Annotated in this window: 55 protein-coding genes, 1 pseudogene and 1 riboswitch (2 of these 57 cut by a window edge); of the genes and pseudogenes, 19 read left to right on the forward strand and 37 right to left on the reverse strand. The window is 72.0% G+C overall.

Annotation, left to right across the window (positions count from 1 at the left end):
• From FK530_RS07320 to FK530_RS07345, 6 genes are all read left to right on the forward strand, one after another.
• Positions 1-533: the 3' portion of a DUF4352 domain-containing protein gene (locus FK530_RS07320; protein WP_146486382.1), read on the forward strand. The gene continues 136 nt to the left of window position 1, outside the view; the window shows 533 of its 669 coding nt (coding positions 137-669); the start codon falls outside the window, past its left edge; the stop codon is at positions 531-533.
• A gap of 172 nt (positions 534-705) precedes the next feature.
• Positions 706-1,710: a hypothetical protein gene (locus FK530_RS07325; RefSeq protein ID WP_146486383.1), complete on the forward strand. Its 1,005-nt coding sequence runs from the start codon at positions 706-708 to the stop codon at positions 1,708-1,710.
• Positions 1,711-1,735: 25 nt separating this feature from the next.
• Positions 1,736-2,746, forward strand: a complete 1,011-nt coding sequence (locus FK530_RS07330) for an ankyrin repeat domain-containing protein (protein ID WP_146486384.1) — start codon at positions 1,736-1,738, stop codon at positions 2,744-2,746.
• Between the two features lie 40 nt (positions 2,747-2,786).
• Positions 2,787-4,241 carry a peptide MFS transporter gene (locus FK530_RS07335; RefSeq protein WP_146486385.1) on the forward strand — a complete coding sequence of 485 codons (1,455 nt, stop codon included), beginning with the start codon at positions 2,787-2,789 and terminating at the stop codon, positions 4,239-4,241.
• A gap of 111 nt (positions 4,242-4,352) precedes the next feature.
• A complete protein-coding gene (locus FK530_RS07340) occupies positions 4,353-5,933 on the forward strand; it encodes a GMC family oxidoreductase (protein ID WP_146486386.1) in 1,581 nt (526 codons plus the stop codon).
• Entirely contained in the window at positions 5,930-7,417 is a 1,488-nt protein-coding gene (locus FK530_RS07345; protein ID WP_146486387.1) for an aldehyde dehydrogenase family protein, read from the forward strand. Before FK530_RS07340 ends, FK530_RS07345 begins: the two co-directional genes overlap by 4 nt.
• 4 nt (positions 7,418-7,421) lie before the next feature.
• On the opposite strand, the gene FK530_RS07350 is transcribed toward FK530_RS07345, so the two are convergent.
• The 7 genes from FK530_RS07350 to rpe form a co-directional block, all read right to left on the reverse strand.
• Positions 7,422-7,874: a PH domain-containing protein gene (locus tag FK530_RS07350; RefSeq protein ID WP_146486673.1), complete on the reverse strand. Its 453-nt coding sequence runs from the start codon at positions 7,872-7,874 to the stop codon at positions 7,422-7,424.
• Between the two features lie 53 nt (positions 7,875-7,927).
• Complete coding sequence (locus FK530_RS07355) at positions 7,928-8,374, reverse strand: 6,7-dimethyl-8-ribityllumazine synthase (RefSeq protein ID WP_146486388.1); 447 nt, start codon at positions 8,372-8,374, stop codon at positions 7,928-7,930.
• Complete coding sequence (gene ribH / locus FK530_RS07360; RefSeq protein ID WP_146486389.1) at positions 8,371-8,850, reverse strand: 6,7-dimethyl-8-ribityllumazine synthase; 480 nt, start codon at positions 8,848-8,850, stop codon at positions 8,371-8,373. Before ribH ends, FK530_RS07355 begins: the two co-directional genes overlap by 4 nt.
• A complete protein-coding gene (locus FK530_RS07365; protein ID WP_146486390.1) occupies positions 8,847-10,094 on the reverse strand; it encodes a bifunctional 3,4-dihydroxy-2-butanone-4-phosphate synthase/GTP cyclohydrolase II in 1,248 nt (415 codons plus the stop codon). Before FK530_RS07365 ends, ribH begins: the two co-directional genes overlap by 4 nt.
• A gap of 2 nt (positions 10,095-10,096) precedes the next feature.
• Positions 10,097-10,729 carry a riboflavin synthase gene (locus FK530_RS07370; RefSeq protein WP_114515028.1) on the reverse strand — a complete coding sequence of 211 codons (633 nt, stop codon included), beginning with the start codon at positions 10,727-10,729 and terminating at the stop codon, positions 10,097-10,099.
• Between the two features lie 55 nt (positions 10,730-10,784).
• Positions 10,785-10,943: riboswitch (FMN riboswitch) on the reverse strand.
• Positions 10,944-11,018: 75 nt separating this feature from the next.
• A complete protein-coding gene (gene ribD / locus FK530_RS07375; protein WP_146486391.1) occupies positions 11,019-12,005 on the reverse strand; it encodes a bifunctional diaminohydroxyphosphoribosylaminopyrimidine deaminase/5-amino-6-(5-phosphoribosylamino)uracil reductase RibD in 987 nt (328 codons plus the stop codon).
• A gap of 2 nt (positions 12,006-12,007) precedes the next feature.
• Positions 12,008-12,685: a ribulose-phosphate 3-epimerase gene (rpe, locus tag FK530_RS07380; protein WP_146486392.1), complete on the reverse strand. Its 678-nt coding sequence runs from the start codon at positions 12,683-12,685 to the stop codon at positions 12,008-12,010.
• Positions 12,686-12,842: 157 nt separating this feature from the next.
• On the opposite strand from rpe, the gene FK530_RS07385 reads away from it, so the two are divergent.
• A complete protein-coding gene (locus tag FK530_RS07385) occupies positions 12,843-13,781 on the forward strand; it encodes an LGFP repeat-containing protein (RefSeq protein WP_146486393.1) in 939 nt (312 codons plus the stop codon).
• A 64-nt stretch (positions 13,782-13,845) separates the two neighbouring features.
• Here FK530_RS07385 and FK530_RS07390 read toward each other — a convergent pair whose 3' ends face one another.
• Genes FK530_RS07390 through def form a run of 3 tightly spaced genes read right to left on the reverse strand, consistent with a single transcriptional unit; the run spans position 13,846 to position 16,771 of the window.
• Positions 13,846-15,300 carry an RsmB/NOP family class I SAM-dependent RNA methyltransferase gene (locus FK530_RS07390; protein ID WP_146486394.1) on the reverse strand — a complete coding sequence of 485 codons (1,455 nt, stop codon included), beginning with the start codon at positions 15,298-15,300 and terminating at the stop codon, positions 13,846-13,848.
• The gene (locus FK530_RS07395) at positions 15,297-16,232 is read right to left on the reverse strand and encodes a methionyl-tRNA formyltransferase (RefSeq protein WP_146486395.1); all 936 of its coding nucleotides are present in this window, start codon (positions 16,230-16,232) and stop codon (positions 15,297-15,299) included. Before FK530_RS07395 ends, FK530_RS07390 begins: the two co-directional genes overlap by 4 nt.
• Positions 16,232-16,771: a peptide deformylase gene (gene def, locus FK530_RS07400; protein ID WP_146486396.1), complete on the reverse strand. Its 540-nt coding sequence runs from the start codon at positions 16,769-16,771 to the stop codon at positions 16,232-16,234. The genes FK530_RS07395 and def overlap by 1 nt, the downstream gene beginning before the upstream one ends.
• A 145-nt stretch (positions 16,772-16,916) precedes the next feature.
• On the opposite strand from def, the gene FK530_RS07405 reads away from it, so the two are divergent.
• Entirely contained in the window at positions 16,917-17,969 is a 1,053-nt protein-coding gene (locus tag FK530_RS07405) for an alpha/beta hydrolase family protein (RefSeq protein WP_158645045.1), read from the forward strand.
• Positions 17,970-18,074: 105 nt separating this feature from the next.
• Positions 18,075-19,418, forward strand: a complete 1,344-nt coding sequence (gene gdhA, locus FK530_RS07410; RefSeq protein ID WP_146486398.1) for an NADP-specific glutamate dehydrogenase — start codon at positions 18,075-18,077, stop codon at positions 19,416-19,418.
• A gap of 58 nt (positions 19,419-19,476) precedes the next feature.
• Here gdhA and FK530_RS07415 read toward each other — a convergent pair whose 3' ends face one another.
• Entirely contained in the window at positions 19,477-19,989 is a 513-nt protein-coding gene (locus FK530_RS07415) for an Lrp/AsnC family transcriptional regulator (protein ID WP_146486399.1), read from the reverse strand.
• A 139-nt stretch (positions 19,990-20,128) separates the two neighbouring features.
• Between FK530_RS07415 and pdhA the strand changes: the two are divergent.
• The 3 genes and pseudogenes from pdhA to FK530_RS07430 all read left to right on the forward strand — a co-directional run.
• Positions 20,129-21,247, forward strand: a pseudogene (gene pdhA / locus FK530_RS07420) (pyruvate dehydrogenase (acetyl-transferring) E1 component subunit alpha); the annotation flags it as partial.
• Between the two features lie 26 nt (positions 21,248-21,273).
• Positions 21,274-22,278, forward strand: coding sequence for an alpha-ketoacid dehydrogenase subunit beta (locus tag FK530_RS07425; protein ID WP_146486400.1), 1,005 nt, complete (start codon positions 21,274-21,276; stop codon positions 22,276-22,278).
• Positions 22,275-23,570, forward strand: a complete 1,296-nt coding sequence (locus FK530_RS07430; RefSeq protein ID WP_146486401.1) for a dihydrolipoamide acetyltransferase family protein — start codon at positions 22,275-22,277, stop codon at positions 23,568-23,570. The genes FK530_RS07425 and FK530_RS07430 overlap by 4 nt, the downstream gene beginning before the upstream one ends.
• Here the strand turns inward: FK530_RS07430 and FK530_RS07435 are convergent.
• Positions 23,531-25,405 (reverse strand): neutral/alkaline non-lysosomal ceramidase N-terminal domain-containing protein, encoded by a 1,875-nt coding sequence (locus FK530_RS07435; protein WP_146486402.1) that lies wholly within the window; start codon positions 25,403-25,405, stop codon positions 23,531-23,533. The two genes, FK530_RS07430 and FK530_RS07435, sit on opposite strands and share 40 nt — an antisense overlap.
• A gap of 107 nt (positions 25,406-25,512) precedes the next feature.
• On the opposite strand from FK530_RS07435, the gene FK530_RS07440 reads away from it, so the two are divergent.
• Positions 25,513-25,818, forward strand: coding sequence for a hypothetical protein (locus tag FK530_RS07440; protein ID WP_146486403.1), 306 nt, complete (start codon positions 25,513-25,515; stop codon positions 25,816-25,818).
• Between the two features lie 12 nt (positions 25,819-25,830).
• On the opposite strand, the gene FK530_RS07445 is transcribed toward FK530_RS07440, so the two are convergent.
• A complete protein-coding gene (locus FK530_RS07445; protein WP_146486404.1) occupies positions 25,831-26,403 on the reverse strand; it encodes an ester cyclase in 573 nt (190 codons plus the stop codon).
• Positions 26,404-26,465: 62 nt separating this feature from the next.
• On the opposite strand from FK530_RS07445, the gene FK530_RS07450 reads away from it, so the two are divergent.
• Complete coding sequence (locus FK530_RS07450; RefSeq protein ID WP_231706534.1) at positions 26,466-27,140, forward strand: TetR/AcrR family transcriptional regulator; 675 nt, start codon at positions 26,466-26,468, stop codon at positions 27,138-27,140.
• 9 nt (positions 27,141-27,149) lie between these two features.
• Here the strand turns inward: FK530_RS07450 and FK530_RS07455 are convergent, their stop codons facing one another.
• The 15 genes from FK530_RS07455 to pyrR form a co-directional block, all read right to left on the reverse strand.
• The gene (locus tag FK530_RS07455) at positions 27,150-29,141 is read right to left on the reverse strand and encodes a primosomal protein N' (RefSeq protein WP_146486406.1); all 1,992 of its coding nucleotides are present in this window, start codon (positions 29,139-29,141) and stop codon (positions 27,150-27,152) included.
• Between the two features lie 17 nt (positions 29,142-29,158).
• Positions 29,159-30,382, reverse strand: coding sequence for a methionine adenosyltransferase (gene metK, locus FK530_RS07460; RefSeq protein WP_146486407.1), 1,224 nt, complete (start codon positions 30,380-30,382; stop codon positions 29,159-29,161).
• Positions 30,383-30,420: 38 nt separating this feature from the next.
• Entirely contained in the window at positions 30,421-31,659 is a 1,239-nt protein-coding gene (gene coaBC, locus FK530_RS07465) for a bifunctional phosphopantothenoylcysteine decarboxylase/phosphopantothenate--cysteine ligase CoaBC (protein WP_146486408.1), read from the reverse strand.
• Positions 31,660-31,670: 11 nt separating this feature from the next.
• Positions 31,671-31,943 carry a DNA-directed RNA polymerase subunit omega gene (gene rpoZ, locus FK530_RS07470; protein ID WP_068520856.1) on the reverse strand — a complete coding sequence of 91 codons (273 nt, stop codon included), beginning with the start codon at positions 31,941-31,943 and terminating at the stop codon, positions 31,671-31,673.
• A 93-nt stretch (positions 31,944-32,036) separates the two neighbouring features.
• The gene (gmk, locus tag FK530_RS07475; RefSeq protein ID WP_146486409.1) at positions 32,037-32,645 is read right to left on the reverse strand and encodes a guanylate kinase; all 609 of its coding nucleotides are present in this window, start codon (positions 32,643-32,645) and stop codon (positions 32,037-32,039) included.
• On the reverse strand, positions 32,642-32,956 hold the full coding sequence (gene mihF, locus FK530_RS07480; RefSeq protein ID WP_068520860.1) for an integration host factor, actinobacterial type: 315 nt from the start codon (positions 32,954-32,956) through the stop codon (positions 32,642-32,644). The genes gmk and mihF overlap by 4 nt, the downstream gene beginning before the upstream one ends.
• A gap of 343 nt (positions 32,957-33,299) precedes the next feature.
• Positions 33,300-34,511 carry a cation:proton antiporter gene (locus FK530_RS07485; RefSeq protein WP_146486410.1) on the reverse strand — a complete coding sequence of 404 codons (1,212 nt, stop codon included), beginning with the start codon at positions 34,509-34,511 and terminating at the stop codon, positions 33,300-33,302.
• Positions 34,508-34,990, reverse strand: a complete 483-nt coding sequence (locus FK530_RS07490; RefSeq protein WP_146486411.1) for a cation:proton antiporter regulatory subunit — start codon at positions 34,988-34,990, stop codon at positions 34,508-34,510. Before FK530_RS07490 ends, FK530_RS07485 begins: the two co-directional genes overlap by 4 nt.
• 41 nt (positions 34,991-35,031) lie before the next feature.
• Positions 35,032-35,826 carry an orotidine-5'-phosphate decarboxylase gene (gene pyrF / locus FK530_RS07495; RefSeq protein ID WP_146486412.1) on the reverse strand — a complete coding sequence of 265 codons (795 nt, stop codon included), beginning with the start codon at positions 35,824-35,826 and terminating at the stop codon, positions 35,032-35,034.
• Positions 35,823-39,152, reverse strand: a complete 3,330-nt coding sequence (gene carB / locus FK530_RS07500; RefSeq protein WP_146486413.1) for a carbamoyl-phosphate synthase large subunit — start codon at positions 39,150-39,152, stop codon at positions 35,823-35,825. Before carB ends, pyrF begins: the two co-directional genes overlap by 4 nt.
• On the reverse strand, positions 39,152-40,276 hold the full coding sequence (gene carA / locus FK530_RS07505; RefSeq protein WP_146486414.1) for a glutamine-hydrolyzing carbamoyl-phosphate synthase small subunit: 1,125 nt from the start codon (positions 40,274-40,276) through the stop codon (positions 39,152-39,154). The genes carB and carA overlap by 1 nt, the downstream gene beginning before the upstream one ends.
• Positions 40,277-40,768: a PH-like domain-containing protein gene (locus tag FK530_RS07510; RefSeq protein ID WP_146486415.1), complete on the reverse strand. Its 492-nt coding sequence runs from the start codon at positions 40,766-40,768 to the stop codon at positions 40,277-40,279.
• Positions 40,765-42,078: a dihydroorotase gene (locus FK530_RS07515; protein ID WP_146486416.1), complete on the reverse strand. Its 1,314-nt coding sequence runs from the start codon at positions 42,076-42,078 to the stop codon at positions 40,765-40,767. Before FK530_RS07515 ends, FK530_RS07510 begins: the two co-directional genes overlap by 4 nt.
• Positions 42,079-42,130: 52 nt before the next feature.
• Positions 42,131-43,087, reverse strand: coding sequence for an aspartate carbamoyltransferase catalytic subunit (locus tag FK530_RS07520; RefSeq protein WP_146486417.1), 957 nt, complete (start codon positions 43,085-43,087; stop codon positions 42,131-42,133).
• Positions 43,084-43,671 carry a bifunctional pyr operon transcriptional regulator/uracil phosphoribosyltransferase PyrR gene (pyrR, locus tag FK530_RS07525; RefSeq protein ID WP_146486418.1) on the reverse strand — a complete coding sequence of 196 codons (588 nt, stop codon included), beginning with the start codon at positions 43,669-43,671 and terminating at the stop codon, positions 43,084-43,086. Before pyrR ends, FK530_RS07520 begins: the two co-directional genes overlap by 4 nt.
• 69 nt (positions 43,672-43,740) lie before the next feature.
• Between pyrR and FK530_RS07530 the strand changes: the two genes are divergently transcribed.
• Complete coding sequence (locus FK530_RS07530; RefSeq protein WP_158645046.1) at positions 43,741-45,738, forward strand: FAD-dependent oxidoreductase; 1,998 nt, start codon at positions 43,741-43,743, stop codon at positions 45,736-45,738.
• Positions 45,739-45,741: 3 nt separating this feature from the next.
• Here FK530_RS07530 and nusB read toward each other — a convergent pair whose 3' ends face one another.
• From nusB to FK530_RS07555, 5 genes are read right to left on the reverse strand one after another with little or no spacing between them, the layout of a single operon-like run.
• On the reverse strand, positions 45,742-46,239 hold the full coding sequence (nusB, locus tag FK530_RS07535) for a transcription antitermination factor NusB (protein WP_146486420.1): 498 nt from the start codon (positions 46,237-46,239) through the stop codon (positions 45,742-45,744).
• On the reverse strand, positions 46,240-46,803 hold the full coding sequence (gene efp, locus FK530_RS07540; protein WP_126197266.1) for an elongation factor P: 564 nt from the start codon (positions 46,801-46,803) through the stop codon (positions 46,240-46,242).
• A 15-nt stretch (positions 46,804-46,818) separates the two neighbouring features.
• Positions 46,819-47,907, reverse strand: a complete 1,089-nt coding sequence (locus FK530_RS07545; RefSeq protein WP_146486421.1) for a M24 family metallopeptidase — start codon at positions 47,905-47,907, stop codon at positions 46,819-46,821.
• 31 nt (positions 47,908-47,938) lie between these two features.
• Positions 47,939-48,475: a YceI family protein gene (locus FK530_RS07550; RefSeq protein WP_231706535.1), complete on the reverse strand. Its 537-nt coding sequence runs from the start codon at positions 48,473-48,475 to the stop codon at positions 47,939-47,941.
• A 53-nt stretch (positions 48,476-48,528) separates the two neighbouring features.
• The gene (locus FK530_RS07555) at positions 48,529-48,984 is read right to left on the reverse strand and encodes a nitroreductase (protein ID WP_146486422.1); all 456 of its coding nucleotides are present in this window, start codon (positions 48,982-48,984) and stop codon (positions 48,529-48,531) included.
• A 109-nt stretch (positions 48,985-49,093) separates the two neighbouring features.
• On the opposite strand from FK530_RS07555, the gene FK530_RS07560 reads away from it, so the two are divergent.
• Positions 49,094-49,768 carry a TetR/AcrR family transcriptional regulator gene (locus tag FK530_RS07560; protein WP_146486423.1) on the forward strand — a complete coding sequence of 225 codons (675 nt, stop codon included), beginning with the start codon at positions 49,094-49,096 and terminating at the stop codon, positions 49,766-49,768.
• Here the strand turns inward: FK530_RS07560 and aroB are convergent.
• The 3 genes from aroB to aroC are packed head-to-tail and all read right to left on the reverse strand — an operon-like array spanning position 49,765 to position 52,694.
• The gene (gene aroB / locus FK530_RS07565) at positions 49,765-50,877 is read right to left on the reverse strand and encodes a 3-dehydroquinate synthase (RefSeq protein WP_146486424.1); all 1,113 of its coding nucleotides are present in this window, start codon (positions 50,875-50,877) and stop codon (positions 49,765-49,767) included. The two genes, FK530_RS07560 and aroB, sit on opposite strands and share 4 nt — an antisense overlap.
• A 3-nt stretch (positions 50,878-50,880) precedes the next feature.
• Complete coding sequence (locus tag FK530_RS07570) at positions 50,881-51,489, reverse strand: shikimate kinase (RefSeq protein WP_146486425.1); 609 nt, start codon at positions 51,487-51,489, stop codon at positions 50,881-50,883.
• Positions 51,489-52,694 (reverse strand): chorismate synthase, encoded by a 1,206-nt coding sequence (gene aroC / locus FK530_RS07575; protein WP_146486426.1) that lies wholly within the window; start codon positions 52,692-52,694, stop codon positions 51,489-51,491. The genes FK530_RS07570 and aroC overlap by 1 nt, the downstream gene beginning before the upstream one ends.
• Positions 52,695-52,774: 80 nt before the next feature.
• Here aroC and FK530_RS07580 point away from each other — a divergent pair, with 80 nt between their 5' ends.
• The 3 genes from FK530_RS07580 to FK530_RS07590 all read left to right on the forward strand — a co-directional run bounded on the left by FK530_RS07580 (position 52,775) and on the right by FK530_RS07590 (position 56,184).
• On the forward strand, positions 52,775-53,026 hold the full coding sequence (locus tag FK530_RS07580; protein WP_146486427.1) for a hypothetical protein: 252 nt from the start codon (positions 52,775-52,777) through the stop codon (positions 53,024-53,026).
• Positions 53,027-53,191: 165 nt separating this feature from the next.
• Positions 53,192-54,706, forward strand: a complete 1,515-nt coding sequence (locus FK530_RS07585; RefSeq protein WP_146486428.1) for a MutS-related protein — start codon at positions 53,192-53,194, stop codon at positions 54,704-54,706.
• Positions 54,703-56,184, forward strand: a complete 1,482-nt coding sequence (locus tag FK530_RS07590; RefSeq protein ID WP_146486429.1) for a MutS-related protein — start codon at positions 54,703-54,705, stop codon at positions 56,182-56,184. Before FK530_RS07585 ends, FK530_RS07590 begins: the two co-directional genes overlap by 4 nt.
• 5 nt (positions 56,185-56,189) lie before the next feature.
• Here the strand turns inward: FK530_RS07590 and dnaE are convergent, their stop codons facing one another.
• Positions 56,190-56,966: the 3' portion of a DNA polymerase III subunit alpha gene (gene dnaE / locus FK530_RS07595; RefSeq protein ID WP_146486430.1), read on the reverse strand. The gene runs 2,778 nt beyond the window's last position; the window shows 777 of its 3,555 coding nt (coding positions 2,779-3,555); the start codon falls outside the window, past its right edge — the gene reads right to left on this strand; it ends in the stop codon at positions 56,190-56,192.

The raw sequence follows: 56,966 nt of genomic DNA on the forward strand, positions 1-56,966 counted from the left end.
GGCCGTGGATCGTGCTCGCGGTGATCGCCTTCCTGGTGGTCGTCTCCGTCGCGACCGGCGGCGGCGACAAGGACGAGGCGACCGCCGCCGGCAACACCACCGCCGCCGCCACCTCGAAGTCGGATCCGAAGGCCGCCGGCCTGAACACCCCCGTCCGCGACGGCAAGTTCGAGTTCGTCGTCACGGGCGTCCAGACCGGGCTCGCCGAGGTGGGCGACAACCCGTACCTGGCGAAGAAGGCGCAGGGCCAGTTCGTGATCGTCGCGATGACCGTGAAGAACATCGGCACCAAGCCGCAGGACTTCAGCCCGTCGTCGCAGAAGGTGAAGGACGCGCAGGGTCGCTCGTTCGAGTCGGACTCCATGGCGCAGATCGCGCTCGGCGACTCCGACGTGCCGGTGTGGGACAACATCAACCCGGGCAACACGGTGCAGATCAAGGTCGTCTTCGACATGCCCAAGGACGCCGCACCCGCCACCGTCGAGCTGCACGATTCGATGTTCTCCGGTGGCGCGACCGTCGCCCTGAAGTAGCGGACACGTCCCGGTCGCCGCACCGCGGCGGCCGGGGCGGTCGTCACTGCAGCGTCAGTCTCCGGTGCCCACCATGGCTCCGGCGGAAATCACACGGCTCTGTCACGGTCGCCGCGGCGCTCATCCTTGGATTCTCGGTACATTCGAGGTAGGGCTCTGGAGGAGGTTCGAGATGGCGGAGACGGTGCCCCAGGAGATCGCCCAACGGGTGACCACGGCGGCGGACGCGGTCCCGGTCGGGCGGGAGCAGGCGCAGGCCGCGGCGCACGACGCCGCCCACTACCTGCAGAACCTGCGCGCGACTGCGATCGACGACGCCTACCGGCGGTATACCGCGAGCAACACCCCCGGCTACCTCGCGCACCTGCAGTACGGGCCGCCGCCCCAGATCAAGAAGGGCGCCGCCATCGTCGTCGTGATCGGCGCGCTCGTGGTCAGCAGCGTGGTCGCGACGGCCGGGATCCCCGCGATCGTGGTCTTCCTCCTCGCGGCAGTCGGCGTCGCCGGGTTCCACTTCTGGCGGCTGGCGCAGTACCGGAGCCGGATCGCCGAGCGGGAGCAGGCGCGTCTCGACGCGAACCCGTGGCCGTTCCGGGCCGAGCGCACGCCCGCCTACAACCCCGACGCCGAACCGGGCCAGACCCGCGTGGAGACCCGGCTCCTCGGCGTCGCGGTCCTGCTCACCGAGGAGATCCGCCGCTCCCCCGCGTGGAACAACCCGATCCTCGACCAGCACCGCGTCCGCATCAACCTGGACGCCACGCTGCAGGACATCAGCCACCGCGCCCACCGGGTGTGGCGCATGCGCACCGACACCCCGCGGCCGTCGGGCGAATCTCCCGTCACGCAGGCCCTCGCGGACCACGTCGACGAGTACACGCACGCCGCACGCATGGCCGAGAACGCGCTGCGCGACCACGTCGCCGCACTCGCCGAGTACCTGGGCGAGCTGCGCCCCGTCGAGCGGCTCCTCGGCGACCTGCAGATCCTCGACCGCACGAACAGCAGCGCGCACCGCGAACTGCTGGATCAGCTGTACCGCGACGCCGTCGGGAACGAGGCCGACGCGCTGCGCTTCCAGCACCACGCCGACGAGCTGCGCGACCTCCAGGCGAGCCTGGACACCCAGTTCCACTTCCTGCGCGAGCAGGTCGCCAGGACCAACCTGCTGCGCTGAGCGATCGACGAGGGGCGGAGGCATCATGGCGGACCGGGCACGCAGCGGCTCCCCCGGCGCGTCGAACACGGAACTGACCGTGGACCCGTGCGCGGTCGACGAGTCCGCGCTCGCCCCGGAGGACCTGTTCTGCTCGCTGGCCAGTCTGCGCTACGGCCCGTCGGACGAGCCGCCCCGCTGGCGCGAGGCCGCCGACCTGCTCGCGCGCGACCCCGGCATCGTCGACCGCAGCATCTGGGCGGCGGCCACCGCGGGCGACTCGGATGCGCTCACCGCGCACCTGCACGACGATCCGTCGCTCGCCGCCTCCGCCGGCGGCCCGTTCGGCTGGCATCCGCTCACCTATCTCTGTTACTCACGGCTCCCGCTCCCCGGCGCACAGGACAACGCCCTGGAGGCCGCGGCCCTGCTCCTCGACGCGGGCGCCGACCCGAACACCGGCTTCCTGCACTCCGGCCTGCCCACCCCGTTCACCGCGCTGACCGGGGTCTTCGGCGAGGGCGAGCAGGGCGCGGGCCGGGAGCCCCGGCACACCCGCTGCGACGAGCTGGCGACCCTGCTGCTGAACCGCGGCGCGCACCCCGTCGACCAGCAGACGCTGTACAACAGGATGTTCCGTCCCGACGACGCGCACCTGGAACTGCTCTTCGCGCACGGGCTCGCCGACGCCGGGCCCGGCCCGTGGGACACACGGGAGGGCGCCGAGACCGAGGACCGCGAGCAAGTGTGGCGGCGTCAGGTCGAGTGGGCCGCGCAGCACGGCTTCACCGAGCGCTTGCACCTCCTCGCCGAGCACGGCATCGACGTCTCGGGCGTGACGGTCACCGTCCCGACCCTCCCCGACGATCCGAACGCGCGGGACGAGGCGGGCGCGACGCCGCTGCATCACGCCGCCTGGGCGGGCGACCTCGACCTGATCCGCACGCTGCTCGACGCCGGGGCCGACCGCACCGTCGTCGACGGGAGGCACGGCACCACCCCGCGGGAGTGGGCCGCACACGCCTACCAGCCGGACGCCGAGCGACTCCTGCGCTGAGCTGCCACGCCCGGCGGCCCGCGCATGGTTACATCAACGAATGACCACCACCCCCGGTTACAAACCCGACACCCGCTTCTTCGGACATCCCTGGCCGCTGGTGAACCTGTTCGGCGTCGAGATGTGGGAGCGCTTCTCCTTCTACGGGATGCAGGCGATCCTCGCGTACTACCTGTACTACTCGGCATCCGAGGGCGGCCTCGGGTTCGACAAGACCACCTCGCTCGGCATCGTCGGCGCCTACGGCGGCTTCGTCTACCTCTCGACGATCGCCGGCGCCTGGGTGTCGGACCGCCTCCTCGGCGCGGAACGCACCCTCTTCTACTCCGCCTGCCTGGTGATGGCCGGCCACATCGCACTCGCGCTCATCCCCGGCGCGGCGGGCGTCGCGATCGGCCTCGTGCTCGTGGCGGTCGGTTCCGGCGGTGTGAAGGGCAACGCCACCAAGGTCGTGGGCGACCTCTACCCCGACGGCGACACCCGCCGCGACGCCGGCTTCTCACTCTTCTACATGGGCGTGAACCTGGGCGCCTTCATCGGCCCGCTGCTGACCGGTTACCTGCAGGACAACGTCGGCTTCCACTGGGGTTTCGGCCTCGCGGCGGTCGGCATGGCGCTGGGCCTCCTGCAATACGCGCTCACCCGCAAGATGCTGCCCCGGATCAGCCAGGAGGTACCGAACCCGGCCTCCCGCAGCGACATCCAGCGGGTGGGCGCCGCTGCCGCGGTCGCGATCGCGATCTTCGTCTCACTGATCCTGTTCGGCGTGATCACCGCGAAGAACCTGGTCGACGCCGTCATCATCACGGTCGCCGTCATCTCCGTGGCCTACTTCGTCTTCCTCCTCGGCAGCAACCGGGTCGACGCCGCCGAGCGCAACGGCGTCAAGGCCTTCATCCCGCTGTTCCTGTCCCAGGTCGCGTTCTGGGCGTTGTTCCAGCAGATGTTCACCTTCGTCGCCGTCTACGCCGACGAGCGCCTCGACCGCAGCCTCGGCGGCTGGGAGTTCCCCGCCTCCTGGATCCAGTCCGTGGACCCCGTGTACATCCTGCTCTTCGCGCCCGTCTTCGCCGCGCTGTGGACGAAGCTCGGCACGCGCCAGCCCAGCACGCCGATCAAGTTCGCCATCGGCACCATGGGCATCGGCGTCGCCTTCCTCGCCTTCCTGCTCATGCCCGCGGGCGTGAACACCGCACCGCTGATCGGCCTCCTCGGGATCATGCTCATCTTCGCGCTCGCGGAGCTGTGCATCTCGCCCGTCGGCCTCAGCGTCTCGACGAAGCTGGCCCCGCGCGCCTTCGCCACACAGATGGTGGCCCTGAACTTCCTGTCGATCAGCCTGGGCACCGCCCTGGCCGGCCGCCTGGCGACGTTCTACGACCAGAACGACGAGGCGCCGTACTTCCTGGTGCTGGGCGGCACCGCCATCGGCATCGGCCTGGTCGTGGTGGCGCTGACGCCGATGATCAAGCGCCTCGCACCCGCGGTCGCCTGACGGCGGCGGACGGACCCCGATCGGCCCCGTCGAACCTGCCGATTCCGTTCACGATCGCGAGACTTCCGAGTAACTTCGTGGGCAAGCACTGGAACGACGCGAGGAGCGGGTTTGCCGGCGGACGAGTACGACTACATCGTGGTAGGGGCCGGCAGCGCGGGCGCCGTCATGGCGGCGCGACTGTCGGAGGATCCGGGCGTCACCGTCCTGCTCCTCGAGGCCGGCGGCGAGGCGGATGCGGACGAGGTCCACATCCCGCTCGCCTTCTCCGCGCTGTTCAAGACCAAGTGGGACTGGAACTACACCACCACCCCGCAGAAGCACCTGGACGACCGTCCCACGTACTGGCCGAGGATGAAGGCGCTCGGCGGCTGCTCGTCGATGAACGCGATGATCTACATCCGCGGCAACCGCGCGGATTTCGACGCCTGGGAGTCGGAGTACGGCGCGCAGGGCTGGTCCTACGACGACGTGCTGCCGTACTTCATCAAGGCCGAGAACAACACCGCCCGGCGCGATGACTTCCACGGCACGCGGGGCCCGCTCAACGTCGAGGACCGGGTCTACACCCACCCCCTGGTCAGCGCGTGGGTCGAGAGCGCCGTCAGTTCCGGGCTCAAGCCCAACGACGATTTCAACGGCGCCACCCAGGACGGCGCCGGCCTGTACCAGGTCACCTGCAAGGGCGGCCGGCGCTGGTCGACCGACAAGGCCTACATCGAACCGGCGCGGTCGCGGCCGAACCTCACGGTCGCGCTGGGCGCCACCGCCCGGCGGATCGAGTTCGACGGTGACCGCGCCTCGGGGGTGACCTTCAAGCAGCAGGCCGCGGAGCACACCGTGAGCGCCCGCCGGGAGGTGATCCTGTCCGGGGGCGCGATCAACTCGCCGCAGCTGCTGATGCTCTCGGGCATCGGCCCGGCCGAGCACCTGGCCGAGTTCGGTATCGACACCCGGGTGGCCCTCGCCGGCGTGGGGGCCAACCTGCACGATCACCCGATCGTGCCGATCATCTTCGACACCCACGGCGTCAGCGACCTCATGGAGGCGCAGAACCTGCAGAACCTCCTCCGCTGGAAGATCTTCGGCAACGGCCCGCTCGCCTCGAACGGCGGCGAGGCGGGCGGCTTCTACCGCTCCCGCGACGATCTCGAGCACCCGGACCTGCAGTACCACGTGATGGGCTCGGGCTTCTACGACAACATGCTTCACGAGCCGACCAAGCGCGGCTTCATCTGCGGCCCCACCCTGGTCAACGTCGCCAGTCGCGGCCAGGTGCGGCTGCGCTCGGCGAACCCCGACTGGCACCCGTCGCTGGAACCGAACTACTTCGACCAGTCGGCGGATCTCGACGCCCTCCTCGCCGGCACCCGGGCCGGCTTCGAGCTGTGCCGGCAGGGTCCGCTCGCGCGCAACCTGGGCAAGCCCTGGCACGTGCCCGAGGATCCGTCCGACGACGACTTCCTCGCCTTGATCCGCACATACGGCCAGACGCTCTTCCACCCCGTGGGTACCTGCGCCATGGGGTCCGGCGAGGACGCCGTGGTCGACCCGCAGCTGCGCGTCCGCGGCACCGAGGGACTGCGCGTCGTGGACGCCTCGGTCATGCCGATGATCACCCGCGGTAACACGAACGCCCCCACCATCATGATCGCCGAGAAGGCGGCCGACGAGATCAGGAAGTCAGCATGACTGCAGCGAACACGACGACCTTCGACTCCCTCAACCCCCGCACGGGTGACGTGGTCGAGACCTATCCCATCCACTCGGCCGACCACGTGCACGCCGTCGTCGCGCGGGCCCGCGAGCAGGCCGACTGGTGGCAGGAGATCGGCTTCGACGGGCGCAAGCAGGCGCTCAACACCTGGAAGGGCGTGATCACCAGGCGGATCAACCAGCTGGCGCAGATCGTCCACGACGAGACGGGCAAGCCGCACGGCGACGCGCTGCTCGAGGCCGCGCTCGGCATCGATCATCTCTCGTACGCCGCCTCGCACGCGAAGAAGGTCCTCGGGCCGCGGCGCGTCGGCTCCGGCCTGGTCATGGCGAACCAGTCGGCGACGGTGCGCTACCACCCGCTCGGAGTGGTCGGCGTGATCGGCCCGTGGAACTACCCCGTCTTCACCCCGATGGGCTCGATCGCCTACGCCCTCGCCGCCGGCAACGCCGTGGTCTTCAAGCCCTCGGAGTACACCCCCGGCGTCGGGGTCTGGCTGGCCCGCACCTTCGAGGAGGCCGTGGGCCGCCCCGTGCTGCAGACGGTCACCGGCCTCGGCGAGACCGGCAACGCGCTCTGCACCTCCGGCGTGAACAAGGTCGCGTTCACCGGCTCCACCAACACGGGCAAGAAGGTCATGGCGGCCTGCGCCGAGACCCTGACGCCCGTGGTGATCGAGGCCGGCGGCAAGGACGCCTTCCTGGTGGACCGCGACGCCGACCTCGACGCCGCCGCGGACGCCGCGGCGTGGGGCGCGTTCGCCAACGCCGGCCAGACGTGCGTCGGCGTGGAGCGCGTCTACGTGCACAAGGACGTCTACGACCCGTTCCTGGAGAAGCTGGTCGCGAAGGCCCGCGAGGTCACCGCGAACGACTCGGACGACTCGAAGATCGGTCCGATCACGATGCCGAGCCAGCTGCCGATCATCAAGTCGCACATCGAGGACGCGCTCGCCCGCGGCGGCCGTGCCCTCGTCGGCGGGATCGACGCGGTCGGCGAGCGCTTCGTCCAGCCGACGGTGCTCGTCGACGTCCCGGAGGACTCGATCGCCGTGACGCAGGAGACCTTCGGCCCGACGGTGACCGTCGCCAAGGTGGAGACGATGGACGAGGCCGTCGAGCTCGCCAACGCCACCAAGTACGGCCTCGCGGCGACGGTCTTCTCCAAGGCCCGCGGCATGGAGCTGGCGGACCGGATCCGCTCCGGCATGGCCGCGGTGAACGGCATCATCACCTTCGCGGGCGTGCCGAACCTGCCCTTCGGCGGTGTCGGCGAGTCGGGCTTCGGCCGCATCCACGGCCCCGACGGCCTGCGCGAGTTCACCTACGCCAAGGGCATCGCCCGCAAGCGCTTCACTCCGCTGCTCAACCTGACGAGCTTCGCGCGCACGGCGGCGCAGGAGGGTCAGCTCACGCAGCTGATGACCCTGCTCCACGGCCGCGGCGGCACGATCAAGTAGCGCCTCAGCGCTGGTAGACGGCGGCGATCTCGCGGGCGCGGTCCAGCGACTGCACCGCGAGTTCGCCGTCCCGCGCCTGGATGGCCCAGATCGCGACGAACTCGTCGCGCGGGAGTTCGAGGTGCGCGAACTGCGCGCCCTCGGGGAACGAGAAGCCCTCGACGATGTCCCACGGGTAGGTGTTCTCATTCAGAAGGTTGCGCACCGACACCCCGTCGGGACCGAGGCGCAGCCGCGGGCGGGCGAACAGGAGCGAACCGCCCGCCAGGATCAGGCCGATCACGACCATGCCGATCTGGTCGGACAGCCGGAAGGTGAGCCCCGAGTCGCCACCGGCCTTGAGCAGCCAGGCGACGAAGGCGTGGCCCAGGACCAGCACCACGGCGAAGGACCAGGCGTAGATCTTGATCTTGCGCGGGGTCACGTCGAGCACGGGCTGCGTGGTGGCGTCGGTCATCACGCGGCCATTCTACGTAAACCGGACCGTGGGTCGCCGCGCACGTGTGTCGGCTAGGCGGTCGGGAGCGCGGCGTGCACCGCGAGCGTGGCGTCGACGGCGCGCGCGGCCTCGGCGCCCTTCTGCACGAAGTGCCGCTCGAAGTAGGTGACGTGCTCGCCGTGCTCGTGGAAGTGGTGCGGGGTGAGCACCACCGAGAAGACGGGGACGTCGGTGTCGAGCTGCACCCGCATGAGGCCGTCGATGACCGCGGTCGCGACGAACTCGTGGCGGTAGATGCCGCCGTCGACGACCAGCCCGGCGGCGACGATCGCGGCGTACCGCCCGGTCGACGCCAGCCGCTTCGCGGTCAACGGGATCTCGTAGGCGCCGGGCACCTCGAAGAGGTCGACCTCGGCACCGTCGTGGCCCAGGTTCCGCCACTCCTCGACGAAGCCGTCGCGGGCGCGGTCGACGATGTTCCGGTGCCACGTGGCCTGTACGAGGGCGATGCGGCTCATCGGGCCGCCCGGAGCTTGCGCAGCGTGAGCGCGGTGTCGAGCGCCGCGGACGCGGCCTGCTCGCCCTTGTCCTCGGCCGAACCGGGCAGGCCCGCACGGTCGAGGGCCTCCGCCTCGGTGTTCGTGGTGAGCACGCCGTTGCCGACGGGCACGCCGGCGTCGAGCGAGACGCGCAGCAGGCCCGCGGTGAGCGCGTCGCAGACGTACTCGAAGTGGGGGGTGCCGCCGCGGATCACGACGCCGAGCGCCACGACGGCGTCGTGGTTCGTGGTGAGCTGCTGCGCCACGACCGGCAGTTCGACCGCGCCGGCCACCCGCTCGATCGTCACGTGCGTGACGCCCGCCGCCTCGGCGGTGCGGACGGCCCCGGCGAGGAGCGCCTCGCAGACGGTGTCGTGCCAGCGCGATGCGACGATCGCGAGCCGCAGGTCGGCGGCCCCGTCGAGGGTGATGTCGGGGATTCCAGCGCCGCTCACGCGGTACCTCCCTGGTCGAAGTGGTCGAGGTCGCGCAGGTCGTGACCCATACGGTCGCGCTTGGTGCGCAGGTAGTGGATGTTCTCGGCGTTCGCGCGCAGCGGCATGGGCACCCGCTCGGTGATCTGCAGGCCGTAGCCGTCGAGGCCGACGCGCTTGGCCGGGTTGTTGGTGAGCAAGCGCATCGAGGTGATGCCGAGATCGACGAGGATCTGCGCCCCGAGGCCGTAGTCGCGGGCGTCGGCGGGCAGGCCGAGCTGGAGGTTCGCGTCGACGGTGTCGGCTCCCCCGTCCTGCAGCTGGTAGGCCTGCAGCTTGTGCATGAGCCCGATGCCGCGGCCCTCGTGGCCGCGCATGTAGAGGACGACGCCGCGTCCCTCCTGCGCCACCATCTCCATCGCGGCGTCGAGCTGGGGGCCGCAGTCGCAGCGCAGCGAGCCGAAGACGTCGCCGGTGAGGCACTCGCTGTGCACGCGGACCAGGACGTCGGCGCCGCCGTCGGCGGTGACGTCGCCCTTGACCAGCGCGACGTGCTCGACGTCGTCGTGGACCGACGTGTAGCCGACGGCCTGGAAGTCGCCGTAGCGGGTGGGGATGCGCGCGGAGGCGACCTGCACGACGTGCTTCTCGTGCTTGCGGCGCCAGGCGATCATGTCGGCGATGGAGATCATCGCGAGTCCGTGATCGTCGGCGAAGACCCGCAGCTCGTCGGACTTCGCCATGCCGCCCGGGTCCTTCTCGGAGACGATCTCGCAGATCACGCCGGCGGGGGCGAGCCCGGCCAGGGTGGCGAGGTCGACGGCGGCTTCGGTGTGGCCGGGCCGGCGCAGCACGCCGCCGTCCTTCGCGCGCAGCGGCACGACGTGGCCGGGGCGGGTGAAGTCGTCGACGGTCGAGCTCGGGTCGGCCAGCTTGAGCATCGTGGTGGCACGGTCGGCCGCGGAGATGCCGGTGCCCACGCCCGCCTTGGCGTCGACGGTGACGGTGTAGGCGGTGCCGTGCTTGTCCTGGTTCGTCGAGTACATCGGCGGGAGGCCGAGCTTGTCGCAGGTGGCGCCGTCGAGCGGCACACACAGGTAGCCCGAGGTGTAGCGGACCATGAAGGCCACCAGCTCGGGGGTCGCCTTCTCGGCGGCGAAGATGAGGTCGCCCTCGTTCTCCCGGTCCTCGTCGTCGACCACCACGACGGCCTTACCGGCCGCGATGTCCTCGATGGCGCGCTCGATGGAATCGAACCTGGTCATGGCTACTTCTCCTCCTCGCGCCCGGCGAAACCGGTCAGGCGCTCGACGTACTTGGCGACGATGTCGACTTCGAGGTTGACGACGGTGCCGGGCTCGGCCCCACCGAGGTTGGTCAGCTCGAGGGTGGTGGGGATGAGCGAGACCTCGAACCAGTGCTGCGCGTCGTCGCCGGTCACCCCCTGCCCCAGTGCGGAGACGGTGAGCGAGACGCCGTCGATGGTGATGGAGCCCTTCTCCACGACGTAGCGGGCCAGCTGCTCCGGCAGGGCGAGGCGCACGACCGTCCAGTGCTCGGACGGGCTCAGGCTCAGGACGTGGCCGGTGCCGTCGACGTGGCCCTGGACGATGTGGCCGCCGAGACGGGAGTTCACGGCGGCGGCGCGCTCGAGGTTGACGCGGTCGCCGGGGCCGAGTTTGCTCAGCGAGCTGCGACGGAGCGATTCCTCCATGACATCGGCGGTGAACGCACCGCCCTCGACCGTGACGACCGTGAGGCAGACACCGTTGACCGCGATCGAATCGCCGTGTTTCGCATCGGAGGTGACGAGATCGCCCTGGACCGTGAATCGGGCCGCATCCGGGAGATCCTCGCGGGCGGTGATCACGCCCAGCTCTTCGACGATGCCGGTGAACATCCGCCGCTCCTGCCACTTCGGCCTCAGGGCGGCACGACGACGCGGGAACGACCCGCGTAGTTCTCTTTCATCCGGACTATGACCGTCGGCTCCGGGATCGCACCGGAATCTGCTGACCCCCACCTCGCGGTGGGGCGCTCGCGGGCTCGAACACCGGGATCGCCCGGAGTCCATCACCGCCGGTGGGGAATCGCACCCCGCCCTGAGAACTTCCGCTTCCGAAGGTAGCACTCGTTCGCCGTGCCCCCAAGTGTTGGGTTCACGTCGAACGAAAGGGAAGGTCCGCGGGTCAGCGCAGCAACGTGAGCAGGACGTCGTCGCCGACGCGTTCGACGGCGTGCATCCGCATCCGGAGCGCATCGCCGAGCGTGCCGACACCGGGGACGGTGAGGGCGGGCAGGCCGGCACCGAGGAGAACCGGGGCGATGTACGCCTGCACCCGGTCGACGAGGCCTGCGGCGAGGAAGGCGCCGATCACGTGCGAGCCGCCCTCGACCTGCACGTTGACCGCGTCGCCCGCCGCCGCGAGGGCATCCTCGGGACGGTGCGTGCGCACGTGGATCGCCTCGCCCGGGCCGGTGAGGACGGCGGCCTGCGCAGGAATCGACCGCTCCCCCATGACGATTCGCGTCGGTTGGTGCGGATGGAGCGATCCGTCGGGGCGGCGGGCGGTGAGTGCGGGATCGTCGGCGACAACCGTGCCCGTGCCCACGATGATCGCGTCGAGCTGGGCGCGCTCGGCGTGCGCGCGCTCGCGCGCCGCGGGGCCCGTGATCCACTTGCTCGTGCCGTCGGGGGCGGCGATCCGGCCGTCGACGGTGGCCGCGATCTTGACCGTGACCATCGGGCGGCCGTGGCGTTGCCGGAACAGCCATTCGGTGAGCGGCCACGGCTCGGTCTCGAGGTGCTCCACCTCGAGACCGGCCTTGCGCAGGGTCTGCGCGCCACCGGCGGCGAGCGGGTTGGGGTCGGCCAGGGCGTAGGCGACGCGCACGATCCCGGCGGCGAGGAGCGCCTGCGTGCAGGGGCCGGTGCGGCCGGTGTGATCGCACGGCTCCAGGGTGACGACGGCGGTGCCACCGCGCGCCGCCTCCCCCGCCTCGGCCAGGGCCACGACCTCCGCATGCGGCCCACCCGCGGGCGCGGTCCGGCCCCGTCCGGCCACGGTGCCGTCGGCGGCGAGGATCACCGCCCCGACGGGCGGGTTGGGCGTGCTCGTCCCCCGAGCGGCCACCGATTCCTCGACGGCGAGCGCGAGTGCGTCCTGCAGGTCCACCGTCAGCCGCGGGGCACGGCGGCGGCCTGAGCGCGGAGCTTGCGCACCGCCTCCGCCGGGTCGGCGGCGTTGTAGACGGCGGATCCGGCGACGAAGCAGTCGACGCCGGCTGCGGCGGCCTGCTCGATGGTGTCGGCGTTGATGCCGCCGTCGATCTCGACCAGCAGCCGCAGCTCCCCGGAATCGACGAGGCGGCGCGCCTGCCGCGCCTTGTCCAGCACGTCGGCGATGAAGGACTGACCGCCGAAGCCCGGCTCGACACTCATCACCAGCAGGGTGTCGAAGCTCTTGAGGATCTCGGCGTAGGGCTCGAAGGCGGTGCCGGGCTTGATCGCGAGGCCGGCCTTGCCGCCCGCGGCGCGGATGTCCTTGGCGACGGCCACCGGATCGCCGGTGGCCTCGGCGTGGAAGGTCACGTTGTACGCCCCGGCCTCGGCGTACGGCGGCGCCCACCGCGCGGGGTCGTCGATCATCAGGTGGCAGTCCAGCGGGATGGTCGTGGCCTTCAGCAGGCTCTGCACGACGGGCAGCCCGAGGGTGAGGTTCGGGACGAAGTGGTTGTCCATCACGTCGACGTGCACCCAGTCGGCGCCTTCCGGCCCGCCCACGGCCTCGACTTCGGCCCCGAGCCGGGCGAAGTCGGCGGAGAGGATGGACGGCGCGATCATCGGCGAGGACATGCGCAGCATTGTAGGTCGTGGACGCGCAGCGGTCCCCTGATGCCGCCGCTCGCCACGCCGGATCGCCACTGCATTGAATTCGACTAATCACTTTAGTAACATCAGCATCATTAGTCACACGGGTAACTCTCGTGCCGTCGATTGTTGAGAGGTCGTCATGCGGATCGCACGCACCACCTTGACCACGTTCGTGGCGGTCGCCGCGGCCACCGTCTTCGCCGCGGGTCCCGCCCTGGCCGATCCCGCCGTGCCGGCGGTCCCCGTCGCCCCCGCGGCCCCTGCGGCCCCTGCCGCCGCTCCCGCCGCAGCCCCTGCCGCAGCCCCTGCCGCCGCTCCCGCAGCCGCTGCGCCCGGCGCGGCGAGCACCCCGCTCGTCTCCACCGCGAACGCGGTCCCGGCGTCCGCACAGCCCGCGCTGACGGAGCTGGCGAAGATCCCGGGCGTGCAGCAGATCCTGGCGACCGGCCAGTTGCCCACGACCGACGTCGCGACGCTGGTCAAGATGTTCGGCAGCGATCCGAACGCGCAGAAGCTCCTCGGTCAGCTGCTCGCCGGCCAGGCCGCGGCGACCACCCCCGCCGCCGACACCACGCCCGACGAGCCGCTGAAGTTCGCGGTCACCGGGGCGATCAAGGACACCTTCACCAAGGACGGCGGCCAGAAGAAGTACGGCCAGCCGCTGGGCGTGGAGAAGGACGTCGCGGGCGGTTCCAAGGTGCAGGAGTTCACCAACGGGACCATCTACTGGAATCCGAAGGTGAACGGCGGCAAGGCCGCCGGCGTCACGGGCGCCATCCGCGACCTGTACCTCAAGCAGGGTGGCCCCACCGGCAAGCTGGGCTTCCCGCTGATGAGCGAGCTCTCCGTCGGCGGCGCCACCGCCGGTTCCGTGGCGGGCGCTTACAACGACTTCCAGAACGGCTCGATCGTCTGGTCGCCCGAGGCGGGCGCGCACGTCGTCTCCGGCAAGATCAAGGACCAGTGGGTCAAGGGCGGCGGCGCGTTCGGCATGGGCTACCCGAAGGGTGACGCGAAGCCGGGTCCCGGCGGCGTCCTCACCCAGGAGTTCTCGAAGGGCGGCGTCCTCAAGGGCTGACGCCCCGACCGCAGCAGACACGAACGGCCCGCCTCCGGCTCTCGGAAGCGGGCCGTTCGCCGTCTCAGCGCTTACGGAGCGCCTGGAAGAACATCCCGTCGGTGCCGTGCAGATGCGGCCAGAGCTGCACGTGCGGGCCGTCGCCCAGCGCCAGGTCTGTTTCCGGAACCAGCGGGCGCGTGTCGATCCGCTCCAGTCCGGCGGTCGCCAGCAGGTCGTCGTCACCGACGATGCCCAGCGTCTCGGCGACGTGCGGCGAGCAGGTCGCGTAGAGCACGACGCCGCCCGGCCGGGTGAGCGCCGCGGCCGCGGTCAGGAGTTCCCGTTGCAGCACCGCGAGGCCCTCGACGTCCGACGGCTGCTTGCGCCACCGCGCCTCGGGGCGCCGCCGCAGCGCGCCGATGCCCGAGCACGGCGCGTCGACCAGCACGCGGTCGTAGCCCGGCTCGAGCCCGGATTCGCGGCCGTCGGCGACGTGCACGTCGACCGGTAGCCCTGTCACCGCCTTCCGGACCAGCTCGGCGCGGTGCTCGGCCGGCTCCACGGCGTCGACCCGCGCGCCGTCGATCGCGGCGAGCGCGCCCAGCAGGGCAGCCTTGCCACCCGGTCCGGCGCAGAGGTCGAGCCAGCGGCCGGCGTCGGCGCCCTCGAGCGGCGCGACGGCCGCGGCCCGGGCGACGAGCTGGCTGCCCTCGTCCTGCACGCCGGCGAGGCCGTCGCGGACGGGCTCGAGCGCACCCGGATCCCCGCCGGGCAGGTACACGGCGTAGGGCGAGAGCCGGCCGATCTCGCCCTCGACGATGAGCGCCAGTTCGTCGGCCGAGATCTCCCCCGGTCGCGCGACGAGGTGCACGGGCGGCCGGGCGTCGTCGGAGGCGAGCAGCGCCTGCAGCTGCCCCATCGAGTTGATGCCGTTGGCCCGCAGGGACTCCCAGAAGGCCTCGGCGATCCAGCGCGGATGCGCGTACTGCATCGCCAGGTGCCCGAGGAGATCGTCGGCGGCGGGCGGCGCGACCCGGGCGACCCAGGTGTCCTCGTCATCGCGCGAGACCTTGCGCAGCACCGCGTTGACGAAGCCGGACGCGCCGCGCCCGGAGGTCTCCTTCACGGAGTCCACCGTCTCGGAGACGGCGGCGTGGGCGCCCACCCGGGTGCGGAGCAGTTGGTAGACGCCGAGCCGCAGCGCGTCGAGCACGGGGCCGTCGATGTCGGCCGTCGAGCGCCCGGAGGCGTTCTCGATCACCGCGTCGAGCAGGCCCTGCGCACGGCAGGTGCCGTAGGTGAGCTCCGTCGCGAAGGCGGCATCGCGCCCCTTGAGCCTCGCTTCGCGCAGCAGGCCGGGCAGCACGAGGTTCGCGTACGCACCGCGCTCACGAACCGCGGCGAGGGTCTGCAGCGCGGCGCTGCGGGCGGGATCGGTCCCCGCCGGACTCGGGCGGTTCTTCCCCGCCGGACTCGGGCGGTTCTTCTCCGCCGGACTCGGGCGGTTCTTCTCCGCCGGACTCGGGCGATGCTTCACTGTTCGACTCCGATGATCGTGCCGTCCTCGATGCGCGCGCCCCGCGCCCAATCGGCGGCGGGCATGGGCTTCTTCCCCGGGGGCTGCACGGTGCCCAGGCGCAGCGCGGCGGTCGCGGTGCCGACGAAGACCGCGCGCTTGGTCACCCGGAGCTCGCCGGGAGCGAGCCCCGTCGTCTCCCCGTCGACGACCGCCGGGCCCAGCTTGAGCCGTGCCTCGCCGAAGGGCACCCACGCACCGGGCGCGTCGGTCATGGCGCGGATGTGCCGGTCGACGGCGCCGGCGGGCCGATCGAACCGCACCCGGGCGCTGTCGACGGTGACCTTGGGCGCGTGCGAGACGCCGTCCGGCGACTGGGGCTGCGCCTGCAGCGCCCCGGCCTCCACCCCGTCGACGGTGCGCGTGAGCAGCTCCGCGCCGTGCTCTGCCAGTCGCGCGAGCAGCGCCGTCGCGGTGTCGTCGGGCCGGATCCGCTCGGTGAGCACGCCGAACACCGGGCCCGTATCCAGGCCCGCCTCGATCCGGAAGGTGGACGCGCCGGTGACCTCGTCGCCGGCCTCGAGGGCGGCCTGCACGGGCGCCGCGCCGCGCCAGGCGGGCAGCAGGGAGAAGTGCAGGTTGATCCAGCCGTGCGCCGGGACGTCCAGCAGGTCGGGCGGAATCATCCCGCCGTACGCCACCACCGGGCAGCAGTCGGGTGCCAGTTCGACGATCGCGGCCCGCGCCTGCGGATCGCGCAGCGTGGCGGGGGTGAGCACCGGGATCCCCGCCTCGTCCGCGACCTGCCCGACGGGCGAGCGCCGCACGCCGCGGCCGCGGCCGGAGCGGGCGTCGGGACGGGTCAGCACGCCGACGACTTCGTGACCGGAGTCGAGCAGCGCGCGCAGCGCCGGAACGGCGGGCTCGGGAGTACCCGCGAACAGCAGCCGCATCAGCCGCGACTCCCGGCCGCGCCCGCGCCCAGGGTGGCCGCCGGGTCGGTGAACCACGGCGAACTGCGGATCACCCGCATCACGGCCTTGCGCTCCTCGGGATCGAGACGGCTGAGGTACAGCACGCCGTCCAGATGGTCGCTCTCGTGCTGGATGCAGCGGGCCAGGATCTCCGTCGCCTCCAGGGTGACGGGCGCCCCCGTGACGTCGACGCCCTCGGCGACGACGTGCATGTGCCGCGTGCAGTCGCCCCGCACCTCCGGGATCGACAGGCAGCCCTCGGCCGCGGTCTGCATCTCCTCGCCGACGGCGCGCCACACCGGGTTGATCAGGTGGCCCTCACGGCCGCCGCAGCCGTAGACGAAGACCCGCTTGCTCACGCCGACCTGCGGAGCGGCCAGTCCGGCACCGTTGTGGTGGTGCATCGTGTCGATCATGTCGTCGACCAGTCGCGCGAGGTCAGCGTCGAAGACCGTCACCTCGTCCGCGGGGGTGCGCAGGACGGGGTCCGGATAGATGCGAATGGGGAGCACGCTCATTCCCTCATTATCCAGCCCGGACCGTGGCCCGGACCAGCCGCACCTGTCACAGCGGACCGCCCGCACTAGCAGTTCGAGCCAGGGTTGCCTTAGGATTCCGGACGGAAACGCCAGAAACCGCCCCGCCGGGCGAGAGAGGGTCGACGTGCAGTTCGCGCGCGCCCGGCGGCCGCTGATCGGCGCCGCCGTATGCCTTTCCGTGCTCGTCAGCACGGCGTGCACCACCACCGTTCACGGTGGCACGGGTGCTCCCTCGTCGTCGGCGCCCGCGTCCCCCTCGGCCTCGTACCCGCCGATGAACGCGGCGTCGCTGGTCGGGAAGTTCCCGGTGACGCAGCCGCAGCGCATCGTCTACCCGGTGCCGGACGGCGCCCCGGACCCGGAACAGAACTACGGCGAGCTCTACCTGCCGGCCAATCCGGCGCTGCAGCAGAACCCGTCGGGCGGCCCGCTCAGCGCGCGGACGACGATCCAGCTCCCCGCGCAGATCCCCGTCGTGGTGCTGCTGCACGGCGGTGGCTGGCGCACGCCGTCGGCGGCGGGATCGATGTCGGAGATGGCGCGCTCGCTGGTCAGCCACGGCGTCGCGGTGTGGAACGTCGAGTACCGCCGGATCGGGGCGGGCGGCGGATACCCCGTCACGCTCACCGACACGGCCGCGGCGATCGATTTCCTGCAGACCGTCAAGGCGCAGTACGCACCGAACCTCGACCTGAACGACGTGGTGGTCGCCGGACACTCCGCGGGCGGCCAGCTCGCGGTGTGGGCCTCGGCCCGGTCGATGCTGACGCCGGGCGCCATGGGCAGCGTGCCCGCGGTGACCCCGGCCGCCGTCGTGTCGATGGGCGGCGTGCTCGACATGCGCCGCGCGGTCGCGGACGGCAACGTCAACACCCGGCTGTTCCTGGGCCTGCCCGACGAGTTCCCGCAGCAGTTCGCGGTGGCCGACCCGATCCAGAACATCAATCCGAAGGTCCCGGTGACGTGCTTCAACGGCACTGCGGACCGCATCGTCCGGCCCGCGGGATGCGAGGCCTTCGTCGCGGCCCTGCGCTCCAAGGGCGGCCGTGGCGAGACCGTGCTGCTGCCCGGCGCGGGGCACAACATCTACCTCCCCTCGCAGTCCCAGAACCGCTACTGGCCCGTAGTCCAGAAGGCGATCCTGGGCTACGTCGACGAGTTCCGCCCGCGCGGGTGACGACGACGGGACCGCGGTCCCGTCGGGCGCAGGGTGCGAGCCTGCTGCAATCGCCCACACCGTAATGTGCCCCTGACGGTCATTACGGACAGAAGGGACTGTGCAATGGTGCACGTTGAGGGCACGCTGGGGACGCTGTACGACGAGATCCTCCGGCGCAACCCCGGGGAGACCGAGTTCCACCAGGCCGCGAAAGAGGTCCTCGATTCGCTCGCGCCGGTGGTCACCAAGCACCCCGAATACGTGGACGCGGCGGTGATCCGCCGCCTCTGCGAGCCGGAGCGCCAGATCATCTTCCGGGTGCCGTGGCAGGACGACAACGGCAACGTGCAGCTCAACCGCGGGTTCCGCGTCGAGTTCAACTCCGCCCTCGGCCCCTTCAAGGGCGGCCTGCGTTTCCACCCGTCGGTGTACCTGGGCATCGTGAAGTTCCTCGGCTTCGAGCAGATCTTCAAGAACTCGCTGACCGGCCTGCCGATCGGTGGCGGCAAGGGCGGCTCGGACTTCGATCCCAAGGGCCGCAGCGACGGCGAGATCATGCGCTTCTGCCAGTCCTTCATGACCGAGCTCTACCGCCACATCGGCGAGTACACCGACGTCCCCGCGGGCGACATCGGCGTGGGCGGCCGCGAGATCGGCTACCTGTTCGGCCAGTACAAGCGGATCACCAACCGCTACGAGTCGGGCGTGCTCACGGGCAAGGGCCTCACCTGGGGCGGATCGCAGGTGCGCACGGAGGCCACCGGCTACGGCGCGGTCTTCTTCCTGCGCGAGATGCTCACGACGCAGGGCGACTCGTTCGACGGCAAGCGGGTGGTGGTCTCCGGCTCGGGCAACGTGGCCGTGTACGCGACGGAGAAGGTGGAGCAGCTCGGCGGCACCGTCGTGGCCTGCTCGGACTCGTCGGGCTACGTGGTGGACGAGAAGGGCATCGACCTGGAGCTGCTCAAGGACGTCAAGGAGCGCCGCCGCGCCCGGATCGACGTCTACGCGGCCGAGCGCGGCGCCATCTTCGTGCCCGGCGGCTCCGTCTGGGACGTGCCCTGCGACATCGCGCTGCCCTGCGCGACGCAGAACGAGCTCGACGGCGACGCCGCCGACCGGCTCATCAAGAACGGGACGAACTTCGTCGCCGAGGGCGCCAACATGCCGTGCACCCCGGACGCCGTGAAGCTCTTCGCCGAGGCCAAGGTCTCCTTCGCGCCGGGCAAGGCGGCCAACGCCGGCGGCGTGGCCACCAGCGCGCTGGAGATGCAGCAGAACGCCTCGCGCGATTCCTGGTCCTTCGACTACACCGAGGACCGGCTCGCCGACATCATGCGCGGCATCCACGATCGCTGCCTGGAGACCGCCGACGAGTACGGCAGCCCCGGCGATTACGTGACCGGCGCGAACATCGCCGGCTTCATCCGCGTCGCCAACGCGATGCTCGCGCTCGGCGTCGTCTGACCGCAGCTCCCGCTCGACGGACGGCCCGGCCCACCTCCGCGGTGGCCGGGCCGTCGCGCTATCCGGCTGCGCCCGGACCGGGCGGCCCGACGCCCGGACCGGGCGGCCCGAGCGCCCCCGGACCGTCGGCCTCGTCGAAGATGAGCCACGTGCGGGTCGCGCGCACCCCGTCCACCCCCTGCAGCCGCTCGAGCACCACGTCGCGCAGGGCGGCGTTGTCCGGCGTCCGAACCAGGGCCAGGACGTCGAAATCGCCGCCGACCAGCGCGAAATGTTCCACGAAGGGCAGTTCGCGCAGCTGTGCGGCGACGCGCTTCCACGAGTCCTGGCGGATCGACAGCCCGATGAACGCGGAGGTACCCGAGCCCGCCCGCGCCGGGTCGATCCGTGCCGTGTAGCCGCGGATCACCCCGCTGCGCTCCAGGCGCTCGACGCGCACGTAGGCGTTCGCCCGCGAGACGTGCACGCGTTCGGCGAGCGCCCGCATCGAGATCCGGCCGTCCTCGGCGAGCACCTGCAGGATGCGCCGGTCGAAGTCGTCCAACGAGGGGTGCTCGACACCGTCCGCCATCCGTCCAGCTCCGTCCCGTGTCACGCCCCGATCTGGGACGATCTGCTCGAATCCGCCTCGACTCTACGACGATCGTCTCGCTACCGGCGGGTATCGCGGGAATACCGTCCCCGCGGTGCGACTCTCGACGGGCAGCCGGATCAGGGAGGACGACGTGACCACGACCACGGACCTCACGGGCGAACCGACGTACCGGAAGTTCCTTCCGGCCGACACGCCCGTGCAGTACCTCGACGAGGCGGGCGAGCTCACCGACTCGCACGCCCGCTATCCCCACCCCGACGACGACCGGATGGCGGAGATGTACCGCCTCATGGTGCTCGGGCGACGGTTCGACGCGCAGGCGACGGCGCTCACGAAGCAGGGGCGGCTCGCCGTCTACCCGTCCTCCCACGGGCAGGACGCGTGCCAGATCGCCGCGGCGATGTGCCTGCGCCCCACGGACTGGATGTTCCCCACGTACCGCGACTCGGTCGCGCTCACCGCCCGCGGGGTGGATCCCGTGCAGGTGCTCACGCTCCTGGCCGGCGACTGGCACTGCGGCTACGATCCCACGGCGCTGCGCACCGCGCCGCAGTGCACACCGCTCGCCACTCAGCTGCTGCACGCGGCCGGTGTCGCGCACGGGGAGCACCTGCGCGGCACCGACACGATCGCGCTCGCCCTCTGCGGCGACGGCGGCACCAGCGAGGGCGACTTCCACGAGGCGCTCAACTTCGCGGCCGTCTTCCACGCACCCGTGGTCTTCCTCGTGCAGAACAACGGCTTCGCCATCAGCGTCCCGCTCTCGCGGCAGACCGCCGCGCCCAGCCTCGCGCACAAGGGCGTCGGCTACGGCATCGGCTCCGAGCAGGTCGACGGCAACGACCCCATCGCCATGCTCGGTGTGATGCAGGAGGCCGCCCACTTCGTGCGCTCGGGCAACGGGCCCGTGATCGTCGAAGCGCACACCTACCGCATCGACGCCCACACCAACGCCGACGACGCGACCCGCTACCGCACGTCCGCGGAGGTCGAGGAGTGGGTCCGCCGCGATCCCATCACCCGGCTGGAGCGCCACCTCCGCGCGCGGGGCCGGATCGACGACGCCTTCGTCGCCGCGGTCGCCGACGAGGCCGAAGCGGCCGCGGCCGCTCTGCGCGCCCGGATGAACGCCGACCGCCCCGTCGACCCCGCCGACCTGTTCCGGCACGTCTACGCCGAACCCACCCCTCAGCTGCGCGAGCAACAGGCGCAGGTGGAGGCCGAGCTCGCCGCCGCGGCGACCCCCTGGAGGGCTGAGACATGCCGCGACACACGATGGCCCAGGCGCTCAACACCGCCCTGCGGGACGCGCTCGCCGCGGACCCCGCCGTGGTCGTCTTCGGCGAGGACGTCGGCACGCTCGGCGGCGTCTTCCGCGTCACCGACGGCCTGACCCGCGAGTTCGGCGCCGACCGGTGCTTCGACACGCCGCTCGCCGAGTCGGGGATCGTGGGCTTCGCCGTCGGCATGACCATGGCGGGCTTCAAGCCCGTGGTGGAGATGCAGTTCGACGCCTTCGCGTACCCCGCGTTCGAGCAGATCGTCTCGCACGTGGCCAAGCTGCGTAATCGGACCCGCGGCGCGCTCTCCGTCCCGATGGTGATCCGGGTGCCCTACGCCGGCGGGATCGGCGGGGTGGAGCACCACTGCGATTCGAGCGAGGCCTACTACGTCCACACGCCCGGGTTGAAGGTCGCGGCGCCCGCCACGGTCGACGACGCCTACACGCTGCTGCGGCGTGCGATCGACGACCCCGACCCCGTCGTCCTCCTGGAACCCAAGCGCCTCTACTTCGCCTCCGCCGACACCGATCTCGCCGTCGGCGAGCCGATGGGACGGGCTGTCGTGCGACGCGAGGGCACGGACGCGACGCTGATCGCCTACGGGCCGGCGGTCCGTGTCGCCCTCGACGCGGCGGCCGCGGCCGCGGAGGACGGGCTCTCGCTCGAGGTCGTCGATCTGCGCACCCTCGTCCCGTTCGACGACGAGACCGTGGCGGCGTCGGTGCGGCGCACCGGCCGGTGCGTGGTGGTGCAGGAGGCGCAGGGATTCGCCGGCGTCGGCGCCGAGATCGCCGCCCGGGTGCAGGAACGCTGCTTCCATCACCTGCACGCCCCCGTACTGCGGGTGAGCGGCCTCGACATCCCCTACCCGCCACCCAAACTCGAGCGCTTCCACCTGCCCGGAGTGGACCGGATCCTGGACACCGTCGACCGACTGCAGTGGAGCGACCGCGTGGATCCCCGGTGGGTGGTGACGGCGTGAGCGATCGGGTCTTCCTGCTGCCCGACCTCGGCGAAGGACTCACCGAGGCCGACATCCTGTCGTGGCGCGTCCGCGTCGGCGACACCGTGACCGTCGATCAGGTGGTCGTCGAGGTCGAAACGGCCAAGGCCGCCGTCGAGGTGCCGGTCCCGTTCGCGGGTACCGTCGTCGCCCTCCACGGCGCGCCGGGCGAGACGCTCCGCGTCGGCTCGCCGCTGATCTCGGTCGGCGTGCCGGGAACCGCGAGCACCGCCGCGCCGGGCCCCGACGGCCCGTCCGGCAACGTGCTCATCGGGTACGGGACGAGCGAGGACGAGCCCGCCCGCCGCCGCCGGACGGCGCGTGCCGAACGCACCGTCGTACCGCCGTCCGAGTCCGTCGCCGCACCCGTCCCGGAGCGGCCCGCGCCGTCCGTGGCGCGGGTCATCTCGCCCGTGGTACGCGACCTGGCCCGGGAACACGGACTGGACCTGGCGACGGTGCGGCCGTCCGGCGTGGGCGGGGTGATCCGGCGGGCGGACGTCGATGCCGCGCTCGCCGCCCGCAGCGAGGCGCCCTCCCCCGCCGCCGCGGTCCCGCCGCCCGCGGCATCGCGCAGCGACGTGCGGATCCCGCTGAACGGGCTCCGGAAAGCCGTGGCGGACAAGCTGACCACGAGCCGCCGGGAGATACCGGAGGCCACGACCTGGGTGGACGTGGACGCCACCGCGCTTCTCGCCGCGCGGGACGCGATGAACGCGACGCTCCCGGATGCGGAACGGGTGAGCCTGCTCGCGCTGCTGGCGCGACTCGCCGTGGCTGCGCTGCGCCGGTTCCCGCAGCTCAACTCCTCCGTGGACGCGGACCGCCGGCAGATCGTCCAGCACGGGCGCGTGCACCTCGGCATCGCGGCGCAGACCCCGCGGGGGCTCGTCGTCCCCGTCGTCGCGGACGCCGACACCCTGACCACCGTCGAACTCGCGCGGCGGCTGGCGGAGACGACCGCGCTCGCCCGCGACGGCGCGCTGCCGCTCGGACGGCCGACGGGCGGCACGTTCACGCTCAACAACTATGGCGTCTTCGGCGTCGACGGTTCCGCGCCGATCATCAACCACCCCGAGGCCGCGATCCTCGGGATCGGGCGGATCATCGACCGGCCCTGGGTGGTCGACGGTGCCGTCGTCGCCCGCAAAGTCGCCCAGGTCTCCCTCGCCTTCGACCACCGGGTGTGCGACGGCGGCGAGGCGGGCGGCTTCCTCCGGCTGTTCGCGGACTACGTGGAGTCACCCGTCGCGGCGCTCGCCCGGCTCTGACCGCCGGGCCGCGGCGGGGCCACGCGCACCTCGGCCCAGACGTACCGGCCCGGGATCGCCTCGGCGTAGCCGACACGGTACCGTCCGCCCCGCCCCGCGAGGTCGACGAGGACCGTCGCCCTGAACGTGATTCCCCTACGCCGCCAGACGATTTCGGTCGAGGGGTCGTCGTCTCCGGCGACCGGGACCCAGCGGTCTCCGTCGCGCCGCTCGACCCGCGTGTAGCCGGCGGGGATCGACCGGTTCGGGTGCGGGCAGTCGAAGTCGACCGCGAGCCGGCCATCGGGGCCGGGCGTCCGCACCGCGGCCACGCGGACGGGGCGGGCACCGCTCAGCAGCGTCGAGCCCGACGGTGCGCCGATCCGCCCGGGCCGTTGCCGGGGCGGGGGCGTGCCGGGCTCGGACGGGCGTCCCGCGGCGAGGTCGGCCGCGAGCCGCTGCGCCGCCTCGGCGAAGGCGGCGAGCTGATTGCGCCCGAAGACGGTGCTCCCCGCCTCGTAGCGCTGCGCGTCGTACTCCTCGGGTGTGGTGAGGTAGTGCGCGTAACCGTTGGCGTACCCCTGGACCAGCACGTCGTCGGCGGCGATCCCCGCGGCCGCGGCGACGGCGTCGCGGAGGCGCGCGCCCGCCATGACGGTGACCTCGACCGGCAGGCACAGCAGGTGCAGCTCCCCCAGCCGCACCAGCTGCACCGGCAGCCGCTCCTGGACCCAGCCGAGCGCGCCGGCGGGCAGGAACATCTCCTTCGGCGCCTGCTGGGCGGCGAGCACCGGGCGGCGGCGGTACAGCGCGCGGCTCACGGCCCCGATGCGGTTGCCGAGCCCCTGATGAAAGGCCGGCGACCCGAGCCCGTCGGACGTGCCCGCGGCGAAGGCGGCCCCGAGCACCGCCCGCCCGGTGGGTCCGGACGCGGTGTGGACCGCTCCGAAGTCGACGTACGTGATCCGGTGGTCGATCGTGGGCGTCAGCGGGCGGCCGGGCGCGGCGGCCAGCCGGCGTGCGGCGGCGAGCTGGCGTCGGCCGATCTCGGCGGTGTTGTCCCGCTCGTCGTCGGTGGGGCCGTGCCCCGCGACGCCGCCGAGGTTCGGCGACATGTCGCCCGCATTGGTCTGGGCGAAGACGCCGACGAAGTCGGGGTGGCGCTCGCGCTCGGCGGCCTCCCACGCCGACGCCGCCCAGCCCTTGTTGTCGGAGCTGATCAGGCGGTTGCCGTTGCCCATCGACGTGCAGTGCACGGCGAACCAGTCGATCGCGGCGCGGAGCTCGCCGTCGCGTTCGACGCGCAGCAGGGTGACCGCGGGGTCGATCCGCTGCGGCATCCGGTCGCGGTCCGGGTTGCGGTCGAAGGAACTCGGGCTGCGGTTGACCGAGGCGTCGAGCAGCTCACCCCGGGCCAGCGACAGTGCGGCCGGTGCGAGGGCGGCCTCGGCGTCGAGGACGGCGCGCACCACCCCGTCGACCAGGCGGTGGAACGTACGGCGATGATGCCCCAGGGTGGTGATGTTGTAGAGCCGGTGCCGGCCGTGGCCCCCGGGTCCGCAGTGGGTGTGGGTCGCGGTGAGCACCACGTTCGCGGCGGAGAGCCGACCGCAGGTCGCGGCGTCCAGCCGGTCGGTGATCTCGTCGACCGCGGCCTGGAAGAACATCCCGATGTCGGCGACCACGTGGGCCACCCGGTGCGTGGGGGTCGCGAGGACGACGGCACGGGCCCACTGGCGGGTCAGCAGGCCTCGGCCGCGCTGGCCGGGCATGCCGTAGCCCATCAGTCCCACGCCCCACGGCTCCCCCGTGATGTCCGCTTTCGCCCATCCGGCCCGCCACCCCGTCGCAGTCACGCGTTCGAGGTTAGAACCTCGCCTGCGCGACGGGGCCGCCCGGCGTAGGCTCAGTCACGCGATGAAGGAACGGTCGCCCCCACAGCCGCCGAGCCCAGGACTCCGACATGCGCACTCTCGCAACCATCGTCGTCACCGCAGCCATCACCCTCTCCGGCGCCGGGATCGCCGCCGCCGAGGAGGAGACCGAGAAGCCCCCGACCGCGACCATCGACTCCGGAAGCTCGCCGCGCGACGTGGGTGCCTCCGCCGAACCGGCCGGCACGATCGAGCCGGCCGCCGAGCCCGAGTCCGGAGCGGAGCCGATCGACACCGCCGCCGCGCCCGAGGACGCGGATGCGCCGCGCCCGGACCCCACGACCGTCACGACCGACGAGCTGATCGAGGCCACCGCGCCCGACGACGAGGAATGATCGCCGCGGGCCTCAGTCGTCCAAGCGGGGCGGCGTCGTCCGCGTCAGCCTGGGGTCCGCGTCCCGCCCGGACATGCGTAGGGCGCCGAGGAGGACCCTCCCCAGCGTCAGGAGCCCGCGCGGGCTGCGCAGGTTCAGCCCGGCGATGAGCTGCCGGAGAATGGTCAGCTGGTCGAAGTAGATCCGCTCGGCGACCAGCCTCTCCTGCTCGTCGAACACGAAGTAGGCCGTCATGCGGGTGCGATGGCTGCCCCCGGTCGGCGGGATCGCGCCGAGCGGGCCGCGCTGGGTGCCGAGCAGCCAGAACTCGACGATGACCGCGTCCACGCTGTGCCGCAACGCGATGAGCTCGTGGTCCTGGTCGGGGAAGGCCACACGCGTGTCCGCGTAGTAGTTCCGCACCTCCTCGTCGCCGTCGTGCACGGTCATCGGGGCGATCAGCTCGTAGTGCGGGTGCGGGAAGGTCTCCAGCGTCGCGTCCCAGTCCTGCCGGACCTCGTCGTGGAAGTGGTCGAGCACCAGCTTCTCGCGAGCACGGAGGACGGACGCGGGAGGCATCACGAAGCGGGACGTGTGGGCGATCATGCGGTCATATTACCCACGCTGTGGATAATTTCGGGTGCCGAATGTAGGGGATGATGGGGTTCATGACCACGCCGCGACCCCGACGCGGGCGCCCCGCCCTCGGTGCGCCGAGGCTCTCGCGCGCCGCGGTCGTCGAGGCCGCACTCGCGCTGATCGACCGGGACGGGGTGGCCGACGTCGGCATGCGATCGATCGCGCGCCACCTCTCCGTGGACGCGAAGAGCCTGTACAACCACGTCCGCGACAAGGACGACCTGCTCGACGCGGTCACCGAGCACCTGCTCCGGTCCATCGTCGTGCACGTCCCGACCGGCGATCTGCGCACGGACCTCGCGGGCGTCGCCAGCGCCTTCCGCACCGCCGCGCAGGCGCACCCGCGGGCGGCGACGCTCGTCCTGACCCGGCAGGTGCAGTCCGTCGCGGCGCTCGCGCCCACCCAGTCGATCCTCGAGGTCCTGCTCGCCGCCGGCTTCGCCCCCACGGAGGCCGTGCACCTGATGCGCACCCTCCTCGCCTCCCTCATCGGGACGCTGCTGCGCGAGTTCGAGGCGGCTCCGACGTTCGGCATGACGGACGCCGAGGCCATCGCCCGCCGCGAGGCGGGGCTCGCCGCATGCGGACTCCCGGCGGTGCAGTCGGTGGCGCCCGACCTCGCGCGCTTCGACGCCGACGCCGAGTTCGAGTACATGATCGGCCTGTCGATCAGCGCCGTCGAGGCCCGCCTGCCCCGGCGCTGACCTGTCGTTCTAACCGATCCGCAGGGGGTCGATCTGGATGCGGACGGGGCCGCCCTCACGCCGCAGGCTGCGGCCCACCTGCGCCACGAACAGCGCCCGCGCGAGCGCGCGTCCGTCCCGCCGCGCGACGCGGACCAGCAGTCGCTGCGGCGGCGGCCCCTCGTCGGGCGCGCCGGGGATGCGCACCCCGGGCGGCAGGTCGACCGGGCCGAGCACCTCGGCACCGTCGGGCAGGGCCGCCGCCTCCGCGACCGCCCCGATGTCGGCTTCCGCGCCGTCGAGCGCGGCGAGGTGGGTCGCCGGCGGGAAGCCGACCTCCGCCCGCTCGGCGAGTTCGGCGGCGGCGAATCCAGCCGCGTCCCAGCGGATCAGGGCCTGGACCGCCCGGATCCCGGCGTCGGCGCCGCAGACGACCGCCCCGTCCGAGGCGACCAGCGCGGTCGCGTTCATCCAGCGGCGCAGCGTCTCCTCCGCCGCGCGCAGGTCCGCCCGGCCGAGCAGCAGCCAGCCGTCGAGCAGCAGCGCCGCGCCGTAGCCGCCGTCGACCACCGGCTCGGCCCCCGGCGTCGCCACCACGATCCGCCGTCCGCCCGGCACCTCGGCGTGCACGGTCTCGCCGCCCGACACGGTCACGGCCGCTCCGGGGAAGGCCCGACCGAGTTCCTCCGCGGTGCGCATGGTGCCGACGATCACGGCGCGCATGGTGGTCCCACCGCAGGCGGGGCACCGGTACCCGGCATCCACCTGCGCGCACCAGCGACAGCGCAGGACACCCCCATCGGCCTGTTCGAGCGGGCCGTGGCAGCGCCGGCACCGCGCCGGTGTACGGCACTGCGAGCAGGACAGGGCGGGCGCGTACCCGCGGCGCGGCACCTGCACGAGCACCGGGCGCTCGGCGTCGAGCGCCTCCCGCGCCACCGCGAAGGCCGCGCCGGGCAGGCGGGCCGACCGGGCCAGCGGGTCGCGGGCCAGCGCGACATCCGAGTCCGCGGTGCCGGAGATGCGGGGCGAGCGGCTACGGATCAGCTCGCGCGGCGCCGTGATCTCCCCGGCCCACCCGGCCTCGACGAGCGACTGCGATTCCGGCGTGCGGGCGAAGCCGCCGATGACCAGCGCGGCGCCCTCCTGGTGCGCCCGCAGCGCGAGCACCTCCCGCGTGTGCGGGTACGGGGCGCGCGGCTCGACGAGGGATTCGTCGCCGTCGTCCCAGAGCGCGATGAGCCCGAGATCGGGCAGCGGCGCGAACGCGGCGCTGCGGGTGCCGATCACGATGCGGGCGCGGCCGAGCAGGGCGAGGAGCCACCGCCGGTACCGGGCCGACGGCCCCAGCCCCGCGGCCAGCACCGCGGGGTCGAGGTGCGCGCACGCGGCGGCGAGCCGGTCGAGGTCGGTCTGGTCGGGGACGATCAGCAGGGCCGTGCGGCCGGTCGCGACGACGGTGGCCGCGAGCTCGGCGAGCCGCGCCGCCCAGTCCTCCCCCGGCAGTGCCTGCCAGACGGCACGGGGCGCCCTCCCGGCGACGGCGGCGGCGGCGAACTGGGAACCGTGGGTGTACTCCGCCAGGGCGAGGGTGGACACCTCGGGTGCGACGGCGACGACGGGCTCCTGTTCGAGCAGCGTCTTCTCGACCCGCGCGTGCCGCGGCGGGACCGCGAGCCGCAGCACATCGGCCCGAGTACCCGCGTACCGCGCCGCGACCTCCGTCACCAGCCGCAGCACGGCCGGGGTGAGAACTGGCAGCGGGGAGACGACGCGGTGCAGCGGGGCGAGCTTGCCCTCGTGCTCGGTGCGCGGGAGCCGCTCGAGGAGGTAGCCGTCGACCAGCCGGCCGGAGAAGCGCACCCGCACCCGCACCCCGGGCCTGGCCTGCTCGTCCAGGTCCGGGGGCACGAGATAGTCGAACTCCCGATCGAGGTGGCTGACCTGCAGCAGGGGCAGGACGCGGGCGATCGGGAGTTCGACGGCCGCCTGAGCGGCCTCGGCGGGGCCGGGTGCGGTCACACCGTCGGAGGCCGGTGTCAGAGGCCGGCCGCGGAGCGCAGGGCGTCCACGCGGTCGGTGCGCTCCCACGGCAGGTCGATGTCGGTGCGACCGAAGTGGCCGTACGCGGCGGTGGGCGCGTAGATCGGCCGCAGCAGGTCGAGTTCGTTGATGATGGCGCGCGGGCGCAGGTCGAAGACCTGAGCGATGGCCTGCTGGATCTTGATCGGATCGAGCTGCTCGGTGCCGAAGGTCTCCACGAACAGGCCCACGGGCGATGCCTTGCCGATGGCGTAGGCGACCTGCACCTCGATCCGCTCCGCGAGGCCCGCGGCGACGGCGTTCTTGGCCACCCAGCGCATCGCGTACGCGGCCGAGCGGTCCACCTTCGACGGGTCCTTGCCGGAGAATGCGCCGCCACCGTGGCGGGCCATGCCGCCGTAGGTGTCGACGATGATCTTGCGGCCCGTCAGGCCCGCGTCACCCATCGGCCCGCCGAGGACGAACTTGCCGGTCGGGTTGACCAGCAACCGCACCTCGGAGGTGTCGAGGGTGGGCAGGTCCAGGTCCGCGATCACCGTGTTCAGCACGTGGCTGCGCAGGTCGGGGGCCAGCATGCCGTCGATGTCGATGTCCGCGGCGTGCTGGCTGGAGATGACGACGGTGTCGAGGCGCACCGGCTGCTCGCCCGCGTACTCGATCGTGACCTGCGTCTTGCCGTCCGGGCGCAGGTACGGCAGCGTGCCGTTCTTGCGCACCTCGGTCAGGCGACGCGAGAGGCGATGCGCGAGCGAGATCGGCAGCGGCATCAGCTCGGGGGTGTCCGAGCAGGCGTAACCGAACATCAGGCCCTGATCGCCCGCGCCCTGGGCGTCGATCTCGTCCTCGCCGCCGTCGACGCGGTGCTCGTAGGCGCGGTCGACGCCCTGCGCGATCTCGGGGCTCTGCGCACCGATGGCGATGTTCACGCCGCAGGAGTTGCCGTCGAAGCCCTTGGCGGAGCTGTCGTAGCCGATCTCGAGGACCTTGTCGCGCACGATGTGCGGGATGTCGGCGTAGGCGGAGGTGGTCACCTCACCGGCGACGTGCACCTGGCCGGTGGTGACCAGCGTCTCGACGGCGACGCGCGACGTCGGATCCTCCGCGAGCAGCGCATCGAGGATCGAGTCCGAGATGGCGTCACAGATCTTATCCGGGTGGCCCTCGGTGACCGACTCGCTGGTGAACAGGCGGTGGGCGGAACTGGCGAAACCGGAAACCACTTCGGACGTCCTCTCGATGATGTTTGCGATTGGAAAGGCTAGCGGGTCGAGCGCACCCGATCGGCGGCGGCATCCAGTATGCGCGCGGCCATCGCGGACTTCGAACCGAGGGGCAGGGCGGTCTCGCCGCCGTCCGCACCGAGCAGCCAGCCGGAGTTCTCGTCGACCTCGAAGGCCCGGCCGTCGCCGACGGCGTTGAGGACCAACAGGTCACAACCCTTGCGGCGCAGCTTGGCCCGGCCGTAGTCGAGCACGGAGCCGTTCTCGTCACCGGTCTCGGCGGCGAAGCCGACGATGACGGCGTCCGAACGGAGCACGCCGTCGCGCCGCGCGGCGACGAGGCCCGCGAGCACGTCGGGGTTTTCGATCATCGTGATCGATTCCAGTGCCTCGCTCGTGCCGTCCGCACCCTTCTTGAGCTTGGTGGTCGCGACCTCGGCGGGGCGGTAGTCGGCGACCGCGGCGGCCATGATGATCAGATCGGCATCGGCCGCGTGCTCGGTCATCGCCGCCTGCAGGTCCAGCGCGGAGCCGATGCGCACGACGTCGACCGCGGACGGTTCGGCGAGGCCGACGGTGTTACCGGCGACCAGGGTGACCCGCGCGCCCCGTTGGGCCGCCAGCCGGGCGAGGGCGTAGCCCTGCTTGCCGGAGCTGCGGTTGGTGAGGTAGCGCACCGGGTCCAGCGCCTCCTTCGTGCCGCCCGCGGAGACGACGACCCTCCGGCCCTCGAGGTCGCGGTTGAGCGCGCCCGGATGCTCCAGGAGGACGTCGGCGAGCAGCCCGATCTCGTCCGGCTCGGGCAGTCGGCCGGCGCCGGTGTCCTTACCCGTGAGCCGGCCCGAGGCGGGCTCGATGACGATCGCGCCGCGCTCACGCAGGGTGGCGACGTTGGCACGGGTGGCGGGATGCTCCCACATCTCGGTGTGCATCGCCGGGGCGAAGACCACCGGGCAGCGCGCGGTGAGGAGGGTGCCCGTCAGCAGGTCGTCGGCGCGGCCCTGTGCGGCGCGCGCCATCAGGTCGGCGGTCGCCGGCGCGATCACGACCAGGTCGGCCGACTGCCCGAGGCGCACGTGCGGCACCTCGGGGATCGACTCGAAGACCCCCGTCTGGACGGGGTTGCCCGACAGCGCCTCGAAGGTCGCGGCGCCGACGAACTTGAGCGCGGACTCGGTGGGGATGACCCGCACCTCGTGCCCGCGTTCGGTGAAATGCCGGACCAGAGCGCACGCCTTGTAGGCGGCGATGCCGCCGCCGACGCCGACGATGATCATGGGCTGTTAGCTCACTCGCCCTCGGTGTGCTCCAGGAGATCCTCGTGGATCTCGCGCATCGCGATCGACAGCGGCTTCTCGTGCAGGCCCGGCTCGACGAGCGGGCCGACGTACTCGAGGATGCCGTCGGAGAGGCTGTTGTAGTAGTCGTTGATCTGGCGCGCGCGCTTGGCGGCGTAGATCACCAGGGCGTACTTCGAGGAGGTGCGCTCGAGCAGCTCGTCGATCGGCGGGTTGGTGATGCCGAGCGGCTGGTCGTACACGGTCTCAGTGGTGGTGCTCACGCTTCTCCTACGTTACGAACTTCACGATTATCGCTGGTGTTCCGCCCAGTCTACGCCCGCGGGACGCCAGGGCCACGCCCTCGGGCCGCGGCGCTACGCCCTCGGGTCGCGAGCGCCGACCAGCAAGGATACCAAGTCACCCACGGCGCGGTCCAAGTCGTCGTTGACGACGACCGCGTCGTAGTCGTCCCGGGTGGCCATCTCGGCCCGGGCGGTCTCGAGCCGGCGCTCGATCTTCTCCGCGCTCTCGGTACCCCGGCCGCGGAGCCGGCGCTCCAGCTCGTCCCAGCTCGGCGGGCTGAGGAAGACCGTCACGGCCTCCGGTAGCGCCGCCTTCACGCTGGCGGCGCCGGCGAGATCCACCTCCACCAGCACCGGCCGGCCGGCCTCGAGCGCGTCGTACACCGGCTGCGCGGGCGTGCCCGATCGCTGCAGGCCACCGTGGATCTCCGCCCACTCGAGGAGGGCGCCGTCGGCGACGAGGCGGTCGAAACCCTGATCGCCGACGAAGTGGTAGTCCCGGCCGTCCACCTCACCCGGGCGCGGATCGCGCGTGGTGGCGGACACCGAGAAGAACAGGTCGGGCACCTCCGAACGGAGCTTGCCGACCACAGAAGACTTACCGACGGCGGAGGGGCCGACCAGTACAACCAGTCGGCCCCTCCGGCCCGCGGGAACTACTCCGGACACGTGACGTGTCAGGCGGAGAACTTCTCGAGCAGCGCCTTGCGCTGCCGGTCGCCCAGACCCCGCACGCGGCGGGTGGGGGCGATCTCCAGCTCGGTCATCAGCTCCTGAGCCTTGACCTTGCCCACCTTGGGCAGGGCCTCGAGCAGAGCCGAGACCTTCATCTTGCCGAGAACCTCATCGGTCTCCGCGTCCTTCAGCACCTGCTGCAGGGTGGTGCCGCCGCTCTTCAGCCGGTTCTTCAGCTCGGCGCGTGCACGACGAGCGGCAGCTGCCTTCTCCAGAGCAGCGGCGCGCTGCTCGTCGGTCAACTGGGGAAGGGCCACGATTCCTCCGTCTTCGATGTACTTAGGTCTTTGCCGCGAACTTGCGACTCCTGCGACGGTACCCACGATTCGCTCGGGATGGGAACCCCACCCCCCTCTCACCTGCGGTTTGGCGGTGATGTAAGCATCCCCGACCGCCCTTCGCGGGCGGTGCCGCACACGCAGTGCGTTGCAATCGAGAACCGTTGCACCACAATGCTTTCAGTTCGGTACGACCGCACCGGGGTCAACTCGGCGATGTGACGGGTGAAACTCAAGTGACCTGCGAAAATACCTGCAGTTCGTCACCGCCCCGGGCGTGTCGGCGCCCCGCCCGGCGTCGTCGCAGGTCCGTGCCGCGGCGTCAGCCCGCCGTCGGGGAGGCACCGCTGCGCATGCGCCGCACCGTCCGCTCCCCCGCCCGGACCGCGGGTTCGACCACCCGCGCGATGATCGGCCCCACCACCGCCATGATCAGGACGTACGTCGTCGCCAGCGCGGCAAGCCGGCCGTCGACGGCACCCGCCGCGACGGCGAGCCCGGCGATGACGATGGAGAACTCCCCGCGGGCGACCAGGGCCGCTCCCGCGCGGGCCCGGCCCATCCGCTTGACCCCGACCCGCCGGGCCGCCCACCAGCCCGTCGCGAGCTTGGTCGCCGTGGTGACCAGCGCCAGCAGCACCGCCCACCCGAGCACGGGCGGTATCGCGCGAGGATCGGTGTTGAGCCCGAAGACGACGAAGAACAGGGCGGCGAAGAGATCGCGCAGCGGCTCCAGCAGGCGCGTGGCCTCGTGCGCGATCGACCCGGAGATCGCGATCCCGAGCAGGAAGGCGCCGACCGCGGCGGAGACCTGCAACGCCGAGGCCACCCCCGCGACCAGGAGGGCGGCGCCGATGAGTTTGAGGAGGAAGACCTCGCGGTCGTCGCTGTAGACCAGCGCGGACACCCGGTGCCCGTACTTGACGGCCGAGATCAGCACGACGGTGACGACGACGACCGCGATCGTCACGGCGGACACCTCACCCACGAGGCCGATTCCGGCCAGCACCGCCGTGAGGATCGGCAGGTACACCGCCATCGCCAGATCCTCGAAGACCAGCACGGAGAGCACCACGGGCGTCTCGCGGTTGCCGAGCCGGCCGAGGTCGCTGAGCACCTTCGCCGCGATACCGGACGACGAGATGTACGTGACGCCCGCGAGCACGAGGGCCCCCTTCGGCCCCCAGCCGAGCACGAGCGCCACGATCACGCCCGGGGTGGCGTTGAGCACGATGTCGAGGACGCCGGCCAGCCAGGACTGTCGCAGTCCGGTGGTCAGCTCGGCCGCGGTGTATTCGAGGCCGAGCATCAGCAGGAGGAGGACCACGCCGATCTCGCCGGCGGTGTGGCTGAAGTCCGAGGCCTCACCGAGCGGGATGACGCCGCCGACACCGAAGGCCAGGCCGCCGATGAGGTACAGCGGGATCGGCGAGACGCCCACCTTGCTGGCGGCGCGGCCGAGGAAACCCAGGACGAAGAAGACAGCGCCGAGTTCGATCAGCGCGACCGTGTTCTCGTCGAGGTGGAGGGTCACCCGTTCGTCAGGATCTGCGCGGCGGCCTCGAGTCCCTCGGCGGTACCGACGACCACGAGGAGGTCGCCCGCGGTGAAGACGAACTCGGGCCCGGGCGACGGCTGCACCTCGCCCGCCCGCATCACCGCGACGAGGGAGACCTTGGTCCGGGTCCGCATCTGGGTCTCCCCCAGCGTCCGGCCGTCGTAGGGCGAACCGGAGAGGATCGGCAGCTGCCGGGTGTTGACGCCCTCCAGCTCGCGCTGATCCGCGCGCAGCTGGTTGACCAGCTGCGGCGCACCCAGGAGGTTGGCGAGCACGCCCGCCTCCTCACCGGACAGGGGGACCTGCGCGGCGCACGCGTCGGGATCGTCGCGTTCCGAGAGGAACAGTTCGACGGTGCCGTCGCGGTGCGCCACCACTCCGACGCGCCTGCCGGTGGCGAGCTCGAAGTCCTTGCGCACTCCGATACCGGGAAGCGGTGTCACATCGACGTTCACCCCGTCGACGATAACCCCCGTGCGCCGGGTGAGGACCGGGTTCAGCCGAGGGCCCGCTCGACCTCGTCCCGCACGGAGAGCGCCGCGGATCGCAGGGCCGCCGCATCCGGGCCGGCGCCGAGCACCTGGCGCGAGGAGTTGGGCAGGACCGTCGCGCCGGGGCCGAAGATGGCGGCCAGGTCCGCCGGGGTGGCGCCCTGCGCCCCGAGGCCGGGCGCCAGGATCGGCCCGTTCAACCCGCCCAGGTCGAGTCCGTGCTCGCGCGTGGCACCCACCACCAGGCCGACGGTGCCGGCGCCGTCGGCGTTGTCGGCCCGTGCGTCGTCGACGATGCGCTGGGCGACCCCGCCGGCCTGCACCTGTGCGCCCTCGGGGTTGGAGGTGCGGGCGAGGACGAAGACGCCGCGCCCGGCGGCGCGGGCGGCGTCGATCGCGGGCCGCAGGGACCCGTAGCCGAGGTACGGCGACAGGGTCACGGCGTCGGCGGCCAGCGGCGAGTCGCCGAGCCAGGCGCGCGCGTAGCCGGCCATCGTCGAGCCGATGTCGCCGCGCTTGGCGTCCGCGATCACCACGGCCCCCGCCTCCCGGCACGCGGCCATGACCTCCTCGAGGGCGAGCATCCCCGCAGCGCCGAACTGCTCGAAGAAGGCGACCTGCGGCTTGATGAAACCGACCTCGCCGGCGAACGCCTCGGCGCAGCGCAGGCCGAACTCCCGCACGCCGGCGGCGTCGTCGGACAGGCCCCACGCCGCGAGCAGCGGCGGGTGCGGGTCGATGCCCACCACCAGCCGCCCCCGCGTGGAGGCGGCGGTGGCGACACGCGCGGCGAAGGTCACCGGTTCACCAGCGCCGCGTGCATGTCCTGCAGGCTCTTGACGCCGATGCCGCCGCGGAGCGCGGCCTCGATACCCTGCACGGCCGCCGAGGCGCCCTGCACCGTGGTGACGCACGGCACGGAGGCCTGCACCGCGGCGGTGCGGATCTCGTAGCCGTCGACGCGGGGCCCCGCGTTGCCGAACGGGGTGTTGATGATGAGTCCCACCTCGCCGGCCTTGATCTTCTCGACGATCGACTGCTGCCCCTCGGGGATGACGTCCGAGTGCTTGAGCACCGTCTCCACCTGGACACCGTTGCGCCGCAGGACGTCCGCGGTGCCCGCGGTCGCGACGATGGTGAAGCCGAGGTCGGCGAGCCGCTTGACGGGGAAGATCAGCGCGCGCTTGTCCTTGTTCGCCACGGAGACGAAGACCCTGCCGGTGGCGGGCAGCGAGCCGCTGATCGCGGTCTGCGACTTGGCGAAGGCGGTGCCGAAGTCGCGGTCCACGCCCATCACCTCGCCGGTGGACTTCATCTCGGGCGAGAGCAGCGAGTCGACGCCGGTGCCGTCCGCACGACGGAACCGGTTGAAGGGCAGCACCGCCTCCTTGACCGAGACCGGCGCGTCGATCGGCATGTGCGAGCCGTCGCCCTCCGCGGGCAGGATCTGCTGCTCGCGCAGCTCGGCGATGGTCTGGCCGAGCATGACCCGGGCGCAGGCCTTGGCGAGCTGGACCGCGGTGGCCTTGGACACGAAGGGCACCGTGCGCGAGGCACGCGGGTTCGCCTCGAGGACGTAGAGCACGTCGTCCTTGAGGGCGTACTGCACGTTCATCAGGCCGTGCACCCCGATGCCGCGGGCGAGGGCCTCGGTGGCGGCCCGCACCGCGTCGATGTCGGCGCGGCCCAGCGTGGTGGGCGGCAAGGAGCAGGCCGAGTCACCGGAGTGGATGCCGGCCTCCTCGATGTGCTCCATGATGCCGCCGATGAAGACCTCGCCGGTGGCGTCGCAGAGGGCGTCGACGTCGATCTCGACGGCGTCCTCCAGGAACCGGTCCACGAGCACCGGGCGGTCCGGTGCGAGCTCGGTGGCGCGGGAGATGTAGTCGAGCAGGGCCTGCTCGTCGTAGACGATCTCCATGCCGCGGCCGCCGAGCACGTACGAGGGGCGTACGAGCACCGGGTAGCCGATACCGGCCGCGACCTCGCGCGCCCCGTCGGCCGTGGTGGCGGTGCCGAACTTCGGCGCCGGGAGGCCCGCCTCGGTGAGCACGCGGCCGAACTCGCCGCGGTCCTCGGCCAGGTCGATCGCCTCGGGCGAGGTGCCGACGATGGGCAGGCCCGCGGCCTTGAGACGTGCGGCCAGGCCCAGTGGCGTCTGCCCGCCGAGCTGCACGATGACGCCGACGACGCCCGGGCCGCCGTCGCCCGAGCGCTGCTCCGAGTGGTAGACCTCGAGGACGTCCTCGAAGGTCAGCGGCTCGAAGTAGAGGCGGTCCGCAGTGTCGTAATCGGTGGAGACCGTCTCCGGGTTGCAGTTGATCATCACGGTCTCGTAGCCCGCCTCGCTCAGCGTGAGCGCGGCGTGGACGCACGAGTAGTCGAACTCGATGCCCTGGCCGATGCGGTTGGGGCCCGAGCCGAGGATGAGCACCTTGGGCCGCTCCGTCTGCGGGGCGACCTCGCTGGTGGCCGACGGGTCGAGCTCGTAGCTGCTGTAGTGGTACGGGGTCTTCGCCTCGAACTCGGCGGCGCAGGTGTCCACGGTCTTGTAGACCGGCCGCACGTCGTGCTCGTGCCGGTAGGCGCGGATCTCGTCCTCGCTCACGCCGCGCAGTTCGGCGATCTGCAGGTCCGAGAAGCCGTGGGTCTTGGCCAGCCGCACCAGCTCCGGGGTCAGGTCCGCATCGCGGACCTGCGTCCCCAGATCGATGACGGCCTTGATCTCCTCCAGGAACCAGGGGTCGATCGCGGTGGCGTCGAAGACCTGCTCGACGGTGGCGCCCAGCTCGAAGGCGCGGCCGATCAGGTAGAAGCGGCCGTCCTTGGGGACCGTGATCTCCTCGAGGAGCTCCTGGAGGGTGCCCTCGACCGGTGCGCCCGTCCAGAAGCCGTGGCGCTTGGTCTCGAGCGAGCGCATCACCTTGCCGAAGGCCTCGGCGAAGCTGCGGCCGAGGCTCATGGCCTCACCCACCGACTTCATCGTGGTGGTGAGCGTGTCGTCGGCGCCCGGGAACTTCTCGAAGGCGAACCGCGGGGCCTTGACCACGACGTAGTCGAGCGTCGGCTCGAAGCACGCCGGGGTCTCGCCCGTGATGTCGTTGAGGATCTCGTCGAGCGTGTAACCCACGGCGAGCTTCGCGGCGATCTTGGCGATCGGGAAGCCGGTGGCCTTGGACGCCAGCGCCGAGGACCGGGAGACGCGCGGGTTCATCTCGATGGTGACCAGGCGGCCGTCGCGCGGGTCCTGCGCGAACTGGATGTTGCAGCCGCCGGTGTCGACGCCCACCTCGCGGAGGATGGCGATCGACTGGTCACGCATGATCTGGTACTCGCGGTCGGTGAGCGTCATCGCGGGTGCGACGGTGACGGAGTCGCCCGTGTGCACGCCGACCGGATCGACGTTCTCGATCGAGCAGACGACGACCACGTTGTCGCGGCCGTCGCGCATGAGCTCGAGCTCGTACTCCTTCCAGCCGAGGATCGACTCCTCGATGAGCACGTTCGCGGTCGGCGAGGCCGCGAGGCCCGCGCCAGCGATGCGGATCAGGTCGGCCTCGTCGTAGGCCATGCCGGAGCCCAGGCCGCCCATGGTGAACGACGGCCGCACGACGACCGGGTAACCGAGGTCGGCGACGGTCTCCTTGCACTCGTCCAGGGTGAAGCACACCTTCGACCGCGCGGACTCCCCGCCGATCTTGGCGACGATGTCCTTGAACTTCTGCCGGTCCTCGCCGCGCTGGATGGCGTCGAAGTCGGCGCCGATGAGGCTGATGCCGTACTTGTCGAGGATGCCCTGCTCGTGCAGGCCGACGGCGGCGTTGAGCGCGGTCTGCCCGCCCAGGGTGGCGAGCACGGCGTCGATCGGGAAGCCCTTGTCGCGCTCGGCGACGATGACCTTCTCGATGTACTCCGGGGTGATGGGCTCGATGTACGTGGCGTCCGCGAACTCCGGGTCGGTCATGATCGTCGCCGGGTTCGAGTTCACGAGCGAGACCCGCAGGCCCTCGGCGCGGAGCACGCGGCAGGCCTGGGTACCGGAGTAGTCGAACTCGCAGGCCTGGCCGATCACGATCGGGCCCGAGCCGATCACCAGGACGTGCTGGATGTCGGTGCGCCGTGGCATTACTTGTCTCCCATAACAGTCGCGAACTTGTCGAAGAGGTAGGCGGCGTCGTGCGGACCGGCCGCGGCCTCCGGGTGGTACTGGACGGAGAAGGCTCGGCCGCTCTGCAGCTCGACGCCCTCCACCACTCCGTCGTTGGCGCACACGTGGCTGACGCGGCCGCGGCCGAACGGGGTGTCGAACTCGGCGCCGCGCTCGCCCTCGAGGGCGAAGCCGTGGTTCTGCGCGGTGATCGAGATCCGGCCGGTGGCGTCCTCCACGACCGGGATGTTGATGCCGCGGTGACCGAACTTCATCTTGTAGGTCTGCAGCCCGAACGCGCGGCCCAGGAGCTGGTTGCCCAGGCAGATGCCGAACAGCGGCAGGCCGGCGTCGAGGACGCCGCGCGTCAGCTCCACCTCGTGGTCCGCGGTCGCGGGGTCGCCGGGGCCGTTGGAGAGGAAGAAGCCGTCCGGGTTGAAGGAGCGCACCTCGTCGAGCGTGATGGTCGAGGGCACCACGTGCACCCGCATACCGCGCTCGGCGAACATCCGCGGGGTGTTGGTCTTGATGCCGAGATCCACCGCGACGACGGTGAAGCGCGCCTCACCCTCGGGCTCGATGGTGTAGGACTCGGTGGTCGAGACCTCGCCGATCAGGTTCTGGCCCTTCATCGACGGCTGCGCGCGCACCCGGTCGAGGAGCTCGGCGTCGGGGGCCAGCGCCTCGCCGGAGAAGATCCCGGCCCGCATGGAGCCGTTGTCCCGCAGCCGGCGCACCAGCGCGCGGGTGTCGATGCCGCCGATGCCGACGACGCCCTGGCCCACCAGCTCGCCCTCGAGGGTGCCTTCCGCGCGCCAGTTGCTCACCCGGCGGGTGGGATTGCGCACCGCGTAACCGGCGACCCAGATCTTGTCGCCGCGGGACTCGTCGTCCTCGTCGTTCCAGCCCGTGTTGCCGATCTGCGGGGCCGTCGCCACCACGATCTGCCGCGCGTACGACGGGTCGGTGAGCGTCTCCTGGTATCCGGTCATCGCGGTGCAGAAGACCGCCTCGCCGAGGGTCTGCCCGACGGCGCCGAACTCGACCCCGCGGTGCACGGTTCCGTCCTCGAGAACCAGCAGTGCTTTGTTGTCGGCAGCCATCTAACTTTCCCTCACGTCCATCAGTTTTCGATACGTCGTCTTGTCGTCGGCGCGGAAGCCCGTGTCCACGACGGTGCCGGTGGGCAGCTCCCAGCGGAGCACCAGGAGGCCGTCGCCCGGCATCACCTTGCCCGCGAGCTTGGAGGCGCGACGCACCTCCACCAGGTGCTCGTCCGCGATCCACATCGGGTTCCCGCGTCCGCGTTCCATCAGGTAGCCGTCGGCGTAGCGGCTCAGGTTCACGGTGGCCCGGTAACCCCAGTCCCCCACCGCGACCCGGTCCTGCCAGTGCGGCGCCACGGTGCTGCCGACGTAGACGCCGGAGACCGGGCCGAAGACCAGGTCGGTGAGCTGTTCCGGCGTGCTGGGGATCTCCCCCACCGACGCCGCCTGGCGCTGACCGCGGCGGCGCCAGCCGAGGGCCATCAGCGAGAACAGGCCCGCGAGCACCACGAGCACGAGGAGCAGCGTGGCGAAGTCGCTGACGCTCACGCCCGCACCTCGGTCCCCGGCTGCGCGGCCACGCCGTCGCGGGCGGTCACCCGGCCGCGGAGCACGGTGAGCACGGGCTTGGCCCGGAAGCTCAGCTCGGCGAACGGGGTGTTGCGCGAGCGGCTCGCGAGCTCGTCCGCGCGCACCGTCCACCCCAGGTCGGGATCGACCAGCGTCAGGTTCGCCGGCTCGCCCACGCCGATCGGCCGGCCGTGGTCGTCCAGTCGGGCGATCTGCGCGGGCTTCTCGCTCATCACCCGGGCCACGTCGCGCCAACCGAGGTCGCCGGTCTCGACCGAGACCTGCGCGACGATCGCCAGCGCCGTCTCCAGCCCCAGCATGCCGGGGCGCGCCGCGGCGAACTCGCAGCACTTGTCCTGTTCCGCGTGCGGTGCATGGTCCGTGGCGACGCAGTCGATCACGCCGTCCCGCAGCGCCTTCCGCAGCGCGGCCACGTCGGAGGCCTCGCGCAGGGGCGGGTTGACCCGGTTCACGGCGTCGTAGGTCGCGAGGCGGGAGTCGTCGAGCAGCAGGTGGTGCGGCGTCACCTCGGCGGTGATCGCGATGCCCTGCCCCTTGGCCCAGGTCAGCAGTTCGACGGTGCCCGCGGTGGAGGCGTGGCAGATGTGCACGCGCGCACCGGCGTCGCGGGCGAGCAGCGCGTCGCGGGCCACGATCGCCTCCTCGGCGGCGCGCGGCCAGCCGGTGAGGCCGAGGCGCGCGGCCTCGGGGCCCTCGTGCGCCACGGCGCCCCTGGTCAGGCGCGGTTCCTCGGCGTGCTGGGCGATGACCACGCCCAGGGAGGCCGCGTACTCCAGCGCGCGGCGCATGAGCAGCGGATCGGAGACGCAGACGCCGTCGTCGGAGAAGATCCGCACGCGGCCCGGCCCGGCGGCCATCATGCCCATCTCCGCGAGCTTCTCGCCCTGCAGGCCGACCGTGACCGCGCCGACGGGGTGCACGTCGACGAGGCCGACCTCGCGGCCGCGGCGATGAACGTGGTCGGTGACCACGGCGGAGTCGGCGACCGGGCTCGTGTTGGCCATCGCGAAGACGGCGGTGTACCCGCCGAGCGCGGCGGCGGCGGAGCCGGATTCGATGGTCTCGGTGTCCTCGCGGCCGGGCTCGCGCAGGTGCGTGTGCAGGTCGACGAAGCCGGGCAGCAGGATCCTGCCGCCGCCGTCGATCACCTCGGCACCGTCGGCGGGCGCGAGGGACTCTCCGATGGCGGTGATCTCGCCGCCGGCGATCGCGACATCGACCGGATCGCCCTCGCCGTAGGGCCGGACATTGGTGAGCAGCAGGCTCATTCGGAAGATCCTCCGTTCCGCGAGCAATGAATGGCACAGGGGCGAGCCGACGTCATTCCGTGCTCCCCTCAGTGGCGAGAAGGTGGAACAGGACCGCCATCCGCACGTGCACGCCGTTGTTGACCTGCTGCAGGATCGCGGCCTGCGCCGAGTCGGCGACCGAGTAGCCGATCTCCATGCCGCGCAGCATCGGTCCGGGGTGCAGCACTACCGCATGCTCGGGCAGCAGAGCCGCGCGCTGCGGGTTCAGCCCGAAACGGACCGAGTACTCGCGCTCGCTCGGGAAGAAGCCGCCGTTCATGCGCTCGGCCTGCACGCGCAGCATCATGACCGCGTCGGCGCCGGGCAGCTCGGCCTCGAGCGAGTCGGCGACCGTGACGGGCCAGGTCTCGACGCCCACCGGCAGCAGGGTGCGCGGTGCGACGAGGACGACCTCGGCGCCGAGCGTGGAGAGCAGCAGTGCGTTGGACCGGGCGACCCGGCTGTGCAGCACGTCGCCGACGACGACGATGCGCCGCCCCTCGATGCCGCCGAGCCGCTGCCGCAGGGTCAGCGCGTCGAGCAGCGCCTGGGTGGGGTGCTCGTGCATGCCGTCGCCCGCGTTGATGACGACGGGGGCCGGCAGTCCCCCGAGCGCGGCGGCGGAGTTGGTCCAGGCCGCGATCTGCTGCGCGGCACCGGATGCCGGGTGCCGGACGATGAGCGCGTCGGCGCCCGCGGCGTGCAGCGTGAGCGCGGTGTCGCGCAGCGACTCGCCCTTGGCGACGGAGCTGCCGGACGCGGAGACGTTGATCACGTCGGCGCTCATCCACTTGCCCGCCACTTCGAAGGAGACTCGGGTCCGGGTCGAGTTCTCGTAGAAGACCGTCATCACGGTGCGGCCGCGCAGCGTGGGCAGCTTCTTGACCTCGCGGCCGAGCAGCGCCTGCTGCAGCCGGTCCGCCTCGTCGAGGATCTCCTCGGCCTCGTCCCGGCTGAGGTCCGCGGCGGAGAGCAGGTGCTTGGTCACGGTTCCCCCTCCTCGGCGCCCGGCGCGGGCAGTTCGGAAATCACCACGGCGTCCTCGCCGTCCTTCTCCTGCAGCCGGACCTGCACGTCCTCCTGGCGGGAGGTGGGGATGTTCTTGCCCACGTAGTCGGCGCGGATCGGCAGCTGCCGGTGGCCCCGATCGACGAGGACCGCGAGCTGGACCGCGGCCGGGCGGCCGATGTCGCGCAGCGAGTCCAGCGCGGCGCGCACCGTCCGGCCCGAGAACAGCACGTCGTCGACGAGGATGACCAGCGCACCGTCGACACCCTGCGGCGGCACCGTGGTGCGCTCGAGGGGACGGTGCGGCTTGTGCCGCAGATCGTCGCGGTAGAGGGTGATGTCGAGGTGACCGACGGGCACCGCCACGCCGGAGAACTCCTCGATGTCGGCCGCCAGCCGGGCGGCGAGAACCGCACCGCGCGTAGGGATGCCGAAGATGACGACGCGGGGATGCGATTCATCACCCGCGGCCCTGGTGTCTAAGGCCGTCTTCTCGATGATCTGATGCGCGATCCGCGCCACCGTTCGGGTGACATCGGCCGCGGACATGAGTTCCCGAGCCACGTGACCTCCTTCTCCGCCTCTCCGGACGGCTCGCTCCGCCTCTCTGGACGGACTGAAAAGGATGCCTTGATGCGACACGAAGCATACCAGTACGTTCAGGTCATGGAATTGTCGACCAGGCAACGCACGACGCTGTCCGCCATCGTCGACTCCTTCGCCCCGGGGGACGGGGTGGCGATCCCGTCCGCGAGCGACCTGCGGGCCGGGGACCTGGCCGTTTCCTATGCCGACCGCAGCCCGAGCGACAGTGACGGGGTCACCCTCGCGCAGTCGCTCTCGCTCTTCGACAACCGTGTGTTCTGCACCACCGTCCTGGGCACCCGGGGGCAGCGCTTCGCCGATCTGTCGGCCGCGGAACGCGAGCGGGTCCTGATCGACCTGTCCCGGTCGCGGTTCGTGCAGAAGCGGATGCTGTTCAAGCGCCTGCGCAACATCGCGCTGCTCGCCTACTACGCCGCGGGTGGGGCCGACGGCGAGCACGGCCCGGGCTCCGAGCTGATGGCCGCGATCGGCTACCCGCGGCAGGCGCCTATGAAGAAGCCGCGCGCCCGAGCGCTGCGGGCGCAGCGGCCCCTCTCCCCCGCGCGCTACGAGATCGACGCCGCGACGGCCTGCGACGTGGTGGTGGTCGGCTCGGGCGCGGGTGGCGCCGTCGCCGCCGCGGCGCTCGCCGAAGCGGGCCTCGACGTCCTGGTCCTCGAGCGCGGCGACTACGTCTCCCCGACGGAAGCGGGCGACTCGGACCTCGACAACCTCGCGCAGTTGTACGCGCCGGGCCCGTTCTGGACCGAGAACGCGCAGTCCTATCTCCTGACCTCGCGCTGCCTCGGCGGGGGCACGGCCCTGTCCCACGGCGGGTACTTCCTCCCTCCCGAGGAGGTGCGCGCCGATTGGGCGGCACGGGGCATCGAGACGGGCCCCTCGCTGGACGCGGCGCTCACGGAGGTGTGGCACCGCTCAGGGGTCTCCGACGGCGCCGGCACCCCCTCGGCGCGCGATGTGATCCTGGAGCAGGGCTGCCGCGCGCTCGACCTACCGGTGCACCCCGTGAGCCTGGCGGACGACGTCGAGCCCGACGGTCGCTGGGGGCCGTCGAGCCGGGTCGCGGCGAAGCAGGACGCGGGACGCACCTGGCTGCGCGACGCCGAGAAGAAGGGCGCGCGGATCGTCACCGGCGCGCAGGCCCGGTCGATCGAGACGCAGGGCGGCCGGGCGCGCACCGTGATCGCGCGCACCTCGGGCGGCTCCTGGCTCACGGTGCGGTGCAGCGCGGTCGTGGTGGCGGCGGGCGGCTTCGAGACCCCCGCGCTGCTCACCCGTTCCAGCATCGGGGGCCAGCACGTCGGTAAGCACCTGCACCTGCACCCGACCGCGACCGCGGTGGGGCTGTTCGGGGAAACGGTCCGGCCATGGCTGGGCGCACCGTCGACCCGGTTCAGTGACGCGCACGCGAACCTCGACGGCAAGGGCTTCGGCGTGCGCTACGAGACCGCGCCGCTCACGCCCGCGCTGGCGGCGAGCTTCGTGCCCTGGCGCAACCCCGTCGAGCACCTCAACGTGATGCGGCAGTTCCCGCACCTGTCGATCGTGCGGGTGGTGCTGCGCGATCGGGGCGCCGGCGAGGTCGTGATGGACGCCTCCGGTGAGCCCTCCGTCCGGTACGACCTGGCGGAGGCCGACCGGACGCACCTACGGACCGGTGTGGACACGGCGGTCCGCATCCTCGAGGCGGCCGGGGCACGACGGATCTTCACCGGGCAGCAGCGCGGCGGCGACCACGTGCCCGGAGACCGGCCCGTCGAGCGTTTCCTCGAGCGCTCGCACGCGGCCGGGTACGGCGTCGGAGAGATCGCGCTCGGCGCGCAGGAGCCGATGAGCACCGCCCGGATGGCCTCCTCCGAGCGCCGCGGCGCGACGAACCCCGAGGGCACCCTGTGGGACGTGCCGAACGTGGTGATCGCCGACGCCTCGGCCCTGCCGACGGCGAGCGGCGTGCACCCCATCGGCGTCGTGCAGGCGCTGGCCCTGCGCAACGCCCGGGCGCTGGCCGCGCGTCTCCAGGGCTGAGCGCTACTCCGTACGGTCGGCGGGCTGCGCCGCAGCAGCGGCCCGGACCTGGGGCGCGAGGGTCGCGACCTTGCCGAGCACGCCGTTGAGGTACGTCGGGGACTCGTCGGTCGAGAGCTCCTTGGCGAGCTCGACCGCCTCATCGACCACGACGGCCGGCGGCACATCCACGGCGTTGAACAGCTCCCAGACGGCGATCCGCAGGATCGCGCGGTCCACGGCCGGGAGACGCGTGAGCGTCCAGCCGGCGAGGTGCGAGGAGATCACCGAATCGATCTGTGCGCCGTCCAGGCCGACGCCGGTGACCAGCGTGGCGGTGTACTCGGACACCGGGGCGACCGCCGCGTCGTCGGCGGCCAGCTGCCGCCGCTCCGCGAGCAGGCCGTCGAGGTCGGTGACGCCGCGCGCCTCCGCCTCGAACAGCAGATCGACGGCGCGCTTACGCGCCCGGTGTCGGGCGCCCGACTTCTTCGGGCGCCGGTTGTCAGACTGCTCGGGCACTTAGGAGTTCACGCGCCCCAGGTAGCTGCCGTCACGGGTGTCGACCTTGAGCTTGTCGCCGGTGTTGATGAACAGCGGGACGTTGATCTCGGCGCCGGTCTCCAGCGTCGCAGGCTTGGTGCCGCCGGTCGAGCGGTCGCCCTGCAGGCCCGGATCGGTGTGCTGGACCACGTACTCGGCCGAGATCGGCAGCTCGACGAAGAGCGCCTCACCCTCGTGCATCGAGACCTGGACCTGCATGTTCTCCAGGAGGAACTTCGCGCCGTCGCCGACCTTGGCCTCGTCGAGGTTGATCTGGTCGTAGGTCTCGCCGTCCATGAAGACGTAGTCCGTGCCGTCGTGGTACAGGTAGCTGAAGTCACGGCGGTCCACGGTGGCGACCTCGACCTTGACGCCGGCGTTGAAGGTCTTGTCGACCGTCTTACCGGAGACCACGTTCTTGAGCTTCGTGCGCACGAAGGCGGGCCCCTTGCCCGGCTTCACGTGCTGGAACTCGATGATCTGCCACAGCTGGCCCTCCTGGTTGAGGACCAGGCCGTTCTTGAAATCAGCAGTCGATGCCACGTTGTGTCGATTCTCCTAGAGTGCGATCAAGTCTTTGGTGGTGCGCGTCAGCAGTTCCGGCCCGTCCACACGGACCACGAGGGTGTCCTCGATGCGGACTCCACCACGCCCCGGGAGGTACACACCCGGTTCGACGGTGACCACAGCACCGTCGGACAGTGTACCGCTGCCCAGCTTGCCCAGCGTCGGGGCTTCGTGGATCTGCACGCCGACGCCGTGACCGAGCCCGTGCAGGAACTGCTCGCCGTACCCGGCGGCCTCGATCACCGAGCGGGCCGCACCGTCGATCGCGCGGACATCGGCGCCGGGCACGAGGGCCTCCCGCCCGGCGGTCTGCGCGGCCCGGACCACGTCGTAGATCTCGCGCTGCCAGGCGGCCGGCTCACCGAGGACGAACGTGCGGGTCTCGTCGGCGTGGTAGCCGCGGAACCGCGCTCCGAAGTCGATCTTCACGAAGTCACCGGCGGCCAGCACCGCGTCGGTGGGGCGATGGTGCGGGATCGCCGAGTTCGGCCCGGCGGCGACGATGGTCTCGAAGGCCACCGCCTCCGCACCGAACTCGTACATCAGGTTCTCCAGGCGGCGCGCGACCTGCGTCTCGGTCGCGCCGGGGCGGATCGCGCCCTCCTCCACGAGCGCGGCGAGCGCCTGGTCGCTGATCGCGCAGGCGCGGCGGAGCAGTTCGATCTCGCCGTCGTCCTTGACCTCGCGGAGCGTCTCGACCATCCGGGTCGTGGGCACGAGGACCGGGGCATCGTCACCGGAGAGCCGGGCGTGGTCCGCATAGCTCAGCGCCGTGGCCTCGAAGCCGACGGTGCCGTCCGCCTCCGCCAGGAGGGCCTTCGCGACATCGCGCTCGATGACCGCGCGCAGATCACCGGACTGCTCCGCGACCTGGGTGAGGTAGCGACCGTCGGTGGCGATGGCGTCGCCGTCCGGTTCGGCCGCGATGAGGACCGCGCCGTTGGAGCCGGTGAAGCCGGCCAGGTAGCGCACGTTGTCGAGGTCGGTGACCAGGAGGGCGTCGAGGGCGGGCTCGTGACGCGCGAGGGCCGCGCGGAGCGCGTCCCGCCGGCGGGCGTGGTCGGTGGTCGTCTGCGGCATCCTGCCACGGTATCGCGGCGCGGCCGAGGTGTCAGACGGTGGCGCGGGCGACGACCGTGACCTCGTCCGCGACCTGGAGCGTGCCCATCATGAGGGAGAAGGGCTTGATCCCGAAGTCGCTCTGCCGGACCGGGACGGCAGTGGCCAGAACCGGAGCCGGCTCGGCCTCCTCGTAGGCGAGCACGAAGTCGCACGACCGGGTGGCGCCGCAGATCGTCAGGTCGCCGCGCACGCGGAAGCCGTTCTCCGAGGGCTCGATCGCGGTGGAGCGGTACTCGATCGTCGGATTCGCCTTGACCTTGAGGGAGCGGTGCGCGTTGGCGGTCGCCACTGCGCGTTCGGGTGCGCTGAGCGGAGTGAGTCCGCCCTCCCCCGAGACGACCTCCAGCGACGCCGCGTCGACGGTGACCTCGAGGGAGACGGGCCGCTCGCCGTCGACCTCGACGCTGGCCCGCCACGCGGTCGGCGCGAGCACCAGCCGGTGGCCCAGCCTGGCGGACCGTCCGGCCACACCGGTGTGCACCTCCAGCACGCCGCTGGACTGATCGATGGTCGTGGTCTCACTCACGCTCTCGAATGTACCGGCGTCGCACCCGGCCGCGCGCGCCGTCACGCGCGCCGTCACGCGCGGTGGATCGCGAAGACGGGGTACCGGTCGGCGGCCGCCGCGAGCTCGTCGTCGGTGCTGTCGGCGGAGAGTCCGGGGAAGAAGGCCCCGACCTCCCAGGCCCACTTCCGGAGGTAGGCGCGGAGCACCGGAACCTTCGCGGTCGGGTCGGTGATCTCGGTGGCGCGGAACGGTTCGACGGTGCGGCCGAGCCGGAGCTCACCCCCGGCGGCCGCACGCATGTTCCGCACCCACTGAGTGACGCCGCGCGCTGCGATTAGGTGGTCGGCCCCGTTGACGGCGAGGACGTTGACGGGGACCGTGCGCCACTCCCCCGACGTCCGCCCGCGCACCGCGAGTTCGCGGCTGCCGTAGACGGAGACGCCGCGGCGGGCGAGCCAGGCGACGGTGTTGTTGAACGCGGTCGCGGTGCGGCCGGGGCGGACGTGGTCGGCGGCGGGTGCGGTCATGGGATCCTCCATTTGTGAGCAGTGCTCTCGTTTCCGTCTCATGCTCTCGCTGCGACTCACAGTTGTCAAGAGCGGTGCTCTCGTTTCGGATCGGTGCGATGATCGGGCGGTGAACGCCTCCCAGACCGCCCGCGAGCGCGCCCGCGCCGAACTGACCGCCGAGATCACCCGCAGTGCCCGCGAGCAGCTCCGTGAGGTCGGGGCAGCGGCGCTCTCCCTGCGCGCGGTGGCGCGAGACCTCGGCCTCGCCTCGTCGGCGGTGTACCGCTACTTCCCCAGCCGCGACGCGCTGCTCACCGCGCTCATCACCGACGCGTACACGGCGCTCGGCGACGCGGTCGAGTCCGCCGACGCCGGTGCCGGCGGCCCGCGGGATCGGTGGCGCGCCGCGGGGCACGCCGTCCGCGACTGGGCACGCGCGCACCCGCACGAGTACACGCTGCTCTACGGCTCGCCCGTGCCCGGCTACCACGCGCCCGCCGAGACCACGGCCGCGGCGATCCGTACGTCGGGCGCGCTGGCCCGGATCGCGGCGTGCGGGCACGGGGCCGCGCCCGCACCGTCCGGCGTCTACGCCGAGCAGCTCCGCTCGGTCGCCGCAGCGGTGGCGCCGGACGCCGAGCCCGCCCAGCTCGCGCTCGGCCTACTGGCGTGGACCCAGCTCTTCGGCGCCGTGAGCTTCGAGCTCTTCGGCCAGTTCGCGAACACACTGGAGCCCGCGGACGCGATGTTCGACTACACCCTCGACCGCATCGCCGATCTGCTCGGGCTCGAGCCGCACTAGAGCAGCACGGAGCCCGTGGGCTGGGTGCCCTCCTTGGCGACGGCGGAGTAGGCCGCCACCAGCAGTGACGGGTCCGGCGCCTCGAGCCGGCCGGGCCGGGCGAGGCCGTCGAGCACGACGAACCGCAGCATCCCGGCGCGGTTCTTCTTGTCCTTGCCCATGTACTCGAGGAGCTGACCGAAGGCGTCGGCGTCGTAGCTGGTGGGCAGCCCCACGGACTCGAGGACGGAGCGGTGCCGGTCGGCCGTCGCGTCGTCGAGGCGGCCCGCGAGGCGACCGAGCTCCGCCGCGTAGATCAGGCCGACGGAGACGGCCGCGCCGTGGCGCCAGCGGTAGCGTTCACGGCGCTCCAGCGCATGGGCGAGGGTGTGACCGTAGTTGAGGATCTCGCGCAGCGAGGACTCCTTGAGGTCGGCGGAGACCACCTTCGCCTTGACCTCGATCGAGCGGCGGACCAGCTCGGGGAGCACGTCGCCGGTGGGATCGAGCGCGGCCTCGGGATCCTTCTCGATGAGTTCGAGGATCACCGGGTCGGCGATGAAGCCGGTCTTGATCACCTCGGCCATACCGGCGACGATCTCGTTGCGCGGCACCGTCTCCAGAGTCACGAGGTCGACGATCACGGCGCGCGGCTCGTGGAAGGAGCCGACCAGGTTCTTGCCGGCGTCGGTGTTGATGCCGGTCTTGCCGCCGACGGCCGCGTCGACCATCGCGAGCAGCGTCGTGGGGATGTGCACGACGGGCACGCCGCGCATCCAGGTGGCGGCCACGAAGCCGGTGACGTCGGTCGCGGCGCCGCCGCCCAGGCTGTAGATCACGTCCTGGCGACTCAGTCCGATGCGGCCGAGTACCTCCCAGCAGAACCCGGCGACCTGGAGGTCCTTGCCCGCCTCGGCGTCGGGCAGCTCGACACGGTGGGCGTCGATCCCCTTGTCCGCGAGGGCCTGCCGCAGCGCCTCGGCGGTCTCCGCGAGCGTCGGCTGGTAGAAGATCGCGGCCTTGGTGGCTTCGCCCGCGGCTGCGACGGTCTCGTCGAGCAGACCGCGACCGATCACCACGTCGTAGGCGCTCTCCGCGTCGACGCGGACCTTCACCGGGTTCTCACTCATCTACTACTCCGATCGATTCTTGGCGGACGTGCGGAGGACGGCGGGCAGCTTCGGCCAGGGGCCCCGGCGCTCCCGCCCGGGTGCGGTGTCCTTGAGGCGCCGCTGCACCTGCCGGACGACCGACGACGGCGCGCGCCCCACGGTGGAGACGCGGATCGTCGCGAGTTCGCGGTAGATCGGCGTGCGGCGTGCCATCAGGGCGCGGTACGCCGCGGCGGGGTCGTCCCCCTTGAGGAGCGGGCGGGAGGACCCGACGGTGCGCCGGATCCCCTCCTCCTCGGTCAGTTCCAGGTAGACGACCTGGTGCCGGCGCAGCAGCGCGCGGGTCGTCTCCGAAAGGACCGCACCGCCGCCGAGGGAGACGACGCCGGGGTGGTGTGCGACCACGTCGGCGACGACGCCCTCTTCGATGGCACGGAAGACGGGCTCGCCGTCGCCGGCGAAGATCTGCGGGATCGACCGGCCCTCGCGGCGCTCGATCTCCTCATCGACGTCGAGGAACTCGACCCGGAGGGCCCGGGCCAGACGCCGGCCGATGGTCGTCTTCCCCGCCCCGGGCGGGCCGATCAGGATCGCCGCGGGCCCCGGCTCTCGGCCGGGCGCGGTGCCCATCAGATCGCCTCGGGCGTCACCCGCTGCAACCGCGCCGCCACCTGCTCGGAGTACCGCTCGATGTTGCTGCGGGTCTCGGCGAGGCTGTCGCCGCCGAACTTCTCGAGCGCGGCCTGGGCAACGACGAGCGCCACCATGGCCTCGGCCACGACGCCGGCCGCCGGCACCGCGCAGACGTCGCTGCGCTGGTGGATCGCCACGGCCTCGGTGCCCGTCTGCATGTCGATGGTGCGCAGCGCGCGCGGGACCGTCGAGATCGGCTTCATCGCCGCCCGTACGCGCAGCTCCTCACCGTTGGTCATGCCGCCCTCGACGCCGCCCGCGCGATTCGTCGAACGGAGCACGCCGCCCTTGTCGGGCAGCATCTCGTCGTGCGCGGCGCTGCCGCGGCGGCGGGCGGTCTCGAAGCCGTCGCCGACCTCGACGCCCTTGATCGCCTGGATGCCCATGAGCGCGGCGGCGAGCCGCGCGTCGAGGCGGCTCTCCCCCGAGGCGACGGAGCCGATGCCCACCGGCAGACCCGTGACCACGACCTCGACGACGCCGCCGAGGGTGTCGCCGTCCTTCTTGGCGGCCTCGATCTCGGTGATCATCGACTGCTCCGCCGCCTCGTCGAAGGCGCGGACGGGCGAGGCGTCGATCCGGTCGAGGTCGGCGCCCGTCGGGGTCGGACCCACGTAGGGCTCGGACGCGCCGATCGAGATGACGTGACTGACGACCTCGGCGCCGAACGCCTGGCGGAGGAAGTTCCGGGCGACGGTGCCGGCCGCGACGCGGGCGGCAGTCTCGCGGGCGCTCGCGCGTTCCAGCACGGGGCGGGCGTCGTCGAAGCCGTACTTGAGCATGCCCGAGTAGTCGGCGTGACCGGGGCGCGGCCGGGTGAGCGGCGCGTTGCGGGCCATGCCGTCGAGCAGCTCCTGGTCGACGGGATCGGCCGACATGACCTGCTCCCACTTCGGCCACTCCGTGTTGCCGATCTCGATGGCGACGGGGCCCGCCTGCGTGCGGCCGTGCCGCACGCCGCCGAGGATGGTGACCTTGTCGGCCTCGAACTTCATGCGCGCACCACGGCCGTAGCCGAGGCGTCGCCGCGCCAACTGGGCGGCGATGTCCGACGACGTGACCTCGACGCCCGCGACCATGCCCTCCACGAGGGCCACGAGGGCGGGGCCGTGCGATTCTCCTGCGGTGATCCAGCGCAACACGCGTCCCATCATCCCAGATCGACCCGCCGGACCGTGAGTTCGGGTAGCCGAAATCTCATTCACAGGCTATGGTGAAGACCATGACCACCTACACCGCATCCTCGACTTCCGACCGTCGCGCCGCCGCGCTGCGGTCCACCGTCGATGTTTTCGGTGTCGCGTGGCCCCGCTACAAGGCGGAGGCCCTGGTCGCCGCGTTGGTCGTGCTCGCGCTCGGCGCGGTCCTCACCCTCGCCACCGGCGCTGCCTCGTTCGCGCCCGCCGTGCTCGCCGCCACCGGCGTCGGCATCGCGGTGTGGTGGGCGGCGCGCGCCGTGCACGGTCGCGCCTAGCCGACCCCGCGTGCGGCGGCCTGTGGACCCGCGCGCGCTCCGCGGGACCCCTTGCCCGCGCCTTCCCCGCGGACGTACGGTCGAATGACCGGCGGTCCACGTGGGCGCCGCCGACACCACCCGCCGGTCCGGCCGTGACGACACGGGCGAGAGCGGAGGTGCGTTGTGAACTCCCCCTCTCTCCTCGGCACGCCCGCCGGCACCGTCCCCGAGCACGAGCCCGGATACTTCGCCGATCTGGGCCTGGACCGCATCGTCGACGCGGTCGCGGCCCACGACCCCGCGATCGTCCCCCTCTTCCGCTCCCGTGCCCCGACGGTGCCGGTCGCGCGGTATCGGCAGGACCTGTGCAGAGCCCTCCGGCGGGACGGCGACCTCGTCGCCGGGCTCCGGCGGTTCGGCGCGGCGATGGCCGAGATGCGCGCGGCCCGGTCGAACGCCGAGCGGCTGCGGCTGCGGCCCGAGTGCGACGCCTGGGCCCTGGACGGGGCCCGCCGCTACCTCGCCGCGGTCGCCGGGCTCCGTGAGACGCTCGCGGTCGTCGCGGACCCGCCCGCCGCGCTGAGCGACCTGCGCGCACACCTGGACACACTGATCGATTCGCCCGAGCATCGCGAGACGGCGCACGACGCGGCGGACGTGGCGGCGCAGCTGGCCGGCGTCGAGTACACCGTGCGGATCAAGAAGTCCGACGTCCGCGTGGGCCGCTACCAGGGAGAACCTGATTACGGCGCCGAGGTCGCGGCCGTCTTCGAGCGGTTCCGGGTCGACGGCGGTGCCCGCCGCGCGGAGGCCGCCCCCGTGCGGCCCGGTCTCGACGGTGTCGAGGCCGCCATCCTCACCGACGTCACCGCCCTGTTCCCCGACGCCTTCCGCGCGCTCGCCCGGTTCCGGGAGCGGCACGCCGGTGACGACGACCCGGTCCTGGCCCGCGTGGACCTCGAGATCCGCTGGTACCTGGGCTGTCTGGACTTCATCGCCCGTCTGGAGGCGGCGGGGGTACCGTTCACGGTCCCGGCGATCGCCGACGGAACCGTCCTCGACGCGCACGGCACCGTGGACCTCGCGCTCGCGGCGGACCTGGTCCGGCGAGGCCTGCCGGTCGTGGGCAACGACCTCCGACTCGGCGCCGATGAGCGCGTGCTGGTGATCACCGGGCCCAATCACGGCGGGAAGACCGCGCTCGCCCGGGCGTTCGGCCAGATCCACCACCTGGCGGCGCTCGGGCTCCCCGTGCCGGGCACCGACGTCACCATCGGGCTCTTCGACGAGTTGTTCACCCAGTTCGAGCGGCCCGAATCCGCCGACGACCGGCGCGGCCGACTCGAGGCGGACATCGAGGGCATGCGCGCGATCCTGACCGCGGCGACCGGCCGGAGCGTGGTGGTGATGAACGAGACCTTCGCATCGACCTCCGTGGAGGACGGGGCGCGCCTCGGTGCCGCCGTCGTCGGCCGGCTGGTGGCGACCGGCGCGCGATGCGCCTACGTCACCTTCGTCGACGAGATCGCCCACCTCGGCGACGGGGTGGTGAGCATGACCGCCGACGTCCCCGTCGAGCCTTCTGCTCGAACGTTCCGGGTGCGGCGCGGCCGGCCGCAGGGACTCGCCCACGCCGCGGCGCTCGCCCGCCGGCACGGACTCGACGCCGAGGCCTTGCGCCGGAGGATCGTGTCGTGAGGACGCGCCTGCTCTACCGCGACCGGGACCTGCGGGAACCCCCTCAGGCTCCGCCGCGGTCCGAGGAACTGCGCCGGAACCTGGGACTGGACCGGCTGCTCCCGGTCATGGCCTCCGGCGACGACGCCCTCTACCGCGTCGCGGAGACGATGCTCCTCGGCGACGTCGCCTCTGCCGACGATATCCGCTACCGCCACGAGGTCCTGCGGGACTGCCTCGCCCACCCGGACGCGGTCGACGACCTGCGGCGGATCGCGGTGCGCGCGGTCGAGCGGGAGCGCCACAACTACTTCGGGTTGTTCACCCGCGCCACGCCGGACAAGGTGCTGTACCGATCCCTCGACGTTCTCGACATGTTCCTGGGCGCCTTCACCGAGCTGCGTGCGGCCTGCGACCGGTGGCGCGGCGCCTTCTCGTCGGCGGGCTTCGACGCCTTCTTCTCGTGCATCGCCACCGACCTCGACGACGACTACCTCGCGGCGGTCCGGGAACACCTGGAGGGACTCCGCTTCGCGAAGGGCGAATTGATCAGCATGCGACTCGGAACCGGCGCGCACGGGACTGATCACGTCCTGCGCCACCCGGACCGCTCGGGGTGGCGCCGCCTGCGCGCGCGGGACGGCGCGATCGACCTCGACGTCGACGACCCCGCGGCCGCGGAGGCCCTGACCGTGCTGGCGGGCCGCGGTATCCGGACCGCGGCGGACGCCGTCGCGCAGGCCGCCGAGCACGTGGCCGCCTACTTCCGGACCATCGCCGACGAACTCGGCTTCTACCGCGCCGTGATGAACCTCCTCGCCGCCCTCGACGAGCGCGGCGCTCCGTGGTGCCTTCCGGAGCCGTCGGCGCGGGGACCGCTGTGCCACGGTCTCTACCATCCGGTGCTGGCTCTGGAGACGCGGGAACCGGTCGTCGGCAACGACATCGACACCGAGGGCGCGTCGGTCACGATCATCACCGGCGCCAACCACGGCGGGAAGACGACGCTGCTGCGGAGCATCGGCACGGCGCAGCTCATGTTCCGCTGCGGAATGCCGGTCCCGGCACGCGACTACCGCGGGCCCGTCCATCCTCAGGTCCTCACCCACTTCGGCGGCGAGGAGCGGGGAGGCGGCGACACCGCGGGGCGGCTGGAGGAGGAACTGGGCCGGATGAGCGCGGTCGCCGACGTGATCCGCCCGGGAGCGCTCCTGCTGTGCAACGAGTCGCTCGCCTCGACGAACGAGCGCGAGGGGGCGGCGCTGGCGCGGCAGATCGTGGAAACGATGCGGGACTGCGGGATCTCCGTCGTGTACGTGACGCACATGTACGAGCTCGCGCGCGGTCTCGCCGATGCGGGCGACCCGCGGCACGCCTTCCTGCGCGCGGAGCGCCTCCCCACCGGAGATCGCACCTTCCGGATCCTGCCCGGCCGGCCCCTGCCCACGAGCCACGGCGAGGACCTGTTCCAGCGGATCTTCGGGAGCGCCGGGGTGTGATCGGGTCAGGCCAGGCAGTTCGGGCCGAGCAACGCCTTCAGGTCGCCCATCAGCGACGACGACGGGTTCACCCGGAGGGTGTCGTCGAGCCGCAGCGTGGTGGCCTTGTCGCCGCTGACGAGCTTGACGTGCACGTCCGAGACGCCGGGGTGACGCTGCAGCACCTGCTTGAGCGCGGAGACCTTGTCCTGCGTGCACACCCGGGTCTGCATCGTCAGTGACAGCGGCTTCGCCACACCGATCTGGGACAGGTCGATCGGCGCGATGTCGTTGGCGATCAGGGTGACCTTGTCGTCCCGGAAGTTCACGCGCGCCTTGATGAGCACCACCGCGTCCTCGACGACCTCGGCGCCGTACGCGGCGTAGGCCTGCGGGAAGAAGAACACCTCGATACCACCCGAGAGGTCCTCGATCTGCGCTGAAGCGAAGGGCGCGCCGTTCTTGTTCACGCGCCGGTTCACGGACTGCAGGATGCCGCCGACGGTGACCTGGGTGCCGTCCTTGACGTCGCCCTCCACGATGGCCGGGATGGCGGTGTCGGTCTGCGCGGCGATGACGTGCTCGACACCGTCGAGCGGGTGCGCGGAGACGTACAGCCCCAGCATCTCCCGTTCGAGGGCGAGTTTGTGCTTGCCGTCCCATTCCTCGTCGGGGACCTTGATCGTGAAGACGTCGTCGATCGGACCGGCGGCACCGTCCTCCTCGCCCATCGATCCGAAGAGATCGAACTGGCCCACGGCCTCGGCCTTCTTGGTGGACAGGACCGACTCGATCGCGTCGGC

Source organism: Tsukamurella conjunctivitidis (assembly GCF_007858475.1).
In the GTDB taxonomy this organism is placed as follows: domain Bacteria; phylum Actinomycetota; class Actinomycetes; order Mycobacteriales; family Mycobacteriaceae; genus Tsukamurella; species Tsukamurella conjunctivitidis.

Bases quoted from the DNA above. Each gene is read 5' to 3' on its own strand.
- FK530_RS07580 (WP_146486427.1), top strand. From the start codon at position 52,775: ATGACCACCTACACCGCATCCTCGACTTCCGACCGTCGCGCCGCCGCG.
- FK530_RS07335 (WP_146486385.1), top strand. From the start codon at position 2,787: ATGACCACCACCCCCGGTTACAAACCCGACACCCGCTTCTTCGGACAT.
- FK530_RS07325 (WP_146486383.1), top strand. From the start codon at position 706: ATGGCGGAGACGGTGCCCCAGGAGATCGCCCAACGGGTGACCACGGCG.
- FK530_RS07395 (WP_146486395.1), bottom strand. From the start codon at position 16,232: ATGCGGCTGCTGTTCGCGGGTACTCCCGAGCCCGCCGTTCCGGCGCTG.
- aroB (WP_146486424.1), bottom strand. From the start codon at position 50,877: ATGAGTGAGAACCCGGTGAAGGTCCGCGTCGACGCGGAGAGCGCCTAC.
- gdhA (WP_146486398.1), top strand. From the start codon at position 18,075: ATGGTGCACGTTGAGGGCACGCTGGGGACGCTGTACGACGAGATCCTC.
- FK530_RS07515 (WP_146486416.1), bottom strand. From the start codon at position 42,078: ATGAGCCTGCTGCTCACCAATGTCCGGCCCTACGGCGAGGGCGATCCG.
- FK530_RS07355 (WP_146486388.1), bottom strand. From the start codon at position 8,374: ATGAGCCGCATCGCCCTCGTACAGGCCACGTGGCACCGGAACATCGTC.
- FK530_RS07530 (WP_158645046.1), top strand. From the start codon at position 43,741: ATGCGACACGAAGCATACCAGTACGTTCAGGTCATGGAATTGTCGACC.
- rpe (WP_146486392.1), bottom strand. From the start codon at position 12,685: ATGTCCTCGCCGATGATCGCGCCGTCCATCCTCTCCGCCGACTTCGCC.
- FK530_RS07365 (WP_146486390.1), bottom strand. From the start codon at position 10,094: ATGACCAGGTTCGATTCCATCGAGCGCGCCATCGAGGACATCGCGGCC.
- FK530_RS07330 (WP_146486384.1), top strand. From the start codon at position 1,736: ATGGCGGACCGGGCACGCAGCGGCTCCCCCGGCGCGTCGAACACGGAA.
- carA (WP_146486414.1), bottom strand. From the start codon at position 40,276: ATGGCTGCCGACAACAAAGCACTGCTGGTTCTCGAGGACGGAACCGTG.
- FK530_RS07425 (WP_146486400.1), top strand. From the start codon at position 21,274: ATGCCGCGACACACGATGGCCCAGGCGCTCAACACCGCCCTGCGGGAC.
- FK530_RS07345 (WP_146486387.1), top strand. From the start codon at position 5,930: ATGACTGCAGCGAACACGACGACCTTCGACTCCCTCAACCCCCGCACG.
- FK530_RS07450 (WP_231706534.1), top strand. From the start codon at position 26,466: ATGACCACGCCGCGACCCCGACGCGGGCGCCCCGCCCTCGGTGCGCCG.
- FK530_RS07545 (WP_146486421.1), bottom strand. From the start codon at position 47,907: ATGCCGCAGACGACCACCGACCACGCCCGCCGGCGGGACGCGCTCCGC.
- FK530_RS07440 (WP_146486403.1), top strand. From the start codon at position 25,513: ATGCGCACTCTCGCAACCATCGTCGTCACCGCAGCCATCACCCTCTCC.
- FK530_RS07555 (WP_146486422.1), bottom strand. From the start codon at position 48,984: ATGACCGCACCCGCCGCCGACCACGTCCGCCCCGGCCGCACCGCGACC.
- FK530_RS07385 (WP_146486393.1), top strand. From the start codon at position 12,843: ATGCGGATCGCACGCACCACCTTGACCACGTTCGTGGCGGTCGCCGCG.
- FK530_RS07570 (WP_146486425.1), bottom strand. From the start codon at position 51,489: ATGGGCACCGCGCCCGGCCGAGAGCCGGGGCCCGCGGCGATCCTGATC.
- FK530_RS07370 (WP_114515028.1), bottom strand. From the start codon at position 10,729: ATGTTCACCGGCATCGTCGAAGAGCTGGGCGTGATCACCGCCCGCGAG.
- FK530_RS07350 (WP_146486673.1), bottom strand. From the start codon at position 7,874: ATGACCGACGCCACCACGCAGCCCGTGCTCGACGTGACCCCGCGCAAG.
- FK530_RS07415 (WP_146486399.1), bottom strand. From the start codon at position 19,989: ATGGCGGACGGTGTCGAGCACCCCTCGTTGGACGACTTCGACCGGCGC.
- coaBC (WP_146486408.1), bottom strand. From the start codon at position 31,659: ATGATCATCGTCGGCGTCGGCGGCGGCATCGCCGCCTACAAGGCGTGC.
- FK530_RS07445 (WP_146486404.1), bottom strand. From the start codon at position 26,403: ATGATCGCCCACACGTCCCGCTTCGTGATGCCTCCCGCGTCCGTCCTC.
- def (WP_146486396.1), bottom strand. From the start codon at position 16,771: ATGAGCGTGCTCCCCATTCGCATCTATCCGGACCCCGTCCTGCGCACC.
- carB (WP_146486413.1), bottom strand. From the start codon at position 39,152: ATGCCACGGCGCACCGACATCCAGCACGTCCTGGTGATCGGCTCGGGC.